Raw genomic sequence first — 57,671 nt, 5'->3', positions numbered from 1 at the left:
TACCCCTGCGATTGCAGCGAATATTACGGCCCTAATGCCTAGATCAGCCGAATAAGGAAATGCCTGGTTTATAACCTCGTTTACGGTTCTATTCTTGTACCTCAGCGAGTAGCCGAAGTCTCCCTTGAGGAGATTTCCTAAAAACGTGGCGTACTGGATGTGTATGGGCTTGTCGAGGCCGTAATACTTCATCATATTGGCCTTGATTTCCGGGGTAACCTTTTCGCTCAAAAAAGGATCGCCAGGAAGAAGTCTTATAAGAAAAAACACGAGGGTCACCAGCACCCATGCCGTTATAAGCGATACAAAAAGCCGGTTCAATATATAGCGGCCCAAAAATCTACACCTCCCGCCTAATTTCCTGTTTTATGCAGGATCTTTGTATTATAAAGGGAGGTATATGTTTTTTAACATATACCTCCGCTCGAACTCGCTAATTTAATTATTTCTCAACATCGGCGTATACGAAATCGAAGGTCGGCCCCACGAAGTTGGTCACGAGACCCTTCACGTGGTCCCCGCATACCCAGGCTCTCTGCCTGAAGTACACCGGCACGATCGGACCTTTCTCCATTAGCAGCTTTTCCGCTTCGAACATGGCGTCGGCGCGCTTCTTGAAATCGTCAGTTGTCTTGGCGAATTTCACAAGCTCGTCGTACTCCTTGTTGCTCCAGCCGGTGTTGTTGTGGCCGCCGCCGGTTACCCACATATCGATGTAGGTCATCGGGTCGTCGTAGTCGGGACCCCATCCGGCGAATACCACGTCATAGTCCCTCTTGTTCATCAGTTCGAGCCTCTGCTTGAAGGGGACCTGCTTGACCGTAATCTCGATGCCCAGGTTCTGTTTTAGCTGGTCCTGAATGATCTCAGCCGTCAGCTTGGCCCTCTGGGTGTCGTCGGTGAGGTATTCGAAGGTCAGCTTGGACGGATCGCTTATATTGAGCTCCTTCATGGCCTTTTCAAGGTATTCTTTAGCCTTGGCCGTGTCGGCGTTCTTGGAGTAGAATTCATAGGGGTACTCTTCCACGAACTTCTTCTCTAAACCGGCCAGCTGCGGCAATACGTACCTGGTTGCCGGATCGGAAACACCCTTCATCACGGATTTTACGAGCGCTTCGCGGTCTATAGCAAAGCCGACGGCCCTCTGGAAGTTCTCGTTGGCCAGCCAGGGTTTGCCGGGCCGCTTCACGTTAAACTGCAGGTAGAACTCGGCACCGTCGTAGAAGTACTTGGCCTTGCCTTCTGCCGCGACCTGCTCTACCAGTTCAGGGGGTATATATTCCCAGTCGGTTTCGCCGTTTTCATACATCTGATAAGCGGTATTGGGGTCGTTTACGATGTATATTTTAACCCTGTCGATTTTTATGGCATCTTTGTTCCAGTAATTGGGGTTCTTCTCCAGGATGAGTTCCTGTTCGTGCTTCCATTCCTTCAAAATGAAGGGGCCGTTGTAAAGGAGTTTGTCGGCGTCGGCGGCAAACTTCTCACCCATCTTTTCTACAAAGTCCTTCCTGACGGGCATAAAGGATAAGAAACTCATGAGGCTTTCAAAATACTTAACCGGGTTTTCCAGTTTTATCTCCAGGGTCTTTTCGTCGAGGGCTTTTACTCCGACCTGGCTGGGATCGGTTATCTCACCCTTGTTGAACTTCTCGCCGTTGAGAATGTAATAGCCCTGGTAGGAATACTCGGAAGCGGTGTTGGGGTCGAGCAGCCTCTTAAAGGCGTACTCAAAGTCATAAGCTGTGACCGGCGTGCCGTCGCTCCACTTCGCATCCCTCAGGTGGAAAGTCCAGGTCTTCTTATCCTCGGACACATCCCATTTTTCCGCCATACCGGGCTGTATGTTACCATCGCCGTGAACCCTGATGAGGCCTTCAAATATGGCGTTGCCGACGAGTATGGCGTAGGTGTCGGTCGCTTTCTGAGGATCGAGGTTCGGAACTTCAGCACTGATTGTGAAGGCAATCTCTTTTTCTTGCTGCTGTTGCTGGTCTCCTCCCTGCTGAGAGGCTTGCTGGCCGCAGCCGGCAACGACGCCCAGGACCAGCAGCAAAATTATTGCCAGAGCCAAACTTTTTCTTAACATTCAATCCCCTCCCAATTAATTTTTATAAAATTGTTTATATAAAATCTATACAAATAGCCCCTTAAGCGATCCCCCCTTCCAATTATAAAAAACAAATTAGTAATTATGTATACTTTTATAATATTTTAACTATTTTTCCTTCGTTAAGGCAGACAGTGTATGTCTATGACAGGGCATTTTCACGTTGCATCCTATTAAAGTATTTATATTCTACAAGAAATACAAAAATCCTTCTTTTTTTCTACCGCGCTTAAAACCTTTTATTATAAGCAGGTCCAACCAAATAAAAGCCCCCAGCCCAAAAGGGACGGGGGTTCTCAACGCTCAGTTCAGGAGCTCTTTCAGTATTTTATTCACAAGTTGCGGGTTGGCTTTGCCCCTGGTCTCCTTCATAACCTGGCCGACCAGAAATCCGATGGCTTTTTCCTTTCCGTTCCTGTAATCCTCCACCGATTTTGGGTTTTCCTCGATGACCTTCTTTGCTATCTTTTCTAGTTCTTTTTCATTCGAGATCTGGACGAGGCCTTTTTCCCTGACGATGGCCTCCGGGTCCTTACCCGTATCGAACATCTCTCTAAAGACTTCTTTCGCTATCTTGCCGCTGATAGTGCCATCGTCGATCATCTTCAACATTTTCACCAAATGTTCGGGCTCGAAGGGTACCTCATCGATTTCCCTGCCGGTCTCATTGAGTATTCCCAGCATCTCTGACATTACCCAGTTGCTGACGGTTTTTGGATCGTGGTATTGGGAAACACATTTCTCGAAGAAATCAGCGAGGGCTTTGGAAGCGGTAATGACCTCCGCGTCGTAGGCCGGCAGGCCGTATTCTTCCACGTATCTTTTTTTCCGGGCGTCGGGGAGTTCGGGGAGCCCGGACTTAAGCTCCTCAACCCATTCCCTGTCTATAACTATCGGGACCAGGTCCGGGTCCGGGAAGTACCTGTAGTCGTGAGCCTCTTCCTTGCTTCTTAAGGGTATGGTAATCCCCCTTGCTTCGTCCCACCGGCGCGTCTCCTGGACTATGGCACCGCCCTGCTCGAGGATCTCCCTCTGGCGCCTTTCCTCGTATTCCAGGCTCCGCCGGACAGCCCTGAAGGACCCCAGGTTTTTCAACTCAACCTTTGTCCCGAACTTATCGGACCCTTTAGGCCTCAGCGAAATGTTGGTATCGCAGCGCAGCGAACCCTCTTCCATTTTGCAGTCGGATACTTCGATGTACTGGAGTATGGTCTTCAATTTATTGAGATACAACCACGCCTCCTCGGGGGTGCGTATATCGGGTTCCGAAACTATCTCGATCAGCGGGACGCCGGTGCGGTTCAGGTCCACCAGCGAATAGCCTTTGCCTTCCTCGTGGACGAGCTTACCCGCATCCTCCTCCAGGTGAACCCGGTTTATACCGATGCGCTTCACCCCGCCGTCCACCTCGATCTCTATATAACCCTTCCTGGCGAGGGGCAGGTCGTACTGGGAAATCTGGTAAGCCTTCGGCAGGTCGGGGTAAAAATAGTTTTTCCGGTCGAACTTGGAGAATTCGGCTATCTCGCAGTTCAACGCCAGGGCAGCCTTAATGGCGTACTCCACCGCCTTTTTATTGGCCACGGGCAGAACTCCGGGCATCCCCAGGCATACAGGGCAGCAGTGGGTGTTTACCTCACCCCCGAATTCCGTGGTACACCCGCAGAATATCTTGGATTTGGTGAGAAGCTCCACGTGAACCTCAAGGCCTATAACGGTTTCAAACTCCATCTTTACACCTCCATCCATTAAAGCACGGGCTTTTTTCTGTGGTAATCGGTAGCCTGTTCAAAAGTGTACGCCGCCCTTATTATCGTGGCCTCATCGAAAGCCTTTCCTATTATCTGAAGGCCTACAGGCATTCCTTGCGAAAAACCGCAGGGGATGGAAATTGCCGGCAATCCCGCCATGTTCACGGGTATTGTGCAGACATCGGACATGTACATTTTCAGCGGGTCGCCGGTTTTCTCCCCTATCCTGAAGGCTGCGGTGGGGGCGGTGGGTGATATTATCACGTCGTATTTCTCGAAAGCCCTGTCAAAATCGCTTTTCACCAGGGTTCTTACCTTCTGGGCCTTGAGGTAGTACGCGTCGTAATAGCCGGAACTCAGCGCATAAGTGCCCAGCATGATCCTCCGTTTGACTTCGGGCCCGAAACCTTCGCTGCGGGTTTTCTTATAAAGGTCTATGAGATCGCCGTAACCTGCGGCCCTTACGCCGTACCTTATGCCGTCGTAACGCGCAAGGTTGGAGCTGGCTTCCGCCGGGGCTATTATGTAGTAAGCCCACAGGGCATATTCGGTATGCGGGAGAGAGATTTCCTCGCAGGCGGCCCCTAAACTCTCGAAAGTGCGCGCAGCGGCCAGAACCGCCTCCCGGACCTCCCGGTCTATTCCCTCTCCCAGGTATTCTTTGGGCAGTCCGATTTTCATGCCTTTGACGTCGGCCACCAGGCTTTCGGTATAGTCCGGTACAGGCATGTTCACGGAAGTGGAATCGCATTCATCCCATCCGGAAATCGCATTGAGCACTAGGGCACAGTCTGTAACATCCTTTGTTATGGGGCCTATCTGATCCAGTGAAGACGCATAGGCCACCAGACCGTAGCGGGAAACCCTGCCATATGTAGGTTTCAAACCAACGACGCCGCAGTATGAAGCCGGCTGGCGGATGGACCCTCCGGTATCGGAGCCCAGAGCGAATATGCATTCACCCGCTGCAACGGCAGCCGCCGAACCGCCGGAGGAACCTCCCGGCACCCTTTCCAGGTCCCAAGGGTTTCTGGTGATGAAAAAGCCTGAGTTTTCGGTGGACGACCCCATGGCAAACTCGTCCATGTTGGTCTTCCCGAGAATTACCGCATTGTCGGCTTTTAACTTCTTAGAAACCGTGGCGTCATAAGGGGGTATGAAATTGCCGAGAATTTTCGACGCGCAGGTGGTTTTCAGATTCTTAGTGCATATGTTGTCCTTAACAGCTCCGGGGATTCCGGCTAAAGCCCCGGAAAAATCGGCTTCTTCATCGATTTTTCTGCTCTTTTCCAGGGCGCCTTCTCTGTCAATTGTCAAAAACGCCCTTATCTTTTCTTCAACCTGATCGATTCTTTCAAGTACGGCCTTTGTCAGGTCTTCGGATGAAATCTCCTTTTTGGCCAGAAGTTCGCGGACTTCATGGATAGTTAATTCGTACAGCTTCAACGCCTTAACCTCCGTTTCGTTAATCCTCTATGATTCTAGGCACTTTGAAGAAACCCCGTTCTTTTTCGGGAGCGTTTCTCAGGGCCTCTTCCCTGGGGAGGCTTTCCCTCACCACATCCTCGCGAAAAACGTTTTTGACGGGAATTATATGGGCGGTGGGGGGGACATTGCTCGTGTCGAGTTCGTTCAGCTTTTCCATGTAATCCAGGATGGAGTTTAGCTTTTGTGCCATTTCAGCTTTTTCATCTTCCGAAAGATAAAGCCTTGCTAGGTTGGCCACATGCTCTACGGTTTCTATCGTTATTTTCACACTTCCACCCTCTTCAATTATTTTGGTTTTATTACCCTGTCCAACGCATATAATTTTATCATTTTGGGCTTAAATCTACAACATTTTAACAGGTCTTTGTATCGTTTTGTTCAGGTTCGCAGAAAATAATCATGTTCAAGATCGAATTATAATGTATTATAATAATGTTGATATAACACGATGCACAATACATGTGGGGGTGTTCCATTGAAGAAAATAATCCCGAGTTTTATTACGGTCCTTTTCTTATTGTTTATTTTCAGCGCTGAGTTCTCGGTAAGTTCGCTGGATATGCAGGCTGTTGGATTAGTTGTTGAGCCGGAGCCGGTCGTGGACGTCGCCGTGCCTATACAGGCCGATTACGCTAACGGCAAGATCACCATAGGGGGAAAAGGGGGTTCCGCAGAGGCCCTGGTTAAGCCCCATAAATTCGAATTCAAAGACATTGGCAAAGGTAATTTAATCCTTGTCAACCAGTCCTATCCTGTAGAAAAGCATTTCTTTCATCCGGCCATGAGCGATTTGGAAGGAAGAGTGCCCTGCAGCAAATCCAGTTTAATATTGGCCGAAGAAGCGGCAAACCAGCTGGCTAAAATGTTTGAAGATGCTAAAAGCGAGGGTGTAAACGACCTTACAGTGGTGAGCGCTTACCGGTCTTACAGCTATCAAACCGCCTTGTTCAATAATAAAGTGAATACGTACATAAAAAAGGGTAAAACGAAAAGCGAAGCAAAAAAACTGGCCGGAAAGGTCGTAGCCGCGCCAGGTACCAGCGAACATCAGACCGGACTTGCTGTCGATATTTTTTCAAAGGAGCTGCTCCAGCGCACAGGAGGGCTGGAAGAAGTATTCGATCAATCGGATGAGGGCAAATGGTTGATAAAAAATTCACACAAGTACGGTTTTATTTTGCGTTATCCTCAAGATAAACAGGATTTAACCAGAATAATTTACGAACCCTGGCACTACCGTTATGTGGGCAAACCCCATGCAGAAATCATGGTCGAAAAGAATATGTGCCTGGAGGAATACATCGAATACCTCAAAGAAAATCAGCGGATTGAATACACTTCCAGCAATGGTGAAACTTTCCTGATCTATTACCTGGATAACGCCAGCGATTTAAATGATATCGAAGTTTACGCATACGTGGGACAAGCTGTTAATGCGTCTTCCGACAACACCGGCGGCCTTATATTAACCGTTCGAATGGATAAAATCATTTGATTCTCTTTTTATAAAAAAGGAGGATATATGTCCAGTGATAAACATATATCCTCAGGCTGGCACGGGATCCGTTAACTTTTCTTTCTTTATTTATATTTTGCCATCTCTGCTGCGAGTTTTATTGCCTCTACCATACTTCTTTCATCGGCTATACCCTTCCCGGCTATATCGAAAGCCGTACCGTGATCTACTGATGTACGGATGACAGGCAAGCCCACAGTTATGTTCACTCCTTTTTCGAATCCCGCCATCTTTACGGCTATATGCCCCTGGTCGTGGTACATGGCCACAACGATGTCGTACTCGCCCCTTGACGCCTTTAAAAACACCGTGTCGGGGGGAAGCGGGCCATAAACGTTGAAACCCTGCTCCCGGGCTTTTTCTACGGCGGGTACTATCTCTTTTATCTCTTCGTCGCCGAAAAGCCCTCTCTCCCCAGCATGGGGGTTCAGCCCCGCAACCACGATCCGGGGATCGCGTATCCCTAGGGAACCGGCGGCTGCAGCCGCTATAGTCACGGTCTTATAAACTCTTTCTTCTTTGACCAGATCGCACGCCTTCCTGATTGCCACGTGGGTGGAGACGTGGATTACCCGCAGATTCCCCGCAACCAGCATCATGGCGTAATCCTTAGTCCCCGTCAGCTTCGCCAGTATCTCGGTGTGACCGGCGAATTCCAGACCTGCCCTGTGAAGGGCCTCTTTGTTCAAAGGAGCTGTAGCGATGGCAGAAACTTGGCCCCGGAGGGCCATTTTTACGCCGGCCTTCAGATACTCGTATGCCGCCCGCCCGCAGGGGGGTGAGACCTTTCCTACCTCAAAATCGGTCAGGGAAAGATTATTCACGGGTATATAATTTACAAATTCATCCAGGTAATCCTCCGGTGAATTTATGCCCCGCAGAGGCACGGGTAGTTTCAGCAGGTCAGCATAATACCGGAGCACCGGACCGGAACCAAGAATCAAGGGCCTTGCAACTCCGGAAACGTCCACCGACACCGCAGCTTTCAGGCTTATCTCCGGGCCGACCCCCGCCGGGTCCCCCATTGTTATCGCCACAAGAGGTCTCATCTTCCATCCCCTCTCAAAAATCTTACCGAATTTAATATCGATTCATCGCTCCCAAAAGCCCCGGCCTTCGTTACAGCCTTAAGGCCGTTGACAGGCCCTCCAATCAGCGCAAGCTCTGGTATGCCTGGTTCCAGTTCGCAAGTTATCCTGCACCCTGCGGCGGCAAGCCTCTTCACCACGTGTATGGCCGTATCTCCGCCGGTGAGCACTAAACCAGCCGGTCTTTTTGCCGCCACTATCGAGCAGGCGATTTCGCCCAGGAGCTGTGCCAGGACCTCGCTGGTTTCAGTGGGAGACAACCCTTTTTTCATCCCTGCCGCAATTGATTCGGATACCGCATCCTCCTCAGCTGCGGACGCTATAATTACGTCCCTTGCTGCGCTCATGTAATCCAGGGCGATTTTCCGAACCCGATTTATTTCCTCGTCGGGATGCGATAAAGCCCCTTTTACGTCGAGTTTTACCAGGACGATACGGCTGTCTTCCAGTGCCCTAAATACCTGCCTTCTGGTTACCTGGCTGACGCTCCCAGCTATAACCAGCACAGGTTTCCTCTCCTCTTTTTTCTCAAGAGAGGCCATTAAAGCCTCGGCCAGTCCGGCAGAGCCCACCCAGAGCGTTTTCCTGCCAAGGTTCAGCACGACGGTAGCTATTTTTGTCAGATCGTCGTCGGTTTTTGCATCGAAAGAAAATACATCGTATTCTCCCAGCTCTTTTTCCATGTTTTCTTTTAGATCCCCGTTTATTTCTTCCAGGACCTTGTGCTTAACCGGAACCCCCAGACCTTCTACCAGGATTTTTTTAACATCTGCCGTGGTAACGGGGTTTTTCGGGTCCCTAGCAAGTTCGGTTTTATCTATGGGCACGCCTTTCAAGAAGTGAACGCCCTTTTCCGTCGTGCGCCCGTTTTTGGGGAAGGCCGGTGCGAATACCGTCAGGTCAGGCTTAAGTCCCTCGCGCAGCGCCCTGATTTCGGCTCCGATATTGCCTCGAAGGGTGGAATCGATTTTTTTATAGACCACCGCCTCTTTATACTCACCTACAATTTTTGATATTTCCTTCAGTTTCTCATAGGCGCTTGAAGCCGGTACGCCCCGGGTCTCTGTATCTATCACCAGGGCGTCGGCAACATCCTCGTATTTTTCAGCTAGGGCTGTATCGGTCAGGGTAATCGCAAAGTATCCGTGCTTTACCAGCTGCACCCCGGTATCGTTGCTTCCGGTAAAATCATCGGCTATTACTATGACTTTATACAACTTTCTCTCTCCTCAAAGAATTGTCATTTCCCCGCTCAATTTTATCCAGATATGATACCAACAGCGGGCAAAGGATGGCCGTGATTATAACCGATGCCGCAACCTGAGCGGTAGCAGCGGCAACAAGAGGTGCCAGAGTCGGGTCCGCGGCAGCCAGAGCAGCAGGAGTCGCCACGGCATTGCCAGCGGTGTTGCCGATGGCCGCTCCAACGCCCTTCTTCTCGCGAAAAACGTACTTTATCGTTAGGTAACCTCCTAATCCGGTGATTACCACCGTTAAAAGTCCCAGCAGCACTCCGGGCAGGCCGGCCTTTAAAATCGTCCTGAAGTCCAGGGCTGCCCCCAGCGGAAAAGCGAAAAACGGTATGAGAAGTTTTTGCCCTGGTTCGAGAAAAGTTTTCCAGTCCTCGTCCAGATTGCCCAGCACCATACCGACCAGAATCGGAACCACGACGGCCACAAGGGCTACAAAGGGGATGTTGGCAAGCCCGGTGGCCCCCATAGCCACCATGGTGAGGAAGGGGCCGTCGTTTATGGATAGCACCGCAATGGCTCCCACATCGGTCGGGTCGCCGTACTGAGAGGCAAGGGCCGTGTACAGACCGCCATTGGAATTGGTGACGGCGGCTATGATGGCGAGGGATGAAAGCCCCAGTAGTCCGGATGGACCCATGAATTTCCCCACAAACCACCCGAGAACGGCGCCTATGAAAAACTTCACAGCCGTTAGTGCGACGCCTTTGCCCAGGGAAACTCCGGCCTGTTTGATCGTAATCTGCGCACCGTTGCACAGCAGGAAAAGGGCAATCAAGGGCATAGCCCCCTGTTTAAAAAGAGCGGTGGTAAAGCCACCTATCTGCAGGACCTGCGGGAAGAAAGTGTTTATTATCGCCCCCAGTAAAAGGGGAACCACCATCAAACCGCCGGGCACCCGGTTAATGGCTTGTAAAATCTTCACTAACTTCACCCCTTCTTTCAAAAAGTCGATATAAGCTTATACATGCCGAATTCTCTGTGCTTTAATACCTCGGCTTTGGTAAGCTTACCGTTGCAGACTTCTATCATCTCATTGAATAACCGTTCCCCGGCTTCTTTTATAGTTTCATCACCCTCCACTATGGTACCGGCGTTGAAATCGATGTTATCCTCCATCTTTTTATACGTATCGGGGTTAGCGGTTATCTTTATGACCGGGGCAATCGGCGAACCGGTTGGCGTGCCCCTGCCGGTGGTAAAGATCACCACCTGGGCTCCGCCTGCGGTCATACCGGTTATTGATTCTATGTCCTGTCCGGGGGTATCCATTATATAAAGACCTTTCCCCGCCGGCGGTTCCGCATAATCCAGGACTCCCTGTACCGGCTTCGTACCACCTTTATATATACAGCCCAGGGATTTTTCCTCTATGGTGCTTATGCCACCTTCGATGTTCCCCGGAGTAGGTTGTCCTCCCCGCATATCCACTCCCATCGTCTTGGCCTTTTCTTCGCACCTTCTTACGATCTCCAGGAGCTTATCTGCCACTTCCCTGGAAACGGCGCGCTTTGCCAGCAAATGCTCGGCGCCTATTATCTCTGTGGTCTCCGAAAACATGGATGTGCCGCCCAGTTCGATTAATTTATCCGAAACGTAGCCCGCCACCGGATTCGAAGCAAGTCCCGACGTGGTATCGGAACCTCCGCATTCCACCGCAAGTATTAAATTGGATATATCCACTTCTTCCCTTTTCAGCATTGCAGCTTCCTGCGCCATTTGCCTTGCTATTCTGGTCCCGATCTCTTCGGCTTTCAGCGTCCCGCCGCAGTCCTGGATTATTATATACTCCACCCTCTTGCCGGTCTTTGCTATTTCTTCAGCCACCTTTTCTGTGGGAACGCCTTCACAGCCCAGCCCCACCACCAGTGCTGCAGCCACATTCGGATTTTTACCGAGCCCGATGAGGGTATTGGTTATGAGCTCCATGTCGGCACCGATCTGGCAGCAGCCGTGCTGGTTGGGTAGAGCCACCGCTCCTTCCACATGGGAAGCTATGCGCATTGCCACTTCGCTGGCACAGACCGAAGAAGGTATTATAACTATGTGATTTCGGATGCCTACTCTGCCGTCCGGCCTAATATATCCCATTATTTTCATTTTTTCTCACCCTCCCAATCGCCCCTGCCCCGCAGGCTCTCTATGTTGTGGACGTGGACGTGCTCTCCCGTTTTAATGGGCCGGGTAGCCCTGCCGATAACTTCGCCGTATTTTATCACATCCATATCCGCTTCAATGTCCCTCAGCGCAAACTTGTGGCCGAAGGGAATATCGACCAACAGTTTCACCCGCATCTCATTACCGTCTACGTCCACATGCACCTCCTCCCCTTTACTCAAATTCCGTACTGCGGTGGCTACATTGTCTTCAGGATGCGCCACCACCGCCAGTTTTTTCATTAAAATCACCTCCGCGAAACAGTTAAGCAAGGACTGTGCCATATTTTTTGAATCCCAGCACATTGCACGAGCCGCAGAGGACCTGCTCCGAGTTTTCGTATGCCTGTTTATACGATTATAATTTATAATATTTTGCAACATGTAACGTTGCAAAAATAAGACCGCTGCTGCATTTTGCATCAACGGTCTTCGCTGTCGATTATTCTGGAGCCCCATTCTTCTTTAACTTTCTCCAGAGAGTCGTCCTGTTGACGCCCAGCTTTCGGGCGGCTTCCGATAAATTACCTCCGGTCAGCTTTATAGCTTTTACGATGTATTCCTTTTCTACCTCCTCCAGCGGTTTTATCCTCTCATAACTTTCCTTTTCCGGTGGTGTATCGCTCTCTTCCCGGTAATAAAACTTTATATCCCCCACATCTATTAAGGTCCCTTCACAGAGGGCGCAGGCCCTTTCTATAATACTCTCGAGCTCCCTTACGTTTCCGGGGAAGTTGAGGGTTTTCAAGAGCTCCATAGCCCCTGAAGTTATGCCCTTTATATACTTTCCGCAGCCGGGCGAATGTTTTTTTATGAAATGGGGCACCAGTACATCCAAATCTTCTTTTCTTTCCCTGAGAGGCGGTATATTAATTTGCAGCACGTTTATGCGGTAAAACAGGTCTTCCCTGAATTTACCCTGTTTTATCATTTTAACGAGGTCCCTGTTAGTGGCACATATTATCCTCACATCCACGGGGATCAACCTGTCATCCCCAATCCTCATAACCCTTTTTTCCTGAATCACCCGGAGCAGTTTCGACTGCAATCCCGGAGGCATTTCTCCGATCTCGTCGAGAAAAATGGTTCCCCGGTGGGCCAGCTCGAACAATCCGGCTTTTCCTCCCTTCCGGGCGCCGGTAAAAGCGCCTTCCGCGTAGCCGAATAGCTCGCTCTCCAGGAGGTTTTCGGGCAGTGCGGCACAGTTTATGGCTACGAAGGGACCGTTTTTCCTCCTGCTGGCATTGTGAATGCTCTGGGCAAAAAGTTCCTTGCCCGTGCCGGTCTCCCCGACCATTAGTACCGTCGAGTCAAGACGCGCGTACTTTTTAGCCTGATTTACCGCATCCTTCATCTTTTCGCTTGAAAATACAATATCATCGAATTTGTATACAGCCACCAGGCCCTTGTCGGCAAGCTGCCTCCTTATTTTATGTTCCACTTTCTGTAGCATGGTTACGTCCTGGAAGGTAGCTACCGCTCCCACGACCTCGTTACCTACCACTATAGGTACCCGGTTGGTGGCGATCATGGTATCCGAAACTTCCTGCAATTCTCCGACCTGAGGTTTTCCTGTCTTCATCACCTCGTAAAGCTTAGTATTGGGTACTACCGTCTCGATTTTCCGGCCTATGGCTTCGGCCGTCGGTTTTTTGAAGATTTTCTCGGCCATCCTGTTGTAAGTAGAAATTACGCCCTCTTTATCTACGGCGATTATTCCATCATGCACGAAGTCAACTATGGTCCTGATCTGTTCGGCTTTTTCCTTCTCCGCTTGAAGGGCATGGGCCAACCTGAAGGCCTCGTTCACGGCGGCGGCCACCGCCTCCTTCCCGGAAGTTATGAGCCGGCTCTCCAGACCCAATTTTTTTGCACTGTAAGCGCCGATCGTGTCGCCTATAATTAAACTAACACCTTTCTCTTTGGCTGCCGCAACCTGCTGCGGACCTTCCTCTTCCTTTTCGATGACTACTTTGATCAAATTTAAATTCAATATCTCTCCGATAACTTCGCAGCCGTATATTACATTTTTGTATCCGGCTACACCTATAATTTGCTGGTACCCGATCAAACCCTTAAACTGTCTCAAAATATCGAAAGCACTCACCTTAATTTCCACTACGGGCGCGGAAACTGATTCCTTTATAAGCTGGTACGTGCCCCCGCGGCTTACTATGACGTCAACGCCCTTTTTTTCCCACTCCCTGGCTACCTTGACGCCTTCGCTCAAATCCCCCAGTTCCAGTTCGATATCGACATCCAGGTCTTTTTTCACTTTCATTGCGATCTCCAGCAAATCTTTATAGGGAGCAATAAGCACGATTTTCACTTTAAAACCCACCCTCGTCGACATGATGGTTTTGACCTAAGTCTCCGATTTTCTTCCAAAATTTTCCAATACAGTGCCATTCGGCATTTCTAGCTATTTATTTTTCCAACTCGCATATCAAAAGCAGCAATTTCAGCTTGAGTGCATCGCAGAGATCCCGGGCATTAAGGCCCGTTATTTCTTTTATCTTCTCCAGGCGGTTTACTACGGTGTTTCGCGATATTTTCAATTTCCTGGCCGCCGTGCTGATGTTCAGATCACTCTCAAAAAAAGCCCTGAGCACCTGAAGGAACTTAGGCTTTTTTATAACCTCCAGAACCTGACCACCGGGTAAAAGGTTGTCGACAAAATTTTCCAATACTTCTTCAGGTATGCTGTCAATCAATATTTCCAGACTGACGTCGGCTACAAAAAGGACGCTTAAAGGATAACCCGCCTTTTCTCCGATCAACAGCGCCTGTATCGCTTCGGAATAGGATTTTTTTAGTCCTTTCAACCCCTGATGAAACTTCCCGATCCCGGCTCTGAACCGTATCCGATCTCTTTGAAACAGATATTCAAGTCTTTCAATACACCCCAGTACCTGTCTTTTAATTTCCCGTACACTGGTCTCACCTACGACGCAGAACACCGTAAAACCGCTGCTGCCGCTGTAGCCTATCATATTCTGTGGGTTGTCAAAAGCCGTCTTTATGCAAGTTAAGAGGTATTCCCTCTTCTTCTGCAAAACCAGTTCCGCCCCATAGTTATTACTCGCATTCAGATCCTTCACCATGATTGCAACGGCGACCCTGGGAAGCTTCATATCAAATCCCAGGGCAGCTCCCCTTATTTTAAATAACTCCTCGTCATCAAAATTTCCCATTATGAAGTCGTACATATAAAGCTCCCTGGCATTTTGATGCGCCCTGAATTGCTCGGCGAGGAAGGCCTCCTGGAGCATGGTCTCCACCGAAACCTTCAGGAGTTCTCCAAAAGGGCGCACTTGAGCAGGTTCCCCTGTAATACCGACAACCCCCACTATCCTCTCGTTCAGGTAAATGGGCAGATTGACGCCCGGTTTTACGCCTTCCAGATCTCGAGCCATATCGGAACTTATCTCTACGGGTCTCCCGGTTCTGATTACTTCTGCGGCCCCCTGGTGGAAAGTATTTATTCTCTTTTTATCTCCACTTCCCACTATAATTCCCCGGCTGTCCATTATATTTATGTTATAGCCGAGGATTTTCATGGTCCTGTCGACTATGGTCTGAGCGCACTGATGGGCGATTTCCAATTTATCACCCCGATCGTAAACTTTTTTATATGTAATTCGCCTTACGGGCAATAAAATCCTTTTGACAGCTTGAAAAGGCTCTTTGCAGCCTTTAAATCGCGCTCCTTCCCCGCCGCAGGTCATCGGGATTTTACATACTTCTTTTAAAAAAGGGTTGAGCCACTCCCATCCCCCTGGTTAGAATGAGGGATGAAAAATGGCTCAATATAATATTACCATTGATTACAATATTTTACACAATCTCTTTTTAAAAGGAGCTAAAGATTAAGTAATGGCTAGGCTTTTAGAAACGTCTTTATTTAGACGGAAGAAATGATATCCTTTACTTTTTTTACTGTGGCTAATGCTTCGTTAACACAACTCGCAGTAAAATTCCAGAGCAACTCAGCTGCTTTTTCATCTTTCCCTTCTTTCATAAGAGAAACGGCGTCACGTTCTACAGCAGCTGTTTTTATAATCCAGCTATTTTCCAGCTCATCAAAAATCTCTCTCACAATCTTTTGTCTAACTTCAAACCTACTTCCATACTCATCACCTTTAATTGTTTCTAAAAGATCCTTAAAAATCCACCAATAGGAGTTTTCCGAGAAAGTATCTTCTTTAACCTCAGGTGGCGCAATTACCTGTTTACCAACAGTCCCTGCGTTTGAGAGAATTTCAGGTAACCCCTTCCCATATATAAAAATAGGTAGATAAAGCCCGGTACAAGGAGTTACAGGTGTCCACCATAATACCGGTAAATGATCATCATCTTTTGGAAGAATAAATATGGATGAAGATGCGGTGTTGCCCCAAGTAAATCCGGCAGGTGAAGAGTGCATACAAATAGTAAGAAAATCCGGTAATGCTGCATTAAAATATGGTCCTTCAAGGAATGTATCTTCATAATGGTCTCTAAGGATGCGTTTCATCCATTCGAAGCTTACCTTCCCTTGTTCTACCAAAGCTTGTTTTAAAAGTTGACGCATACGCTGTGCTCGAATATGAGATAATTGTAATGGTCTTTTAAAATCCGTATAAGCAAAAGCAAAATCAAACGTGTCTCGTTTTTCTTCCGGCCACCATTTTTTCGAAATAGCATTTTCGATCAAGTGATCACTCATTAAATCCCACTTATTACGAATACTGGGTTCATTAGAAATAGCCGCGTAACCACTACCCACCCTTTTTGCAATCCAGTGTTTACCTACTGTTTCCAATACCCATGCTTCAGTTTTATCTGCAATAATGTAGGAATTATTATAAGCTCCCTTAGAGTGATCGGACGTAGGAACTCCTGAACCCCATTGCCCGTATTCCTCGATTAAAGTTGTCATTACTTCCAATGCTTCTCTCGCCGTTTTCCCTCGTTCCAACCCGAGTCTTAGCAATTCCATTCCCAAAATACCCTCTGGTATTTTCTCACCTTTCTTCGCAGCTTCGGCCGCTTCTGCTAGATCTTTGGTGAAAATTGCTTCATTGCCAATAGCCACTCCGTACTCATTAATACCTTCTTCATATCCCCAGCACCAATAAGGAGAAGATCCAATCGTTGCATACGTCTCTTCTGCTTGTGGAATCTCAACATAAGAGAGTTTAATTTTTGACCCAGCTTCATGTTTTCTAGCGGGAAAATACATTAAAGGCTGACAGTCAAAAACAGGTCTATCACTATTCTTGCCTAACATCACTGCCCCGTTTGCCGTTACATCCGGCAATACGACAAAAGTATCACAACTCCAAGGCAAATTTTGTTTCGAGTTGCTTTTTAGTGCCATAACAATCCCCTCTTAATTTATTTTAAAAATCTATTACCCTCAAACAATATACTCTAAACACATTTTCCGCAGCTTTTTCCAGCAGCTCTTCCCCCCTTTCCATGGCCTCTTCCAGCGTCATGGGCTTATTTGTTATGCTGAACAATGCCGTGATTCCCGCATCATATAGTTGCTCATAATTTTCTCCAAGAGAGCCGGAAATGCATATCACCGGCTTATTAAATCTTTTCGCAACTTGTCCGATCCCAAAGGGCACCTTGCCGAAAAGGGTCTGGTAATCAGTGCAACCTTCTCCTGTAATTATCAGGTCCGCTTTCGAAACTCTATCAGAAAAATGCGTTATATCCATAATAATCTCTATTCCCGGCCGTAATTGTGAATTTAAAAAAGCTATTAAAGCCGCCCCAAGGCCGCCCGCTGCACCGGAACCGGGGACTTCAGCTATATCTTTTCCAAGGTCCTTTTTTATCACTTCCGCAAGATGCCTTAAGTTCTCGTCCAAAATCTTCACCATTTCCGGAGTAGCACCTTTTTGAGGCCCGTAGACCGCCGACGCACCTCCCGGACCGCACAGAACGTTCTTCACATCGCACGCCACAACTATATCGGCTTCTTTTACCCTGGGGTCAAGTCCCGAAATATCTATTCTCTCTATTCTCGAAAGCTCACCTCCGCCGAAACCTATCTCCTTGCCTTCTGCATCGAGAAACTTTATGCCTAGAGCCTGGGCCATGCCTACCCCGCCGTCGTTGGTGGCACTGCCGCCTATGCCTATTATGAGTTTTCTGCATCCGTAATCCATCGCTGCTTTTATAAGCTGACCGGTGCCGTAGGTGGTGGTCACCATGGGGTTCCTTTCTCCGGGTTTCAAAAGATTTAACCCCGAAGCCGCAGCCATTTCTAGTACAGCGGTACCGTCCGGGAGCACGCCGAAAAAAGAATCAATCATCCTCCCCAGCGGGTCGAGAACCCGTGTTTTTACGATTCTCCCGCCCGCGGCACATATTACCGCTTCCACGGTGCCCTCACCGCCGTCGGCCATCGGAATTTTATATGCCTCCACATCCGCATTGGTGCTGGACGCAGCTTTCATGACGCCTCTTTCCATGGCATTTGCAGCCTGAAGTGAAGTAAGGCTTCCCTTAAAGGAATCAGGTGCGATTACAACCTTCATATGAACCTCCGGTTCCGCTTTTTATTTAATTTTATCCCAATATTTATAAATTTGAAATATTCACTTTGCTCAATTGCATTAAAATCTTTTTGCCTTTTTTGAGCAAAATGACAAAAAAATAAACGGGAAAACCCGCTATTTCAACGTCTTCCATCTGCTGGGAGGCATGTAAATCCGGCGGTTAACCGCGATGCTCTGAAGATTGTCGCAGAGCAGGTGCCAGCTGCCCATTGCTAAGGTGGTAACTAGCAATCCGTTCAAAAAATACAGCGGTAGATTTATTATCCCGAAGTTCCCCCTTGCAATGCTCGTGATTATAACTATCATTTCCGATACGGCGAACACCACCCACCGGGTGGGTATTTTTTTTATAGGACCCAGTTCTTTTAAAAATTCTACCACGAGTACCGTTGCGGTCACCGTTCCCGTTAGCGTGCTCAGAAAATCGTAAGTAAACATTTCCATGAAGTGCACCCCCCTTTTCATCGTATCTTTTCTCTATGTATAAAAAGAGGCCATAACCGGTCCAAAATATAACCGCATTTTTTAAAAATTAATTGTATAACCAGCGTGTGATTTGAGAAAGTACCTTCCGAATGTTTCTTTATAAATAATAAGGGGGCGTAAAACGCCCCTTTTATCTCCATGTGAATTGCGCCCCGTTATATGGAAGGTGATTAAACGTCACTTGAGTTTATGAGTTACCGGGATGCGTCGCGTACCTGCCTCAGTAGTTCGTCTTCAGTGAAAGCCATTAACTTTTCAAGTTCTTTTCCCTCATAAGCCGTTTGCATTTGTGCTTTGCTATTTAGTAACTGGAATTGCCAGGGTTCACCCACACCGCTGTAAAAATTATTCGAGACGTCTTTATGCAGAAAGAGCAAATAACGATGGCCGGGTTTTAACGCGATATATGGTTCATCAATTCTTTCTCCTTCAGTAGTTATAGTATATTCAGGATAAACTACCTGCAACTGTTTCTCTCCCGAACCTTTAATCCACTCTTCCACTATAACTTTGTATTCCTGGCTCATACACTTTCGATCTTTAGCCTCCCTTTTAGGATCGGCGGGATCACGTTCCAAATTACGACTACCACCCTTTTCAACTACTCTGCCAACAACAACCACGTCAGCAGCTTTAGTTAACTCCTCTATGCTGCTGTAAAACCTGTATGTCTGTTAATACTATAGTTTCACCGTTGGTAGAAGTAATTGTTCTCAACGTATCATCTTGAGACGAATTGGCCTTTATGTAATAAACGGAAGCTACCATTAGAAATACTAGCACCAAGCCAGCTAAACCTATTTTAAAGAATCTTGTACCCATCTAATCACTCCTTAAGTTAAGATCTTATGGACAACATACAAAATCATTCCTACAATTATTCCCGATATAAGCCCGCCAACAATCGCCCCGATAAAATCCAAAGCTGTAGGTTCATAAAGATTGGCGGTAAACAAAATAACAAATATGATTGAAAAAAATAAAACAAATTTGTTAAAAATAAACCTCATTTCTGTTCTCCCCTTAAATAAGGTGACAGTATCCTGTCTTTCCTATAATATACAAAAATTTCCCGAAAATCAATAAATTTTTTTTATTCCTCCCACACAGTTTGTAGCTATTTTAAGAAATAAAAAAGAGCGGGGTTTTCCCGCTCCTTATGCCAGCGAATATTTCATCCCCGCTCGTATCTTTTCTTCCGTTAAATTGTAAAGTTCGTCGAAGAAGCACACCTTGAAGCTCGCCGGGCCGCGGACTTCCGGTCTTTCCGCCGCCAGTTCTCCGGCGAGGCCGAAGGCGACCAGGGCTGCAATGGAAGCTTTGAAGCAATCCCTTTCCACACCACAGAAGCTGCCGATCACCGACGCCAGCATGCATCCCGCGCCGGTTATGGTTCCCATCCAGCGGTGACCGTTGTCCACATACGCTACCCTATCCCCGTCGGTAACTATATCTTTTACTCCCGATATCACAACAGTGGACCCCAGGCCTTTTGCCATTTTCTTTGCGGCTGTCAAAAGGTTTTCGCTGCTGCCGACGGCTTCGACCCCCCGGATCTCTCCGCCGGCACCGGCGAGCACTCCGATTTCGGCGCTGTTGCCCTTTACTACCGATACTTTGACCTCTTTCAATATCCTTCTGGCGCTTTCGGTCCTAAGGGGCGTGGCTCCGGCCCCCACCGGATCCAGCACCACAGGCACCCCCAGCTCATTTGCCTTTTTGCCGGCTTTTATCATAGCTTCCACCTGTTTTGGCGTAAGCGTGCCGATGTTCAGCACAAGGCTCGACGCCGCACTCACCATATCCTCAACCTCTTCCAGGGCGTGAGCCATCACCGGCAGGGCTCCAATCGCCAGCGTGACGTTGGCGCAGTCGTTGACTGTCACAATATTGGTTATGTGATGGACAAGGGGTTTTTGGCTTCGCACTTTTTCTAAAAGACCTTCTATCATTTTTACCACCCTCCGGTTTCTCAAGATCAGCATTCGCTCTTTTTTTGCCCAGGAAACTGGTTACCAAGTCCATGGCGCAGCAGGTTTTTCTCCCCGGGCCTCGTAAGCCGCCTCTCCAAAAAATAAAAATTCGTACCACGGGGGTACGAAAAACGTAATAAGCAACTACCCTCCCTCCGCTGGCATTACCCAAACAGGTTCAAGGGTTCGGGATAATTCCCGTCTCAGCCGCTTTCCGCAGCACCCCCGGTAGTTTTTATTCAGTTTTGGCAGAATTATATACAAAAAACCGCCGAGTGTCAACGGGGATAAAAAAATGGAGCCGTGGTGGACGGCTCTCTCAGCTTTTGTTTTTTAGTTCCCTAATTTCATCATACAGTTGATTTACCAATTTTTTTAACTCCTTGATTTCATTCAAATACTGGTTTCTCTCTTCTTTCAACCGCTCCAGTTCCTCATAATAACCCAGCTGGTCCACCTGTTCGTCTCCGGTCTTCATCCTTTTTTCCAGCACAGTTTCCTTTCCCTTTTCGGTCATGCCCGACATCCGTTCCATGCCTTTCTCGACCATGGGCCTGACCCTTTTTTTGACTTCAGGGCTCAGGACATAAGCCAGCGCGGCGACAAAGGCGCCAGCCAAAAAAGGCCTGAAAGACAGCATAAAATCACTCCCTTGCCACCAGAAGGCACAGTTTTTCTTCTCCATAACTAGAATAACCTTAAAGGGAATTAATATGCTGAAAAATTCTCGTAACTCCGTTTTATTATGGCAATAAACCTATATGATTATAAATTTGTTAATTTTTTCTATATTAAAGGGTAGTCCTTTTCATTCCTTCCATTCACACAAAAATATCCCTTGCATACTATATCAGTAGAAACGGTTAAAAAGGAGGTGCCAAGATGCCCGAAATCGCAAAACCCGGTTCCGGCTTCAGCTGGTGGTGGTGGCTGTTTATCCCCATAATCATAATAATATTCTTCTTCCCGATCATCATAATAGTGCTTGGTCAGTCGGCCTAAACGCTTAAAAAAGCTCCGGGGGCACTGCCTTCCGGAGCTTTTCACCAGGCAGCTTTCTCCGGAGTAGCACACATTTTACTTAAGGCATATTATGAAGTAGGAGACGGTAGAAAGGAGGTGCAGCAATGCCTGAACTCACCAGCTTCCAGTGGTGGTGGTGGATCTTCATCCCAATCATCATAATTATATTCTTCCTGCCGATAATCATAATAATTCTTGGCAACTAAAATCAGACTGCTAGAGCAGCAAAGCCCTGGATGTAGTATATACATCCGGGGCTTTTTGATACTAGCCCGGCTTTACCGTTACGCCCCAAGGGCAAGATTTAAGGATACTTCATATTATATATTAGCTCTAAAAGCCAACAGAAGGGGGGTTATCCATGAACAAAGAGGAACTTGAAAAAGCGCTAAAAGAGCTTGAAGAACAGGAAAGTTTAATAAAAAATGAACTTAAAAAGCACGAAACAAATGCCGAAGGTGAAGGCGCGCGAAATTCCGAAAAAGAAGCTGTTTCAATCACCGCTGTCGGCAAAAAGTTTCTCCGGCAGGCCATAGCCACGGGAAACCTAAAAGAGGCCCTGAATAAAATATCCAATTCCATAGACCTTACAAAGTCCGCATTAGAGAGCTTTTCTCAAATCACAGAAAAAGCGCAGATGAAGCTTGAAGGCAAAAACCTCGAATACACTACTCAGGATGGCACAATACTGCCTGCCGACAAGTGGATTCCGCTGTTTTTAAGCCTCATGAAAACCGAAGAATTTCAGCACCTGATGGCTAATTTCCTGTATGCGATCGTGAAGTAAATAAGCGGCACAAGGGTACCTAAAAGTACCCTTGTGTTTTTTAACTATACCCTGCCGAGATCCTCCTTCATTTTTTCAAACTCTTCCCTTGTTACTCCCCCCATCCCCATCCGTGGCAGAACCAGCCCATCTTCAGAACTTCACCCCTTTTGGACATCTTTTTACCTGACCTCATTGTATATTAAAATTGTGAAGAAATTGCAAAGCTTTTGTGAGAAAAAGCTTTTGTTTTTTTATCGCTGGAATGATATTATTATGTTAAAATTTTATCCACAAGCGAGGTTTGTAAAATGGCTGGAAAAACAGAGCGTCTGGACAAGGTCCTGAGCATGTCGGGTTACGGCAGCCGCAAGGATGTGAAGAAGATAATAAAGCGGGGAGAAGTAGAAGTAAACGGCCGGGTCGTCACCGATGCCGGTGCACCGGTGGACCCTGCCGTTGATTCAATATCCGTCTACGGCGAGCCGCTGATTTTCAAAGAATATATATACATCATGATGAACAAACCCAAAGGGGTTATTTCCGCCACTCACGACAGGCGGGAAACTACGGTAATAGATCTGCTGGAAGATGAATTTTCCCACAGAAATCTCTTTCCCGTAGGCAGGCTGGACAAAGACGCGGAAGGACTGCTCCTCCTCACCGACGACGGGCAACTCGCCCACAGACTGTTATCCCCCAGAAAAAAAGTCGAAAAGGTCTACTACGTAGAGGTAAAGGGGCGCCTCGTGGAGGAAGATGTCAGGGCCTTTCAAGAAGGTATTTTCCTCGGTGATTACAGGGCGTTCCCCGCAAAACTGGAAATACTGGAAGCCGGAGAGGTCTCTTCGGCTCTGATAACGGTTTACGAGGGCAAGTTCCACCAGATCAAGCGGATGATGAAAGCCCGGGGCAAAGAAGTAACTTATCTGAAGCGCCTTTCCATGGGCCCGTTAAAACTGGACGAAGACCTGAACCCGGGTGAGTGGCGCGAGCTCACAGGCGAGGAGATAAGGAGATTACTTTAGTTTTCAAGCTTAATAAAACAAAGTTTTTCTGTTTGGCTTTCTGCCGCTGTATAGGAGAGCACCAGGTAATTACCGACAACGGTATAGCGCCAGAGATTACCGTTACCGGAAAAAACGGTATTCGCTTTTTCCCCGTCGAATACGTACAGCCTGAAGGACCCGTCCTGCAGGTACCCTGCCAGCACCGGATTCCCTCTGTAGTGGGTAATACCGTCATCGCTCACTATCCATCTTTCTACCCCATCGGGATTCAGCTTCATCTTATCCCGACCAACGGGCAGGTACCAAAGCTCATTGTCGGAACCCGTACCGCTCATCTCGACAAAATACGCGGCGCTCCTGTCTCTATTTAATAATGCGGCCACCGAAGGCCCGAGCCCGCCGGTTATCTCCGTAACGTTCCCCGATATATCCGCCATGTACAGCCCATCCCAAGGTATTTTATAAACCTCTTCCTCAGCGCTGAAACTCTTTTCCTTTATCTCCTCTGCTTTTTCCGCGGAAATGGCGGAAAACAGGAAAGCGGTTCCGTCGGGGCTCCAGCTCACATAGCCCACCTTTTTACCCGGTATCTCAATTTTTGAATTCTTACCATCTTTTACACTGACTATTCCTATGGCGTCTCCCACCGGATAAGGGTAATTCTCACCCTGTATCAGGTCGAAATAGCCTTCTCCGTCCTTTCCAGCTGAATAGTAGGCTATGTGCCGGCCGTCGGGAGACCAGGTGGGTGAAAAGTGCATCACTTCCCCGCCTTTTACCAGCAATTTTTCTTCACCGGTAGTGGTATCGAGTATGTAAATACCGTTCCCTTCCGGCTCGTACTTTTCATAAGTGAAGTGGTCTCCGCCGGGAGACAGCCTGGGGAAAAAGAGCCCGTCGTAAGAGGGTAGTCCCCTTTTAAGAGGCGAGATTCCGCCTTTGGCTACGTTAATCTTCCAGATTTCGGTTATGAGATCCACGAAAACCGTATTTTTCGCCCTGATAAACATCATGCGGCTCCAGTAGCCGTCCTTCAGAGGCAACCTGCCGATCTCCTTCTTTTCTCCGCTTTCCGGATTAAATTTGTTGAAAAGAAGCCCTTCTCTGCCCTCATATTCTCCTTCTTTGAATTTCCCCGAAACAGCGTATATCAAATTGTCACCGTCGTCCCAGCCCAGCAACCACACCCTGACTGCGCCCGTCTCGAAGTCCTCGCCCTGGATTCTTTCAACAAGCTGGGCGCGGGAACCGTCGAGGGCGAACACCCAGAGTCCCTGCCCGAAATCCTCTTCAGCCGCTGAAAAGGAGGCCCACCTGAAATCGGGAGAAATCAGCTCGTCACCCTTGTAGTAATCCACATCTCCTCCTTTAAGAGTGACATTCACCGCTTCTCCCCCGGCCCCAGTCTTCGAAAATTCTATGACGGCGCCGTCCGGGCTCAAGACCCGGGGCTGTTCAACCGCGGGAGGAATTGCCTGCCCGGGCTGCTCCGGCGTTGGCGTATCGACCTTCCTGCAGCCGGCAAGACCCGCAACCATTATGAGAATAATAAAAGCAGCCGTTATTTTGCGCAAGATTTTGGCCATACTTATGCCCCCCTGTTCTTTTTAATCTAATTTAGCCAATATCGCCGTCGATAATCTTCTTTAATAGATAGGCCACGCCGTCTTCAGTGTTGGCGGGCACTATCAATCCCGCCGCCCTTTTTATCCCTTCCTCGGCGTTTTCTACGGCTACCCCCAGGCCGGCGAACGCTATCATGGAAAGGTCGTTCATGTTATCCCCTATCGCTACAACGCTCTGCCGGTCAATCCCCAGGATATCGCACAGCTTTCTCAACCCCTCCCCTTTTGAAACCCCATCCGGTATTACCTCCAGGTAAAACCTGTCCGACTGCACGTAATTTATACGGACTCCGGTTTTTCCCTCGAGCTCGGCCATCATCTTTACGGCGAGGCTTACATCGCCCACCAGCAGGATCTTATTTACTTCGTCGACTTCCGCCGGATCCTTCAGCCTTTCAAATTTAACCTTTTCCCTTTCAAGATAAAGTTTGTGGGTCGGTTTTAAGCCGGCTATAAATATCCGGTCGTGCCGGAAGGTGACTATCCCGATTTCGCTGTTCCTGAAGTGGTCTATCACCAGGTGAAAAACGTCTTTTTCCATGTACCTGACGTAAACCGGCCCTCTCAAAGGGTCATAAATCTCACCGCCGTTGAACAGGATCGCCGGCATGTCTATCCCCAGCAGCTTTATGAAAGGTCCTGCCGCCCTTTCCCCCCTGCCGGTGGCTATTGTAAACATGATCCCTGCCTTTCTCAGCCTTTCTACCGCTTCTATATTGGCCTCAGACACCCTTTTTTCGTTGTCGAGCAACGTTCCGTCCAGGTCCGTTACGACAAGCCTGTACTTCATTTGATCTTCCTCCATTAGTTCAAAATTTGCTGGTTCTACGGTATTATTTTCTATATCACGGCTCAAAAATCCTGCCTTAGTCGCAAACTAGTAACGCTGTGTTTACAGTCGATCTTTGGGCTGGTATAATACAAAAAGTGGGATAAAATCTCGAAAGGAGTAAAAAAATGGAGATCGGTATAGTGGGGCTGCCCAATGTAGGCAAAAGCACCCTTTTTAATGCTATAACAAAAGCGGGAGCCGAATGCGCCAATTACCCATTCTGCACCATAGAGCCCAACGTGGGAGTGGTGGCCGTACCGGACGGCAGGCTGGACGTGCTTGCAAAGCTGGAAAATCCCCAGAAGGTGACACCCGCCACCATCAGGTTCGTCGACATTGCAGGCCTGGTCAGGGGGGCCAGCCGCGGCGAAGGTCTAGGGAATAAATTCCTTTCTCACATCCGCGAAGTGGATGCTATAGCCCATGTAGTCAGGTGCTTCGAAGACCCCAACGTGGTCCATGTGGACGGCAGCGTCGACCCGATCAGGGATATCGAAACCATAAATCTGGAACTGATATTCGCCGACCTCGAAACCCTGGGACGCCGGATAGAAAGAGTCAGCAAACAGGCCAAATCTGGAGAAAAGCAGTACCTGGAGGAACTTTCGGTGCTGGAGCGCCTGAAGGAATCTCTGGAGAAAAATTTGCCCGCCAGGGCCGTGGATTTAACCGAAGAGGAGCAGAAAATTGTAAGGCAGCTTTGCCTTCTCACTTCAAAACCGGTGCTCTACGTGGCCAACATCTCCGAAGACGACCTGATTGCCGGCGGGGAAAACGAACTGGTCAAAAGGGTTAAGGAATACGCCGAAAAAGAAGGTTCCCAGGTTATCTCCATCTGCGCCAGAGTGGAAGCCGAACTTTCAGACCTTGCCGATCCGGAAAAAGTCGAGCTCCTTTCGGCCTACGGCCTTGATGAACCGGGGCTGAACAGGGTTATCAGGGCCGGATACCGCCTGCTGGGACTCATAACTTTTTTCACCGCCGGTCCTAAAGAGGTAAGGGCCTGGACCATACGGGAGGGCACAAAAGCGCCCCAGGCCGCCGGCAGGATCCACAGCGACTTCGAGCGGGGGTTCATACGGGCCGAAGTGATTTCCTACGACGATCTGATGGCCTGCGGCAGCCAGCAGGCTGCAAAAGAAAGGGGTCTCGTCCGCCTGGAAGGCAAAGATTACGTAGTGCGGGACGGGGATGTCATTCTTTTCAGGTTCAATGTATAAATTAAAAGGCGGGTAATCACCCGCCTTGATTTTTAAGCATTCTTGGATTTTTTGAGCGCTATTGAGATGAACATGGCTAGTCCTCCGTAGAGGAGCACTACGCCGAAAATCAACATGGCCACCGCTCCGGGTTCCATTCCGGTGTAGGTCATTCCTCACTCACCGCCCTATCGTTAATTTCAAGTTCGGGCTGTACCCTGGTCCAGGGCCGGCTGGAAAGATAAAGCGCCATTACAAGCATGCCCACGGCGACGCTCCACCCGAAGGCAATTACCGCACTCAAGGGGTAACCGGCGTAGGGGGCTTTGAATTCGTTTACGATGTTCTGCACAAACATGTAGCCCAGTATGAGCGGTGTTAGGAACTTAACGCAGAAATCAAGCCACCAACCGATTTTGAAATCAGAATAAAGGTTCGCGTGTTCCTTTATCCTTGAGGTGCCGTAGATGTACCCCAGCACTATGGCTTCGATAAGGCCGAGCAGTGCGATGCCGTAGCTGGAGACGAAGTGGTCGACGATGTCGAGTATGTGCACACCGGCACCCGTTGCAATTAACATGCTGCCGATAAAACCGCCGATGGAGATGCGCTTGATTATGTCTTCCCTGGTCATGGAATACTTGTCGAGGGCTGCTGTGGCGAAAGACTCCAGCATGGAGATGCTCGAAGATATGCCCGCTATAAACAGCGCGAAGAAGAACATAATTCCGAAAAGGCTCTGCATGAACCTGGGCATGGGGAGCATGCTTATCGCCTTGGGAAAGGCCACGAAGGCCACGCCGGCTCCGCTGGAAGCAACCTGTTCAAAGGGCACGTTGGAAGCCACGGCCACATAGCCCAGCGTGCTGAACACCGCTAGCCCGGCCAGAAAGTCGAAGCTGGAGTTGGAAAACACCGTTATGAAAGAGTTGTTGACTATATCGGATTTCTCGGGCAGGTAACTGGCATAAGCTATCATTACGCCCACCGCCAGCGTGGTGGAGAAAAACACCTGGGCGTAAGCGGCAATCCAAACCTTTGCGTTCATTATTTTGGAGAATTCGGGTTTCAGGAACCAGTTTAGGCCGTAAGCTGCTCCGGGGAGGGTCAACCCCCTTAAAGTAATAATGACCAGAAGCACGGCTAAAAGCGGTGTCATTATGCGGCAGGCTTTTTCAATACCCTGGGAAATCCCCCTTCTGGTTATGTAGTAATTCAAAAACCATACCGCAATTACGCCCAGGGCGATGTTCCAGCGAAATCCTCCCAGATCCCACGGACCGCTGCTGACTCCAAGGAACTTACCGCCGAAAAACGCGTTGGGATCGGCGCCCCAGGACCGGGTGATCGAAAACACCAGGTAATTTAAGCTCCAGGCAATGATAGTGGAATAATAACACATCACTACGAGAGGCACCATCGTCTGCCACCAGCCGATAAACTCGTACTTCCTGCCCAGTTTTGCAAAGGAGAGAGTGGCACCGCCCCTCATCTTATGGCCGAAGGAAAACTCCATTATCATCAGGGGAACCCCGGCGGTGAGCAGGGCGAAGAAATACGGGAGCAGAAAGGCACCCCCGCCGTTCTCGTAAGCCATAAAGGGGAACCTCCAGAAATTACCGAGACCTACGGCGGCTCCTACCGTGGAAAAAATAAAACCGGCCCTGGACCTCCACTGATCTCTTTCTAACTTTTCCATCCCTTGCACCCCTTCGTAATATTTTGAATTTTTACGCCGGGGGAGGCCCGGTTCCTTCCCCGGGCGCAGTTTTATTTACTCTACCGGCTCGAGCCTGGCGGTAAAGTGCCTCAGAATCGGGGGCTCGTAGACGAACCTCAGCCCTTTTATGCTGTCCCTTCTGGCGTAGACCCTCTTTACAGCCTCGGCCACCACATCCATGTGACTGTTGGTGTAAACTCTTCTCGGTATGGTGAGTCTCACGAAATCCATTGCAGGGAGAATCTCCTTCCCGGTTACCGGGTCCCTGCCCGCCAGGAGTGCTCCGACTTCAACTCCCCTGATACCCGCTTCTATATAAAGTTCAACGCAGATGGCCTGGGACGGGAATTGCTCCTGGGGGACGTGAGGCAGGAATTTCTTGCCGTCGATGAACACGGCGTGGCCGCCGGTCGGGTACTGGATGGGTATCCCGGCTTCTCTGAGCTTATCGCCCAGGTACTTCACCTGGTTGATCCTCCAGTACAGGTAATCCTCGCTTAACCCTTCCTCCAGGCCCCTTGCCATGGCCTCCATATCCCTGCCGGCAAGGCCGCCGTAAGTTACGAATCCTTCCAGAGGCACGACCATGTTCTGCACCTTCCTGAAGAGGTCCTCGTCGTCCTTTATCGCGATCATTCCTCCGATGTTCACCAGTGCATCCTTCTTGGCCGACATGGTAAAGCCTTCGGCGTAAGAGAACATTTCCCTTACGATCTCCTTAATCGACTTATTTTCATATCCCTTTTCCCTCTGCTTGATAAAATAAGCGTTTTCCGCGAAACGAGCCGCGTCAATGAAGAGCCTTATGCCGTACTTATCAGCGACCCGCTTTACTTCTTTTATGTTCTCCATGGAAACGGGCTGGCCGCCGGCGCTGTTGCACGTAACGGTGGCGAGTATAAAAGCTATGTTTTCGGGACCCACTTCCCGGATGAACTTCTCCATCCGTTCCACGTCGAAGTTGCCTTTGAAGGGGTGGTAATTTTCGGTGTCCTCGGCTTCCTTGATTACCATATTGACCGCAATACCGCCCGCCATCTCGATATGAGCTTTGGTCGTATCGAAGTGCATGTTGCCGATAACGTACTGTCCCTTCTTTATAAGCAGCGGGAACAGCACCCTCTCGGCACCCCTGCCCTGGTGAGTAGGTACCATGTAGTTGTAGCCGAAAATGTCCTTTACCGCTTCGCAAAGGTGGATGAAGTTCCTGCTGCCGGCGTAGGCTTCGTCCCCCATCATCATTCCGGCCCACTGATAGTCGCTCATGGCCGAAGTGCCGCTGTCGGTCAGAAGATCTATATATACGTCCTCCGACTTCAGCATAAAGGGATTATAGCCCGCTTCCTTTATCTTCTGTATCCTTTCCTCCCTGGATAACACCCTCAGGGGTTCCACCATTTTGATGCGGTAGGGTTCCGCCATTTTCGTGAGATCGTCCAGCATTTGAAAACCTCCCCGTGAATTTTTTCCGCTATTGTTATATAGCAATTTTTATACCATGCTCGAAATATTTCACGGAACCCGGAATTCCTATTGTACAGGCCTCTTCATTTTTAACCGGATCTGGTATTACGGACCGCGTGTTTATATATGAAACACATGGGACTTACTGGTATCATTTTGATACATTGTTTGAATTATTCCATAAATCGTTTATATCATTATGATACAGAAGCCTTCCGGCAATTATGCCCGTTTAGTTTGTGAACTTACATAATGCCGTACTCTCTCAATTTCCTGTAAAAGGGTAGCTCTTGAAATGCCCAGCGCCCTGGCGGCTTCGACCTTGCTGGGGAAAGACGAAAGGGCACGGTTTATAAGGTTTTTTTCAACCTCGCTCAGAGTAGGCCAGTGTTTTTCGGACTCGGGGTAGATCCGCCTGCTTTCCGGGTGTGGTATAAGCTCGGGCAGATCCCTGTGGTCTAGTATGTCGTCCTCATCCATTATCAGACTCTTTTCCAGGATATTCTCCAGCTCCCTTATATTACCCGGGTAGTCGTACCTCATCAACAGCTTCATCGCTGATGGAGTCACTTTGGGACAATTCTTGCCCATACGCCGGGACAGCTTTTCCACCAGGTGTCTCACGTAAACGGGTATATCCTCTTTCCTGTCCCGGAGAGGCGGAAGGGATATTTTTATGACGTTCAGCCTGTAATAGAGGTCTTCTCGAAAACTCCTGTTTTTGACCATTTCCTCCAGGTTTTTATTGGTGGCGGCGATGACCCTGACATCCAGCTTTATCTTCCGGGAGCTGCCCAGTCTCCTAACTTCCCTGTCCTGGAGAACCCTCAGCAGCTTTACCTGGAGGGAGAGAGGCATATCTCCGATTTCGTCGAGAAATATGGTGCCGCCGTCGGCCTGTTCGAAAAGGCCCGGTTTTCCCCGGAGTCCGGCACCGGTAAACGCCCCCGGCTCATAACCGAAAAGTTCGCTTTCCAGCAGGGTCTCCGGTATAGCCCCACAGTTTACGGCTATAAACGGTTTATTCTTCCTTGGTCCGTTATTGTGAATGAATCGCGCGAGGATCTCCTTTCCGGTACCGCTTTCTCCGGTTATCAGCACGTTGGATGAAAAAGAGGCGGCTTTTTGAGCAAGGTTCACCGCCTTCTGCATGAGAGGGTTTCTACCCACTATCAGGTCCCCCTCGCCCAGAAACGTCGAAAGCTGCTTCGAGAGGTGATTTATACGCTCTTCGGCCCTCTTTAGCTTCATATTCAAATTTTCCAATTCGGTCACATCTAGGAAGACCGATATAGCGCCGATTATCTCACCGCCATCGTATATGGGAACTATATTTGATATTACAAATTTATCGTTAACTCTGGTCTTTACCCCCAGCTTCTCCATCCCCGTTTTTATGACTTCCGGTATGGAGGATTCCGGCACTACATCCTTTACATAGCAACCGAATATCCTGCTGTTGTCAAGGCCGGTTATTCTCTGGTTGGCATCATTAACATAAACAACCCTGCCCTCGCTATCGGCTATGACAATGCCCTCATGTACGTGCTTCAGGATCACCTCTATGGCCGATATCATCCTCCCCAGTTTCTGCATGCAATCCCTCCAGAGCTAATGTTGATACCGGGGTTTATAAATGACGTAATCGCCTATCGAAGCTATATCCCTGCACCCCGTCAGTATCATCGCCTGCTTGAGCTCCTTTGCCATAGTCTCCAGCACCAACTTCACTCCTTCGGCACCCCCACCGTAAGCGCCGATTATCACCGGCCTTCCCACCAGCACGGCGTCGGCCCCCAGTGCCAGGTATTTCAGCACATCCACGCCGGATCTCACGCCCCCGTCAGCCAGGATGGTGATCTTTCCCTTAAGCCTTTCAGCGATGGCCGGCAGGACTTCCGCCACTCCCGGTGTGCTGTCCAGTATCCGGCCTCCGTGGTTGGATACAACTATAGCTTTTGCGCCAACTTCATAGGCTAGCTCGGCCTCGTCCACCGTCATTATCCCCTTCAGCATGAAGGGCAAATCGACCTTCGATATGATTTCCTCCAGCTCTTCCCTAGTCTTGGGCCCGACCGGCTGTCCCATCAGGGCCATGGTGATAAGTCCCGCTCCATCCACGTCCATACCTACAGCAACTGCTCCTATACTTTTCGCCCTTTCCGCCATCCGTAAGACCACGTCGTTCTCCCTTGGTTTCATGACGGCTATACCGTGGCCCCTTTCTTTTTCGATGGCTTTCAGGCCGGAATCGTAAAACAGTGGGTTTCCTCCGTCGCCGCACATACCTATGGTGCCGGCCGCCTTACTGCCGGAAATGACCATCTGTATGAATTCAGCTTCCGGCACGGCGCCTCCCATATTGTACTCGGAGCCGGTTATCGGTGCAGCCAGAATGGGCATCGAAAGCTTCCTGCCGAAGAGTTCTACGGTGATATCCGGGTCTTTCGCGCCGTGAAGGGTCCTCATGTTGAGCCTGACCCGTGCCAGAGCCTCCACGTTGGCCCTGAAGGACGAACCGGTGCCGGTGCCTCCCATCCCCGGCACCTCCCCGGCGCAGACCACCCCGTCGCAAAACCTGCATACCCGGCAGTATCCCTTCATCTTTTCCCTGGCGTTTTTCTTTACTTCGTTGATGTTCATGTAAACACCAACCCCCTGATTTAGTTTTTATTTTTTATAAAAACCACCTGCCCGCCCTTCAGCGAAGCCACGTATACTCCAAGCAAAATCGCGGCTCCGCCGACCAGGGTGAACAGGTTCCATGATTCCTTCAAAAACAGAATCCCTATAGTAACCGCAAAGAGAGGATTAAGGTAATTGAAGGCGGCTGTTCTGGAGGCTCCCAGGATCCTTACTCCCCGGTACCACATGTAATATGCGAAGACCGAACAGGTTAGGGCCAGATAAAGAGCGGCCAGCCAGGTCTCAAGCCCGGCGTTCATGAGCGAGTAGATGAACGAGCGTGAAAAAGCCAGTGGCAGCATGGTAGCGGTACCGTAAATGTTTATGTGCGCTATTACCACAAAGGGATCGTAAGAGTCCACCAAGCTTTTTCCCATCACGGTAAAGAAAGCCCAGGCCACGGAATTGCACAGGATGAGAAGGTCCCCCTTAATAGTTGCGCCCCCGAGAGATACCCGGGTGCCACCCGCAAAAATCAAAAATATGCCCGTAAAACCCAGCAAGATCCCTAAAAGTTTATTTGAAGAAAGCCTCTCCTGGTGAAAAAGCAGAGAAGACAGCAATGCGGTAAATATCGGATTCGTAGCTATTATTATGGCGGTGTTCACTGTTGTAGTCAGGTTCAATCCCGTGTACTGTATATAAAAATAAGAGGAAATGCCGAGCACGCCGAGAAACCAAAGAAGAGGTTTATCCTTCCGCTGGATCTTGTAGTCACGATAGTATTTTCCGAGCAGCGCATAAAAAATTATAGAAGCGATGGAAAACCTTAGTATTGCAAGATACATCGGAGGCAGATCTTTAAGGGCGATTTTTGAAGCCGCAAAAGAAGTCCCCCAGAAAAAGGCCACTCCCATCAAACCCAGGTAAGCCTTTGTTTCTACGGTCAATCTAACACCCCCATTTACATTTTCATTATACAATAAACCGGAGATTTCATTAAGCTTTTTCTGAGCTTTTATTCTAGGGGAACAAGGGAATTTTTTCCTCTGAGTAGAATAATTTTATAAAGAAAACTCTTTTTAAAGGGTCGGGAATCCGAAATGATCAGGAGAGTCTTCGGAATTCTACTGACAATCATTTTTTTTACGGCATTATACGCCGGCCGGTTCCATGCGATCTCTGCCTCGCTCGTATACTCTCAAAACGAGGCGGAACAGAAGCTTATTGAGGAGATTCTCAAGCTCGATTCCAAAATACATGCTCTTACCCGGAAGATAAATGAACTTTCTTTCCAAAACCGAGAATTAAAAAAGGTCCTCGCCGCCAAGCGCCTGGAACTGATCCGCCTGGACGACCAGCTGAAGGAGCGCAGAAAAAAGCTGGCCCGCTGGGTGGTATTCAGCTATAAAGGCGGCATGGGGACTTTCCTCGCCGTGCTCGTCGGCGCCGAAAATATGGGCGATTTTTTAAGGCGGCTCGACAACATAGTCTTCGTGCTGGAATATTATAATAATGTAATTTCGGAGACCAGGAATCTCATACTTTACCAAAAACGGGAGGAATCGTATGTCATGGAAAAACAAAAAGAGATCCAGGCTCTCGAGGAAGAAGCCCGCAGAGCTCTGGAAGAGCTTCAGGAGGCCCGAGCTCTGAAAGAACAGGAGCTTATAAAAGCTAAAAATATACTTGAAGATACAGCGTTTCTAGAAAAAATAAGCAAAAATTGGCAGGAAGCCCTGCCATCCCTCGATTATCTTTTAAAGAACCTGTCTTCCCTGCCGTGGACCAGCATCAGCCCCGACAGCTTGAAGGTAAACTATTTTACCCTGACGGCCAGAGCGGAATTTATCGATAAAAGCATCACCGAGAAACTTCTCTCCGGAAACGATAAGCTCAAAAATGTGTACTTTACCTTCAGCCCGGAAGGCATTACCGTATCCGAAAAAGATCCGGACGAAAAGCCCCTGTACTCGGTTACGTGCAGGCTGGAACTGGGGGAAAATAACAGGATAAAAATTCAGCCCATCAGGCTGGAGTTTAACGGCGTGGTGCTTCCTCCGGAGGTAATTCACGATTTAACGAAAGGCCACGACCTGTCCTTTATTCCACCGCCCTTACCCTACGATCTCAAAATTACCTCGATCTCTACCGAAGAGGGTAAGCTCATCCTGTACCTCAAAAAATACTAAATAAAAAAAACAACCCCGCCTTCAGGCGGGGTTGTCCGGTCTCCTTACTCCTCTGGGTTTACTTCCTCCTCATTTTCCAACTCATCTTCTTCGTCTTCGGCCCCGGCGTCATCTTCCCCGACCTTATCCTGGACCAGGTCGTCATCGTTCTCTTCTTCCAATTCTACTTCTTCTTCTTCTTCGACATCCTGCTCTTCTTCTATTTCCTGCCCTTCCTCTATGTCTATATCACCGGTGGTTTCGTCATAATTTACCTTTTTACCGAGCACCTCGCTTATAAATCTCAGGGGCACAAAGGTCCTGTTGCTGATCAGCTGGGCTGGCACATCTAAAGTCACCTGCTCTTCATTTACGTATATCGTGTTGCTTCCGACACATATTGTAATTTTTATATCCTGTTTTACCAGGTAGACCGCCTTTGATACCTGGTCCCAGGTTACCGTTGCTCCGAAACCGTTCATAATGGCCCTCAGCGGGATCAGCGTCCTGCCGTCCTTTATTACCGGCGGTACGTCAAATTTCATTTCCTTTTTATTTACCCTTATCTTTGCGTTAAACTCCTTCATATTCATTTTTTCTTTTATGTCGTTCTTAATACGTTCTTCGATTTTAAATTTTTTCTGTTCCTTCCTCTCCCCCACTCTTACCTCGCCCCTTACCTTATCCGGGTTGCCGGACTTTCCGGGCAGTGCAAGAGCTACCGTCGATACGGTGAAAAGCAGGATGAGAGTAAGGCATAGAGCTTTAAATATACCCCTTTTCATCTAAACTCCTCCCTCTTTTTTTGCTATTACATAATACGAAAGCCGGTCCCGCTTTTTTGAGGTATTTTTATAAAATGGTCCAAAGGTCTCAGAAGGTATCCTACTTTAGTCCTTTTACAACCCCAACCCGGGCTGTCGAATATTTCATCATCCGGCTTAATATAAATGTGTTATAATTTAATTACAGAACTCGGAAGGGGAGCCGGAGGGATGACGCAAATAAGCAATCTGAGCATGGGAACCGCATTTCTGGCCGGCGTTCTGGCCTTTTTCTCCCCCTGCACCGTACCCCTGCTGCCCGCTTATTTTGCCGTCCTGGCCGGCAGCGGTACCAGCAAATTCGAAAAAAGGGCGGCTCTAATCACCAACAGTATAGGCTTTATTACCGGTTTTTCCCTGATTTTCTTCTTACTCGGGCTTTCGGTCACAGCCCTCGGTCAATTCCTTCTGGTCAACCGTATAATTCTTTCAAGAATTGCAGGAATTTTTGTAATAATTTTCGGGCTGTTCCTCGTCAGCGCCCTGAAAATCCGCTTCTTCATGAGGGAAAGGCGGAGCCATCCGCATTTTCGGAGAGTAACGCCGCTCTCCGCTTTTATAATGGGGTGCGCCTTTTCTCTGGGCTGGACGCCCTGTCTGGGACCGGTGCTGTCGTCGGTTCTCTTAATGGCCGGCAGTACGCGGGATTTCAAAGCCGGCGCTGTATTGCTTCTCATTTTCTCCGCAGGCCTCGCTCTACCGTTTTTTCTGCTGGCCCTGGCCGCCGAAAGAGTCAACGCCTTCACACCCCTGATTAACCCGTACCTCCCTCTCTTTCAGAAGGTTGCGGGGGCTGTCCTTATACTGATGGGAACGCTGCTCTTCCTTAACCGGCTTTGAAAATCGTAAACGGCAGGTAACAACCTGGCGACAGTGGCGCTAAACGGTCTGCTGTTTGTATTCCATGAATAAGTTTCCGTTAGGAGGTAAGCGATGAGGTCCTTTCCGGAAAAGTCTAAGACCTTTGCCCTGCTGACTGTTATCGTATTTTTAACGCTTAACCTTGCGGGCTGCGGGAAACCGGAAGTCGAGACTGCCAACCCCGAACCCGGGGTAAAACCCTATGAGGGTTTTGCCGCGCCTGACTTTGAACTCCCCGACCTTTCCGGCAGGAAGGTAAGGCTCTCAGACCTGCGAGGGAAGACGGTAGTCCTGAACTTCTGATCCCTCAACTGTTCTTACTGCCTCGCCGAAATGCCCGACTTTGAAGAATTCAACACCTCGAAACCCGACAATGTAGCGGTCCTCATGATAAACCTGGACAGGGATGCCGGCAGAGTCGAAACTTACATTAAAAACAAGGGCTACACCTTCACGGTTTTAAAGGACGAAAAGGCCCAAACCGTAAGGTCCTATCTCATAAGAGGCGTCCCAACGACGGTGGTAGTCGGCGGGGACGGGGTGATCAGGGCTAGAGTCGAGGGGCAGGTGACAAAACAGATTCTGGACTCCCTGGTATGCGAGCCCGGGAGCATAAGACCCACCTGACCGTCATCTTAAAGGATATCGTAGATATCGATATTTTTGTTACATTGATTCACTTTTCGTTAAAAGGATATTGTAATAATTTTGTAAATATTTTATTTTGTGTATATTTTTAACGGTTATACAAGGAGGTGAGAATTCGTCAAACACCTAAACTAAACATATAAAATAATCCAAGGGGGGTCAGCTGTTGAGGTTTAAAGTTACAACCAGGATTTTGATCGGTCTGATTCTAGGTGTCTGTGTAGGCCTCTTATTTACATCGGCTCCCGGTGCGGCCGCGACCTACATTAAACCCTTCGGGGACCTTTTCCTCAACCTCATCAAAATGATAATAGTGCCCCTGGTCCTTTCCTCGTTGGTGGTGGGAGCGGCCAGCACCGGTGACGTAGGGAAACTGGGGAGAATCGGCGCCAAGACCCTGACTTACTACCTCCTCACCACCGCCTTTGCCGTAACTCTCGGCCTCATCCTGGGCAATATCCTTGACCCCGGCATGGGCATGACCCTGCCTCCGGATGCCAAAGTAGAAGTCCAACAGGCGCCATCGGTGGTGGAAACCATTCTGGGTATCGTCCCCACTAATCCGATAAAAGCCATGGCCGACGCCAATATGCTCCAGATCATAGTATTTGCCATCTTCCTGGGGATAGCCATTACATTAATCGGTGAAAAGGGCAAACCGGTTCTAAGCTTCTTTGACAGTCTGGCCGAAATCAGCTATAAGATAGTCGGGATAATCATGGAGTACGCACCCATAGGCGTTTTTGCTCTGATAGTCCCCGTAGTCGCCGCCAACGGCCCTTCGGTGCTGCTTCCCCTGCTGAAGGTAATAATAACGGTTTACCTCGGGTGCGCCCTCCACGCCGCTCTGGTCTACTCATCTCTGGTTTCCATATTTGCCAGAATGAGCCCGGCCAAATTCTTCAGAGGCGCAACGCCGGCTATGATGGTAGCCTTCACTACCAGCAGCAGTTCGGCGACCCTTCCTGTTTCTATGGACGTGACGGAAAAGAATCTGGGAGTGTCCAAGTCCATATGCAGCTTTGTACTGCCGCTGGGCGCCACCATAAACATGGACGGCACCGCCCTTTACCAGGGGGTTTGCGTGCTGTTCGTCGCACAGGTTTTCGGCATCGACCTTTCGCTGTCGCAGCAGATAGTGATAATACTAACGGCCACCCTGGCTTCCATAGGGACCGCCGGAGTCCCCGGCGCGGGCCTTATAATGCTCACCATGGTGCTGCAGTCGGTGGACCTGCCCCTGGAAGGCATAGCCCTCATAGGGGGAATAGACCGCATACTCGACATGGCCAGGACCTGTCTCAACGTGACGGGCGATATAGCCGGCTCGGTGGTGGTAGCCGCCACCGAAAGGGAGCTCAATCGGGATATCAGCCTTTAAGTAGATGTGTAGCAAAAACCCCATTCCCTGTTGGGGAATGGGGTTTTACGTTTTTCTCTCAATTCTATCACAGCTCGAACTTCCTATGAAGTGCCGTTATAGCCCTTTCCGCATCTTTGTCCCTCACCAGGCAGGATATCGTTGTATGGGAGTCGGAAGTTTGAAGGATTTCGATATTTTCGCTTTCCAGAGCCTCGATTATCCTGGCCATTACGCCGGGTACGCCCCGCATTCCGGCCCCGACCACCGTAATCTTGGCAAGTCCGCGCACCACCTCGGGAATTACGCCGATCCCCTCGAGTACCCTGACCGCTTTATCCACAAGTTCTTCCTTAATGGTAAATATCTTCAGGGCTGGAAATACGTTTATCAGGTCTATGCTTATGCCTGCATCCGCCAGTATCCTGAATATGCGGACCTCCAGACCTCTGTCACCGCCGGACGGCACTTTTATGCTGATTTGGGCCAGGTGTGGTATGTGGGCTATACCGGTAATGAGCCGTTCGGGCCCACAGGTGATCAGTGTCCCCGGGGAATCGGAAAAGGTGGACCTAACCCTCACAGGTATGTTGTACTGCATGGCTATCTCCACCGCCTTAGGATGGATCACTCTGGCTCCGTTGTAGGCCATTTCGGTCACTTCCCGGTAGGTGACCGTATCCAGGATGCGGGCTCCCTTAACGACCCTGGGATCCGCCGTCATGATTCCTTCCACATCGGTGAAAATATCGACGCGCTCGGCGCCGAGAGCGGCACCCAGGGCCACCGCCGTCGTATCGCTGCCGCCCCTGCCTAGGGTAGTGATGTCGCCGTTTTCGGTCATACCCTGGAACCCGGCAACGACAGGGATATAGTCCTGCTTCACGGCGTTTATCAGAGCATCGGTTTTAATTTCCCTTATCACGGCGTTTCCGAAACGGTCATCGGTCAAAATGCCCGCCTGGCCGCCGGTAAAAGCCTTGGCCGGGTGTCCCTTGGCGTTAAGCAGAGTAGCCACCAAAGCAGCGGAAATTACTTCACCGCAGGACATCAAAAGGTCCCTTTCCCGGGCCGGTACCTCTCCCCCGGCCTCCTCCAGCAGGGAAAGCAGCGTATCGGTGGCGTAGGGGTCACCCCTGCGGCCGATGGCCGAAACCACAACCACCGGAGAATATCCTTCCTGTTTCGTCTTTATCACATGCTTCAGCACCATCTCCCTGGACCCGGGAGTGGCTACTGACGTGCCCCCAAATTTCTGTACAACCAGTCTCATATCAGAGCCACCTCATACCAGATTGTTTTTTACCAGGTATTCGGCTATCTGCACGGCGTTATAGGCCGCTCCCTTCCTCAGGTTGTCGGCCACGATCCATAGGTTCAAGCCGCACGGCACCGTAAAATCTTCCCTTATCCTGCCCACGAAGACCTCGTTTTTACCCGAAAGGTAAGCCGGCATCGGGTATACTTTATTTGCAGGATCGTCCATCACCACGACGCCCGGAGCACCTGCAAGAATCCGGCGGGCTTCTTCGGGGGTAACTTTCTCGTAAGTTTCTATGTTCACCGATTCGGAATGGCAGTTTAGGACCGGCACCCGTACGGTGGTGGCAGTTACAGCTATGTTCTCATCCCCCATTATCTTCTTTGTCTCTCTGATCATCTTCCATTCTTCCATCGTATAACCAGTATCGTCGAAAACGTCTATGTGCGGAAGGAGGTTGAAGGCTATCTGGTGTGGATAAACAGAGGGCTCCGGTTTTTGGCCTTCGAGGACCTGTCTTGACTGAAGTTTCAATTCTTCTATGGCCTCAAGGCCGGTTCCGGATACCGCCTGGTATGTGGAAACGACTACCCGTTTTACCCGTGCCCTGTCGTGGATGGGCTTTAGAACAACCACCATCTGAATGGTCGAACAGTTGGGGTTCGCGATAATGCCCCTGTGCTTGTGCAGGTCCTGAGGATTGACCTCCGGCACTACTAAGGGGACATCGGGATCCATCCTGAAGGCGTTGCTGTTGTCGATCACCACCGCCCCCCTTTTTACAGCTTCGGGGCTTAGAGTGAGGCTCACGTCCTTTCCGGCGGAAAAAAGAGCTATATCGACACCCTCAAAGGACGAGGGTTTTGCTTCCTCCACCCTTACTGTACAGCCCATAAACTCAACGGTCTGACCTTCGGAGCGCGAAGAAGCCAGAGGCAAAATCCTTTTTACGGGAAAACTTTGCTCTTCCAGAATCCTCAGCATTGTGCGGCCGACGGCACCTGTAGCTCCTACTACGGCCACATTGTAACCGTTCATTTTTCATTCCTCCCAAAAATATCCCTTGACCCCGCTGATGAACGGCGCCACTCATCACGGTATATTAAAGATAATTCTATTTTAAATAAAAAACCCTGTCAATACTCATTTTATGCGTTCATTATTCCGTTTGATATCAGCCGGATCTCATTTTTTCCACGGAAAGCCAAAAAATGGTACCATTAAAAAAATTTGTCCTCTGTCACTAAAAGAGGGCTATTTATAATGCTTTTTATTGCGGGTAACGCGGTCAAGAAGCCGTTTAGTGAGACCGCTGCCGCTTTAACATAGGATTTTCTCCAGAGTTTCAAAAAAGCCGGGAAAGGATATTTTTACGCATTCAGCGTCTTTAATCCTCGAAGACCCGGGAATCGCCAACGCCGCCACCGCCATGGCCATGGCGATCCTGTGGTCGCCAAAGCTTTCCACATCGGCGGGCTTCAGGGACCCGCCGCCCCGGATCATCAGGCCGTCTTCCAGTTCCATCACGTCGGCTCCGAACTTCCTTAAATTTACGGCTATCGCTTTTATTCTGTCGCTCTCCTTTACCCTCAGCTCCGCCGCTTCCCTTATTACCGTCTCACCTTCTGCAAAGGCAGCAGCTACGGCAATCACCGGAATCTCGTCAATAAGCCTGGGTATCATTTCGCCTTTTATGGTTGTCCCCCGGAGCCCTTCTCCTTTGACGATCACGTCGGCGACTTTTTCGCCGTTCCAGATCCTCTCGTCATAAATCTCTATATTGCAACCCATTTCCCGGAGCACATCGATTATACCTGTTCTGGTGGGGTTAATGCCCACATCCCTTATAAGAAGTTCGGAACCTTCCGTTACGGCGGCTGCCACCATGAGAAAGGCCGCCGACGATATATCCCCCGGCACCGCTACCCGCTCCCCGCTGAGTTTATCCACCGGGATCAGCCTGACCTCACCGTCCGCTGCTAAAATCCTGCCTCCAAAGTGCGCCAGCATAATTTCTGTGTGGTCGCGGGTTTTATGCTTTTCTATTACTGTAGTTTCGCCTTCGGCGTAAAGCCCCGCCAGCAGTATTGCCGACTTTACCTGGGCGCTGGCCACCGGAAGCTCGTACCGGATTCCCTTAAGACATCCCCCTCTTATGGTAAGTGGGGCGTACCTGCCCCCGCCGGCCCCTTCGATAACGGCTCCCATCATGGTCAGGGGCTCTACCACCCTACCCATGGGCCTTTTCATAATGGACTCGTCCCCGGTAATTGTGGCTTCAAAGCTCTGGCCCGCCAGTATCCCCGAAAGAAGCCTTATCGTCGTCCCGGAGTTGCCCGCGTAAAGGGTACCGTCGGGTTTTTTTAAACCCCTGAGACCCCTTCCATTTATGACTACTTTATCCGGCGCCTCAAACCGTATATCCACTCCCATTTTCTTAAAACAATCAACGGTCCTGAGGCAATCGTCGGCCGGAAGAAACCGCTCCACCTGAGTTACGCCATCCGCAACGGCCCCCAGCATTACGCTCCTGTGGGATATGGATTTGTCGGGGGGAGCGAGAATCTCCCCCTTGAGTCTCCTTTTACCTTCTATCGTTACATCCAAAGCCTTCACTCCTCCCGTTCCCGTATTGCCGGGCTCTTTCAAAGATACTTCTTATGTCCGGAGCGCTGGAGGATTCTATTGCCCTCCGCAGTTCACCGAGCTGCCTGCTGAAAATGGATATCATGGTCAGAACTTCGTCCTTGTTCGTGAGCAAAATATCTACCCATATTCCTGCGGCGGAGGATGCGATGCGGGTAGTGTCTTTATATCCCTTCCCCGCCAGTTTTAAGTACCCACTGCCGGAGTCGGACTCCCTCACCGCGTTGACGAGGCTGGTAGCTATGACCTGCGGCAGGTGGCTGACCGCAGCCACTATCCTGTCATGCTCTTCCGGGGTCATTATATGCGGAGCCGCACCGGTCTTCAGAATTAAGGCTTTGAGGGTCTCGACGGCTTCCGGAGGGGTTTCCTCTGTCGGCGTAAGTATATAAGGTCTTTTTGAAAAAAGGTCGACCCGGCTGAAGCCGTAGCCGCTGTACTGGGAACCGGCCATGGGGTGGCCGCCCACAAAAGCCACACCTTTAGGCAGCACCTCCTTCACGGAATTTACCACAACCCTCTTGGTGCTGCCCGTGTCGGTCAGCACGGCACCCCTTTTAATAAAGGGTGCCAGCTTTCTCACGACCGGCACGATGCTCAGCACCGGCGTACAGATGAATACTACATCCGCCCTCTTCAATGCTCGAAAACCGCTTTCGTCCGCGCTATTTATATTAAAGCTGTCTTCCGAAACGACCCCTTCGCTTGCTGCCGCTGAAAGGGTTCCGTCATCCGAGTCGATACCCAATACTTCAAAGCCCACAGATTTAAAAACCCTGGCCAGCGACCCTCCTATAATTCCCAGCCCCGCTACCGCCACTGTGGAGACGCTCATTACATGCTCCTCCCGACTATTGGTGCGATTTTTTTGAGTTCCTCACACAGCAGCCTGAAATTCTCCGGTTTCAGGGACTGGGGACCGTCGGACATGGCTTCCTGGGGGTTAGGATGGACTTCGATTATCAGGCCGTCGGCACCGGCGGCCAGAGCCGCTCTGCTCATCGGGGTCACCCAGCGCCAGTGGCCCGTGCCGTGGCTGGGGTCTACTATTACGGGCAGGTGGCTTATGTGCTTTATTATCGGCACTGCACTCAGGTCCAGGGTATTTCTCGTCATCGGCTCAAAGGTCCTTATCCCTCTTTCACAGAGGATTACCTGAAAATTGCCCTCATTCATAATGTACTCGGCGGCGTTCAGCCATTCCTCAATGGTGGCGGACATACCTCTCTTCAGGAGCACCGGCTTTCCCGTCCTGCCCGCAGCCCTGAGCAGCTGGAAATTCTGCATATTGCGAGCTCCTATTTGCAGTATATCGGCGTACTCGGCGACCTTATCTACGGCTTCCGTGCTTGTAACTTCGGTTACAACGGGAAGTCCGGTCCTTTCCCTGGCCTCGGCCAGAATTTTCAGCCCCTCTTCGCCCAGTCCCTGGAATGAGTAAGGCGAAGTCCGGGGCTTAAATGCACCTCCCCGGAGGACTTTAGCGCCGCACTTTTTCACTATCTCGGCAGTCTCCAGGAGCTGTTCCCTGCTCTCCACCGCACAGGGACCAGCCATGACGACGAACTCGTCGCCCCCTATCAATACATCCCCCACTTTTATCACGGTAGGTTCGGGACGAAAAGTACGGCTCGCAAGTTTATACGGTTCCACGATGGGTACGGTCTTTTCCACACCGTCCATGAGCTCTATAGGCTTATCGGCCAGAAGCCTGCGGTCTCCTATAACCCCGATTATGGTTATATCGGTACCTCTTGAAAGGTGTACCCCGAGTCCCGCATTTTCGACCATCTCGCATACTTTCTTTATCTGATCCTCGGTGGCGTTTTTCTGCATCACTATAATCAAGGTCAATCCCTCCATTATACGATGTCAAAACGTGCTTTATATATGGTGCCGTTTACAAACACCCTGTACATATCCCCCCGAAGGGGGATAGATCGCCCACCACCGGGAACAGGATACAAAAACTTCGGCGTTACCGTTGCCTTTATTATTGTCGCCCGGGACCAGTCCGGGATAGCCCGTTCTGACAGTCACACCATATCCCTCCGAGCTTATGTAAAAAACCTCCCGCACCCCGTTAGGGGCGAGAGGTTTCCCGCTTTACGTTTTGGAAAGTATTATATAATACGCCGGAACTTGTGTCAAGGCACTTTGCCAGTTAGTTGGTTAATAAACCGCCGTTCGTTCATACTGCTTTTTCAAAAACCTGTAATTTATTCCCACCTGTGCTATAATCTTAATATAATATTAATGCGGAACTACAAAATAAAAAAAGCGGAGGGTTAAAGATGTTTCCAATCAGGGACAATATTCCGAGCAGGCGACCGCCTCTCATTACGGTCCTGCTCATAATAATAAATTCGCTCATATTTTTTACCCTTTCGGGCACTTCATACAGGGCTTTCGTCCGGTTCACCTACAAATACGGCCTGATACCGGCGAAAATTATGAAACTGGTGGTATCCGGTGCACCGTTTTCCTCCGGTGACCTTTATCCATTTATCACCAGCATATTTCTCCACGGGAGCACCCTTCACCTTATAAGCAACATGTGGATACTGTGGCTTTTCGGTGACAATGTAGAAGACCGGATGGGCCATATAAGATTCCTGATCTTCTATCTCCTCAGCGGTGTAATCGCGGGCGTGTTTCACATAGTTTTCAACCCCTTATCACGGGTGCCGGTGGTGGGGGCTTCCGGAGCTATCGCGGGCGTGATGGGCGCGTACTTCGTATTATTCCCGTCGGCGAGGATAATCACCCTGGTGCCGACCTTTTTCCTGGTTCCAATCTTCCTCCAGATACCCGCCGTTGTCTACCTCTTCCTGTGGTTCCTGGCCCAGCTCTATTCCGGTACGGTTTACTCCGTCATCGGCGGGGCGGCGGTTTCAGGAATAGCCTGGTGGGCACACATAGGAGGGTTTGTCAGCGGCGTGCTGTTAAATAGATTCTTCCTCAAGCGAAGATGACGTACCTTTTTCTGCGAGAGGGATTAATTTTAGATTTCCGAAATTAATTGAAAAGTTGCTATTAATAGGAGAAGGAGCCTGTAAATTTCCAAAGTTATTCGAGGTAAGGGGGTATTGAAATGAACAGGTACATTTTTGTGAAAGTGGCAGCAGGGAAATGTCGATAGAACGCCTGAAGGAAGAAAAGTGTTCCTTGTCAGTATAGCGGTAGAGCGATCCATTTTTTGGTACTGGCAATGAAGTTTCCATCTTTATGCTCTGGTTGTATTCAATGTTTCTTTAAAAACGTTTCAAGTTCGTCATAACCAAGAGATTTACTTAAAAGGTGCCCCTGTATTCTATCACAAGACATTTCTTTTAATAATTCAAGCTGCTCTTTATTTTCCACTCCTTCGGCAGTCACGGTATAACCCAACCTGTGTGATAAATATATTATTGAATCGACTAATACGCGCATTTTATTATCTTCTGTTATTGGGGCGATAAAAGAACTGTCTATTTTTATTTCATCTATCGGTAAAAATGTTAAATAATTCATGGAAGAGTAACCAACACCAAAATCGTCAAGTGATATTTTTATGCCTAATTCCCTGATTCTGTTTATTTTTTTTATATTTTCTTCCTTTGCTTGCATTATCTGACTTTCAGTAATTTCGAATTTTATATTTTCAGGTTTAATATTATATTTTTTTAACATGTCAATTATAAATTGATAAAAATAACCTCCATGAAGCTGTGCGGCAGAAACGTTTATTCCGAGATCCAGCAGAAATCCATTTTTGTGTGATAATCTCTTATACGCTGCAAGAGAATTTTCTATGACCCATTTCCCCAAATCAATTATGAACCCCGTCTCTTCCGCCACGGAAATAAACTCCGCCGGTGATATATCCCCCAGTTCTGAGCTTTTCCATCTCGCCAAAGCTTCTATACCGACAATTTTATTTTGCTTTATGTCAAGTTGCGGCTGAAACTCTAAATATAATTCATTTTTCTGTAAGGCTTTTTTCATATTCAAAAAAATACCAAATTTTCTCTTGTTCGCTTCGCCCATTTCTTCATTGTAATAGGTGAAAGTGTTTTTTCCATGATTTTTAGAGCTGAAAAGGGCGATGTCTGCAAACTTCATTAATTCTGTAAGAGATGTAGCGTGATTCGGGCATAGTGCTATTCCTATACTTACTGTACTTAAAAATTCATAATGATCAAGCTTTAGGTATTTTCTAAACCTATTTAGTATGCTTTTAGCTATCACTTCGACTTTGTTTATTTCACGAGCCGGAAATAAAACTGTCACAACAAATTCATCGCCGCCTGTCCTGAAGACCGCACCACTTTCGGATACAAGACCTTTCAGAATTTTCCCGGCAACTGTTAAAAATTTATCGCCGTATGTATGTCCGAAATTGTTATTAATAAACTTGAAGTTATCAAAATCTATATAAAGCAAAGCAATTCCAACTGTTTTTTGCATTTCAGAGACTTTGTAAACATTGAAAAAATGTTCTAAATAGTTTCTGTTTGGGAATCCTGTGAGAAAATCATAATAAAACATTTTATTTATGTCATTATTTTCCAGGTTCATCAATTCGTCTATTATATTCACAAAAACGCCCCCCTCTTTTAAAAGGCGATTTCCCAAATCCCCAACTCTTTGCTTATCAAGCTCTCTTACTGCAACAGCTATAAAATTAAACGCCCAATTTTTTTAACACTCCTAACAATTGTTCCGGACTAAAGGGTTTAACAATCCAACCACTAGCGCCGGCTTTTCGTCCTTCTTCCTTTTTCTCCATAGAACTTTCAGTTGTTAACATAAGTATGGGTACAAACTTGAAGCCGGGCAGCTTCCTTACAGTCTGTATAAAAGTAACACCGTCCATATTCGGCATATTGAGATCTGTAATTATGGCCTTTACTTTTAGGCCATCTTTTAATTTATTTAGAGCTTCAGCTCCGTCACACGCTTCATGGACGACATGCCCCGCTTGTACCAGAGTTGTTTTTACAGCTAATCGCATGGTGGTAGAATCATCAACAATTAATACTTCCGCCATAGAGCGCCCCCCCTTTTTATTGTAAATATTTCAGAAGATCTCTACATTGTCACCCAGGCTTTCTTCATGCTTCATTCCCAGGGCGGCATAATGATTTTGCCGTTCAATATAGGTGGTATATTTGTCCACCATACTTGCGATTGTTTTCTTTAATTTGCCTCTACTAAGAACTTTGAATGCTTCCTGATCCATACGTAGTATATTCCCAAATTCCCGCAGCACCTCTAGGATATGTTGCAAGCGTTGCCCGGCTATATCCTGGAATTGTCCGGCAACTATAGTACCATCAATATCCTGGAAGAAACCCTCAATTTCTGAAAGTAAGTTAGAAATGAGTCCTTCTACCTCTTGTGCCGCGTTGCTAATATCTTGACTGGTCTTCTTTATCGTGTTATCTATCTGTTGTTTTTCACCTTCAATTTCGTCTAAATAATCTTGTAGCTCTGCAGACAGCTCTTTAACAGAACTCGCAATGTCCTCTGCAATGCAATTCACTTTCATAGTAGCCTTATACGCCATATCCGCCAGCCGCCTCACTTCACGTGCAACGACTTCAAAACCTTTGCCATACTGTCCAGCATGAGCGGCCAAGATAGAAGCGTTTAAGGCTAAAATCTTGGTCTTGTAAGCTATGTCGCTTACTTCTTCAATAAAATCGTGAAGTTCTTTCTCGACCTTTTCTGCTATACTCCTGCAATTATCTCGGCTGACAGTCAACTTATTAACCACCTGTTGAAATACGGTATCGGTTTCATTGGAAAAAGCCATCAATTCTTTTATAATTCGCCCCACTAATCCTCCGTTATCTCCAGAATCAAAACTGTAAATCTTTCGCCCTAACTCCTGGGCGTTAGTAAGGCTCTGGCGTACTCGTTCCTGCAACTGGCCTATGCCGTAAAGTATTGATGAGAACACCTTCTCGCTCTCTGATACTAGACTTCCAATCTGCAGTTCAATTATATCAAGAAGCTGGGATAACTCTGGTACTCCTGAATTCTGTAAGCTGGTTTCAGTCTCAGGGTAAGTCTCCGGAGCACTGGTCTGGACCGGGCCAGTTGAACCCTCTTCTAATATCGCTGTTTGTTCCCGACGAAAAGCTCCTGTATCGGGAGGATGCCTTAGGATACGGCACAAAACCCATCCTACAGGAATTCCACATAGAAAAAACCCCACTTCGTGCCACGCCAATTTTATACACCCCGCATACCTAATTATTGCTAGAGTAAAGCACAAATCTAGGATCTCCTTGTGTCGGTGGCATTATAAATTTTATATCTTGTTTTAAGTGGACCAGCATTAATAACACTTGCATACCAGCCAAATCCAAGTCTTTAAGGCCATTTAGATCCACAGTCTTAATCTCAGACAGATTTTTCAAGATTAGGTTCCAAGCATCCTTAACATCTTCTATAGTCAAACTCTCGTTTATTGCGAGGTTTCCATCCCGTAGTTCAATGTTCATAAGTATCCGCCTCTCTCAAGCTACGAGTGTTAATTATCATAAGTACTCTTCCGTTACCCCTTACCGCTGTCCCTAAGTAGAGGTCCAAACCGGCAAGCTCTCCGGTTAACTTTCTTACAACCAGGTCTTCTGTGGCCGAAATGCAGTCGACTAAAAGACATACTCCTCCTCTCAACACGATAGCCTTTCTATCTTGAAGTTTATTACGTGTGCTTGCAACACCGAGTATCGACGCCAAATCTTGGACAATTAAGGTGTGACCTCCCACGTTGGCGATTTTCCCCGTAGCAGAGAAACGTATAACTTCTTCAGCCTCCGCTATGCGTTCAAGGTCACATACCGGGATGCCGATTTCTTCTCCGGACACCTCCACCACCAATACCTGGGTAGTCAAGAGAGTAAGGGGCAACACCACCCTTACAGTTGTTCCTTTATCTGGAACGCTGTGCAAGTTAACATATCCACCAAGCTCCATTAAAGTATGTTGTACTACGTCCATACCAACTCCACGGCCAGATATTTCGGTTACACTTTCCGAAGTACTAAAGCCTGGCATAAATATTAACTTCATGACTTCCTGATCGTTCATTTTTTCGGCTTCTTCAACGGAAATGAGACTTTTTTGTATAGCCTTATTTTTTACTTTTTCTAGGTCAATTCCGCGACCGTCATCTATAACATCTATAAAAACCGCTGAGGCCTCCCGGGAAGCTTTTACAATTAATCGCCCTGTCTTTTCCTTACCCTTTCTCCTTCGCTCCTCCGGTGTTTCTAATCCATGATCCAGGGCATTGCGTATTAGGTGAAGAAGAGGCTCATAAAGCCTTTCTACCGTTTCCCGGTCAAGTTCGGTCTCCTCTCCCTGGAAAATAAGCTCCACTTCTTTCCCAAGCTTTATGGCTATATCCCGTACATAACGGGAGAACCTGGAAAAAAGCTGCCGCAACGGCGTCATTCTCAAACTGATTATAGTTTCCTGGAGTTCTCTAATCACAGACGTTAAAGCCTGCTCCTGTTCTTTTAACGCATAATGAAGTTCGCGATCCCGTACCATCTTTTGGAGGCTTTTAAGCAAATATTCCAGCCCATTCTTCTGTAAAATAAGTTCCGAAGCTAAATCCATAAGGCGCTCAATTTTGTGCTTATCTACGCGAATACTTTCGCCCTTTAAACTCAATGCCGAAGAAATAACAGTTGTTGCTTTACCTGCACTAGTTGAAGTTTCGCAATGTTCTTCAGACATAGACCAGCTCTCATGTAGGTTAGAAGTGCCCATGCAAATCTGTTCAATCCCGCTTGCCTCTTCCTGCAAACACTCCCATATATCCCGGGCGGCTTCCCGGGGAGCAATAAGTTCAGCCACAGTCTCGTGGTTTGCATTCGCATATTCCAGTAGTAAAGCTCTAAAGTCTTCAATAAGCTGGTTTAAATTCTCTTTACCCCCATAAATCTGCCTAAACAAAGCCAGGAGCAAGACAACCTCACAAAAAAGCGATTTTTTTATAAACGGAAATCTATACATACTTAAGGCTAATGCTATAAAGTTGTCAATCCGCTGTTCCAGTCCCTCATCCGGTATCCTCCAGAAGGCTTCCTCAGCGAGCGCTCTAAGTCTTTGTCTCTCTTCCTCTGAGGGTAGTTGTATTTCCGCCAGGTCCGGTGAAAAAAGCTCAAAGATCGAGTCAATGTACCCCAGGTTTATATCGGCATCATCGGCCAGAAATTCCAGTTCGAACAGTAGCGTTTCTATTCTATCTATTTGAATTTGAAAGGCTAAGATAATGGGCAAATAACATTTTTCGGGATCAAACTCGTTAACAGAGGGTAACCTATCACCAAGAACTGTAAGGGATGCCACTCTTCCTCCTAAAGTCTCAATCCCTTGAAGGGCTAGTCTTAAAGGATCAAGCCCTCTTTCGAAAATGCCAGTGCCACAATTTATACCTAATACGTATAGTCGTTGCTTCTTACTTCCCAAATCCTGTTCTTTTACCCTCGATCTGCTGTCTCCCAACATATTCTTCAATACTGTAAGGCGGAAAGTCAATGGCAAAAGGTACAAACCCTCAAAGCTGGTTATTCTTTCACCCCCGGATTGGTTGGGCTGGTTCCCAGCAGAAAGGGCTCTTCCTGGTATACTTGTCCTAACTTCTTCCAGTAATTCCACCCATTGATCAAGGGGAGGTTCATAGCCTTTTTGTGCCAGGTATATAGCTATTTCTTTCAGAGCATCTGTACCTTTAAAAAAGAGGGTAACTAGGTCACTCGTGACCTCTAACTCATTTTTTCTAATTTTCTCAAGAAGATTTTCAAATTCGTGGGCTATGTTTTGAAAGGTTATCGCACCCGCTATGCCAGAAGACCCTTTTAAGGTATGGAAAGCTCGGAAGAGCTCGTGGATAAGTTCTGTATCTTGAGGATGCTTTTCCAACTCAAGTAATTTCTGTTCTATCACATCAAGGAGCTCCTGTGCTTCTTCCAGAAAGGAGGTAAGCAACGTTTTATCTATGTACTCCACTGGCCAGTTTCACCTCCCACTTTTATTTCCGGTAAACAAGGTGCCCACCTATGCGCTCCGGCCGGAAAATTGTAGAAAACTTGCCCATAAAATCTGCGTGACCAAAAAAAATATATCCTCCTGGTACAAGGACTTTATAGAGGTTTTTTAATACTCTTTCCCTGCTTACATCGTCAAAATATATAAGCACATTTCGGCAAAATACAACCTCGAAAGGGGCAAGATCTTCTGGTACGCCAGTTAAAAGGTTGGCCCAGGCAAAGTTAATTTTTTGTTTCAAAAAGGGCTTGACTTTATAAAACTCTCCGTCCACCCAAAGGTAACGATTTAAGTATTCCTTAGGTATTAAACGGATTGACCGGGTATCATACGTACCCTTTTTCGCCTTTTCTAACGCTAAAGTGTCAATGTCTATCCCCACTACCCTCCAGTCGAAGGCTTCCCCTTCGAGCATTTCGTTCATAATTATCCCCAGGGTATACGCTTCTTCTCCGGTTGCACAGCCTGCCGAAAGCACTTTAATAGTTTTGTCCAAACCGGTAGGACCTTCCTGTAGCATCATTGGTATTACCTTCTCAGCGAAAAGTTTAAGCTGTTCGTACTCGCGGAAGAAGTACGTTTCTTTTACCGTCAAGGCGTTAATGAATTGCTGTCTTTCAAAAGCATCAAACTGTAAAATACGTAAAAAACTTTTTATGTCCTCAATTTCTAGCACTTCCATACGTTCTCTTATCCTGCGTTCCAGGTAATACTTCTTATTAAAATCATAACGGAGCCCAGTGGTGCGGTAGATCAGGTCTGTAAGTTTCCTTAAGCTTTTATTGTCAAGGATAATATTTTTCACCCCTCGTTCACTGCTTTAACTATCTCTTGTGCGATACGGTAGGATGGAGTCACTATTGACGCACCGCCCCTGGCTATAGCTTCTCTGGGCATGCCCCATACGACTGCAGTTTCTTCGGCTTCGGCTATAGTGATACCTCCTGCGTCTTTTATCTTAACCATGGCGTCAGCACCATCGTCTCCCATACCGGTGAGCAGTACACCTACCAACCGTTGCCCGCCAAGGACTTTCAAGGCACTCTCCATAGTTACTTCTATAGATGGTTTGTACAGCGCATCCCGAGGTTCGTCGGTAAGTCTGACTCTTGCTTCGTTCTTACCTAACCTGCGCTCTATTTTTATATGGCTGTGCCCGGGTGCTACGAGTATCTTGCCTGGACTAACAGTTTCCCCATCCTGGGCTTCAGAAACTTCAAGCCGGCAGATGTTATTGAGTCTTTCGGCGAAGCCTTTGGTGAACCCTGCCGGCATGTGCTGGACTACTATTACAGGGGCGGGAAGGTCTGCAGGGAGCTCGGGCAATATTTCCGTCAAAGTTTTGGGTCCACCAGTGGACACTCCTATAATTACTAGTTTATTAAAAGGAGTTGAGACACCCCAGGGGGCGGGCTTAAAATTTGATCCCGCCCCCCTCTTTTTTATAACTCTCACAGCGGCTTTCATATTGGACTTCGCCGCTGCCTTGACCTTTCGCTTGATCTCATCAGCTATCTTTCTTATATCACTCGAAATTGCACCGCTGGGTTTAGCTATAACCTCCACTGCCCCTAGCGCCAATGCCTCATAAGTTAATAATTCACCTTTTTGGGTCAAGGAAGATATAATTACCACCGGAACAGGATTTTCATTCATTATGTACTGGAGAGCTGTGAGGCCATCCAGTTTAGGCATCTCCACGTCCATGGTAATGACATCGGGCCGTAGAGAAAAAGCAAGTTTCACCGCTTCTTCTCCGTCTCTGGCTATTCCTACTACTTCTATCTCAGGATCCTGTGCTAAAATCTCATTCAAGTATTTCCTAATAAAGGCCGAATCATCTGCTATCAATACTCTGATCCGTTTCCCCAAATTCATTATTGGGCTCCCTTCCTTCTGTTGTTTCCGTTTTTGCAGCTTCACTGTTTATGCTCTGCAAAACCCGCACTTCAAAACGGCTCAATAGTTTATGTAAATCTAGTACTAAAGCTACAGCTCCTTCTTGTCCCAGCTTTGCTATGCCTACCAGATACTCATAGTCCAGACCCACTGAAGTCAGGGCGCCTGTAGTCTCAATAGCAGCAAGCTGTATTCTCTTAACTTCTTTTACCACATCAACAATAAAGCCGGTCAGGCTGTTTCCGATGTCTACCACAATAATCCTGTTCTGATCTCCCCTGGCAAAACTACCCATTTCCAAGCGTTTGCGTAGGTCTATCACCGGGATAATATTCCCCCGAATATTTATTACCCCTTCTACAAAGGAAGGAGCTTGAGGGACGCGCGTTATTTCTGGAACGTTGAGTATTTCGCGCACGGAGGTTATCTCGGTAATAAAGTCCTGCTCACCAAGCCTGAAGAGGATATACTGGCCCTCACTGTTTTTGCCTGTTGCAGTTTCTTCTTTGACCTTACGACCCGCAGGGCCTATCCCCGAATTCACTACTTCCAGACCCGTGAGGCAAGCTGGATCTAAAATGTAGGTAAGCCGTTTTTCCCTGCTCGTGTCTGTTTTACAGATCCCCTTAAATCTGAGCTTTGCATCAACTTGAAGGTACTCCGGCATAGCTTCAATGGCATTTTCGTCTATTCTGAGTACCTCGGAAACGTTGTCTACCACAATCCCCAGAAGCCCCCGCTCATCGTTTAAGACAATTACCCTGCTCCTGCTGCGATCGACTTCTTCCCCCTTTAAGCACATTAGTTTTGCCAGGTTTATCACAGGAAGCAGTTGATCTCTCAGCACCATGATCCCTTCGGCATAATGAGGGAAAGTAGGTACACTACTTAATACTTCAGGGTAGGCAACTATTTCCTGGACATATGCAATATCAAGACCGTATTCTTCCCCCTGAACGTTGAAGGTAACAAACTGGCGCTCTGCTGCAACTGTCATCTGTTCACATCGTTCTCCATATCTTTTGTTCCCATATTCCTGTCGCCCGATTTCTTCTCTTCCTACACGGAAACTTTGCTTATGAGCAAGAAGCTTATGGGGGTCAAGGAGTATAATAACACTTTCCTGCATGCGCAGGAGCCCGGAGAAATATACTTGATTGGGGAGGTCCTGCGGGAGGGCTTCAATTTCCTCAGTGTCTACGGTAACTACACCTGTTACGGCGTCGACCATATAACCAACCCGATAGTCGCCCAGTGTGATTATTAAGACCCTGGTATCTTCGTCATATTCTTTATCAGGCAGTCCGAATTTCTTTCTGCCGCTGACTACTGAAATGGCAAGCCCGCGAAGGTTGGCCAAACCCTCTACATAATGGGGCGCCTGCGGAACCCTGGTTATGCGCGGGAGGCGTATGATTTCCTGCACCGCCTGTACGGGTACCCCGTATTGTTCTCCGGCAAGGCGGAACAATACATACTGCGTTGAAGCCATAACTGTTCACCCTTTCTCGGCCACGGTTACAAGTTCTGAAGCTCGTTCGCCATGGCTGCAATCTCTTCAATTGCCCGTGAGAGCTCATCCATACCCTGGGTCTGCTGGCGGGCGGCGCTAGCTGCCTGTTCGCAGGCAGAAGCGGCTTCCTGTGCAGCACTGGCAATATTCTCCACTGCTTTCCTGGCTTCCTCGGCTGCTTTCACGGCCTGTGCAGCATTCTCGTCAATCTCCTTTGCACCCCGGGCTATTGTTGTTATATCTTGATCCATTTTCTCCAGTTGACTCACAACGGTCTTCGCCTCTTCTACTTCACGCGCAACTTCCGATACTACGATTTGCACTTCCCTCATAACGAGAGCAATACGGTCCTGGATGGCGCGTACCAGATCTTTTATCTGGTCTGCATTCCGTGCACTCTCTTGGGCCAGATTACGGATATCCGACGCCACCACAGCAAAGCCTTTTCCGAATTCGCCGGAACGGGCTGCTTCTACAGCACCGGTTACTGCCAGCATGTTTGTTTGGATACCAACAGTGACTATGCTGTCAACTATCTTGTCTATCTTCCTGGCTTCCTGTTCAAGATCTCTCATTGCGGCCGCATTTTCCTGGACTGTCATCAAAGTTTCGTTTATACCGTATATCAAGCTTTCTATGAGTTCGCGGTTTTGTTTTAACAAATCTTGCATAACGTCTACCTGACTCAGGCTATTGGCGGAGGCCTGTCTTATCTCTTCCATCTGGCGCAGAACCTGGACGGCCACTACAAGTGATTTGTCGGCGGCCTGTGACTGTATTTGGGCTCCCCTGCTTATCTGCTCAATGGCGGTCATAATCTGTCTAGCTGCTGTATTAGCTTCTTCCAGCGCAGCAGAGATCTCTTCAGCAGACGCTGCGAGGGTTTCAGAAGCTTTTGTGGTATCCTGAGCACTCCTTACTGCATCTGCATTGGTCAAAAGGTCATTGACAGTGGTACCGATATCACCCAGAGCCTTAACCTGTTGTTCTATAGAAGAGAGGGCTTCGGCTACTGCACTGCTCTGTTCTTCAGCCGCCTGGGCTATTTGGGAGGCTCCTTGTTGAAACTCTTGGGTAGCCTGCGTCACTTGCTGGGAAAGATCTAACACCAACTCCGAACCTTTTCGTACTATAGTCATCTCCTGGGCCATCTTTCCCAATGCCATCGATACCTCACGGCCTTTATCGGCCTTGCCCTTAGCAGTCTCAGCCGCTTTATTTATTGCGGCGGCTATCTCTTTTACCCGCAACTGAATACCACTCACGACCTCGCGAATGTCCTCCGCTGCTTTCTCAGAAGTCTCAGCTAGGGTGCGCACCTCATCGGCTACTACCGCAAATCCCTTACCGTAGTCACCGGCCCGAGCAGCTTCAATTGCAGCATTCAGAGCCAGAAGGTTAGTCTGATCCGCTATTCTAACTACCGTGCGAACAATGCTTCCAATTTCCTCAGCCTGTTTTTCCAGTTCTACCACCGACCGTGCGGACTCTTCATTCCGTACCGCCGCGGCTATAACTCCATCCACCATTTTTTGGATGCTTTGCGAAGTCTCGCCAGACAGGGCTTGCAAAGCAATTACTTTATTTAATGACTCTTGAGCTCGTGTCACGCTTACCTGAGAGTTTCGGTTGATTTGCTCGATGCCGGCCAGAGACTCCTGAGTAGCGCTAGAGGCTTCTTCCGCGCCTTTGGCTATCTGTTCCATGGCAGCTTGAAGTTCATTAATTGCTGAAGAGGCTTCCTCTACTCCTGCCGACAATTCTTCTGTAGCACTTGCGATCCTCTCGGCCAGCTGCTGCCTTTTTGCAATAAGCCTTGCCTTACGCCGTTGGGCCTCCAGTTTTTTGGCTGTCTCATTGAGACGCTTGGTTTCTATCTCTTTCGTCCCAGTCTCTTGCGAAAGTTCCGGTAATGCAAGTTTTTTCTCCATAAACAATCGCCTCCAATCACACAATCTGTCAAGTTTCGGTTAACTCGAATTCCTTAATTATCAGGTCTTCTCACAAGTGTAATCATTTCACCTCCTTTGTACAATATAGTTAGCTCAATGATGTAATTAAGGGTCATTTAAAGTTTTTTTGACAACCACACAGGAATTCTGATAAAACTTAGCTAAATATTTCTCGTAGCGGCAGGGGACTTCGATCTACCTCCTTGGGAAGCTCTTTCGCTGTCCCGAAATTAAGAGTGAAGCCCCTCCTCTATGAGATGTCTCGAATGAGCACGTTGTGGATGTAGCTTGCTATATGCCTCGAGTTACGCGCAAGGTTGAGACTTATAGGGGATTGCGGGAACCCTGCCTAATTTCAATGAAAGCGAGGATGTAAATATGATCTATGGCGGTATTGATGTGGCTAAACATAGTCACGAAGTATGCCTCGTGAATGACGCCGGAGACATTGTTCTAAAGATGCATCTAGATAATAACCATAAAGGGATGAATAAGTTTTTGCAGGCATTGGAAAGGCTCGGTTTGAAGCCCGATGGTGTAAAGTTCTGCCTGGAAGCCACCGGACATTACTGGCTCCCTATCTACTGCTACCTCACTAAGCTGGGATTTGAACTTCATGTTATCAACCCCATTCAGTCGGATGCTTTGCGTAATCTCTATGTGCGTAAAACCAAAACCGATCAAAAAGATGCTCTGCTTCTTGCTGACTTGCTGCGATTAGGTAGAGCCCCTGAAACCAGGCTTCCTTCTGAAACAACCCTCAAATTGCAGTCGCTCTCCCGACTCCGCTTTGAGTTCGTTCGCCAGGTCGGTGGTCTTAAGAATAGGGTACTCGGTATCTTAGAT

At 48.4% G+C, this 57,671-nt stretch carries 51 protein-coding genes, 2 pseudogenes and 1 riboswitch (1 of these 54 running past the window's edge); of the genes and pseudogenes, 10 read left to right on the top strand and 43 right to left on the bottom strand.

Going from position 1 to position 57,671, the window contains the following annotated elements; all coding sequences use genetic code 11:
- The 5 genes from LZ11_RS05385 to gatC form a co-directional block, all read right to left on the bottom strand.
- Window positions 1–336: the start of an ABC transporter permease gene (locus tag LZ11_RS05385; RefSeq protein ID WP_148866880.1), read on the bottom strand. 582 nt of this gene lie to the left of the window's left edge; the window shows 336 of its 918 coding nt (coding positions 1–336); it begins with the start codon at window positions 334–336; its stop codon lies beyond the left edge, outside the window.
- Between the two features lie 106 nt (window positions 337–442).
- Window positions 443–2,089, bottom strand: a complete 1,647-nt coding sequence (locus LZ11_RS05380; RefSeq protein ID WP_148866879.1) for a peptide ABC transporter substrate-binding protein — start codon at window positions 2,087–2,089, stop codon at window positions 443–445.
- Window positions 2,090–2,413: 324 nt separating this feature from the next.
- The gene (gene gatB / locus LZ11_RS05375) at window positions 2,414–3,841 is read right to left on the bottom strand and encodes an Asp-tRNA(Asn)/Glu-tRNA(Gln) amidotransferase subunit GatB (RefSeq protein ID WP_148866878.1); all 1,428 of its coding nucleotides are present in this window, start codon (window positions 3,839–3,841) and stop codon (window positions 2,414–2,416) included.
- Between the two features lie 17 nt (window positions 3,842–3,858).
- The gene (gene gatA / locus LZ11_RS05370) at window positions 3,859–5,307 is read right to left on the bottom strand and encodes an Asp-tRNA(Asn)/Glu-tRNA(Gln) amidotransferase subunit GatA (protein WP_148866877.1); all 1,449 of its coding nucleotides are present in this window, start codon (window positions 5,305–5,307) and stop codon (window positions 3,859–3,861) included.
- A gap of 19 nt (window positions 5,308–5,326) precedes the next feature.
- Window positions 5,327–5,617 (bottom strand): Asp-tRNA(Asn)/Glu-tRNA(Gln) amidotransferase subunit GatC, encoded by a 291-nt coding sequence (gene gatC / locus LZ11_RS05365; protein ID WP_148866876.1) that lies wholly within the window; start codon window positions 5,615–5,617, stop codon window positions 5,327–5,329.
- Between the two features lie 207 nt (window positions 5,618–5,824).
- On the opposite strand from gatC, the gene LZ11_RS05360 reads away from it, so the two are divergent.
- Window positions 5,825–6,844 carry a M15 family metallopeptidase gene (locus LZ11_RS05360; protein ID WP_170240300.1) on the top strand — a complete coding sequence of 340 codons (1,020 nt, stop codon included), beginning with the start codon at window positions 5,825–5,827 and terminating at the stop codon, window positions 6,842–6,844.
- Window positions 6,845–6,930: 86 nt separating this feature from the next.
- Here LZ11_RS05360 and pdxA read toward each other — a convergent pair whose 3' ends face one another.
- The 13 genes from pdxA to LZ11_RS05295 form a co-directional block, all read right to left on the bottom strand.
- Complete coding sequence (pdxA, locus tag LZ11_RS05355) at window positions 6,931–7,914, bottom strand: 4-hydroxythreonine-4-phosphate dehydrogenase PdxA (RefSeq protein WP_148866874.1); 984 nt, start codon at window positions 7,912–7,914, stop codon at window positions 6,931–6,933.
- Complete coding sequence (locus tag LZ11_RS05350; protein ID WP_148866873.1) at window positions 7,911–9,170, bottom strand: four-carbon acid sugar kinase family protein; 1,260 nt, start codon at window positions 9,168–9,170, stop codon at window positions 7,911–7,913. Before LZ11_RS05350 ends, pdxA begins: the two co-directional genes overlap by 4 nt.
- Window positions 9,163–10,128 (bottom strand): 2-keto-3-deoxygluconate permease, encoded by a 966-nt coding sequence (locus LZ11_RS05345; RefSeq protein ID WP_148866872.1) that lies wholly within the window; start codon window positions 10,126–10,128, stop codon window positions 9,163–9,165. Before LZ11_RS05345 ends, LZ11_RS05350 begins: the two co-directional genes overlap by 8 nt.
- 17 nt (window positions 10,129–10,145) lie before the next feature.
- Window positions 10,146–11,303, bottom strand: coding sequence for a UxaA family hydrolase (locus LZ11_RS05340; protein ID WP_148866871.1), 1,158 nt, complete (start codon window positions 11,301–11,303; stop codon window positions 10,146–10,148).
- Window positions 11,300–11,602 (bottom strand): UxaA family hydrolase, encoded by a 303-nt coding sequence (locus LZ11_RS05335; RefSeq protein ID WP_148866870.1) that lies wholly within the window; start codon window positions 11,600–11,602, stop codon window positions 11,300–11,302. The genes LZ11_RS05340 and LZ11_RS05335 overlap by 4 nt, the downstream gene beginning before the upstream one ends.
- Window positions 11,603–11,801: 199 nt before the next feature.
- Window positions 11,802–13,688, bottom strand: coding sequence for a sigma 54-interacting transcriptional regulator (locus LZ11_RS05330; RefSeq protein WP_148866869.1), 1,887 nt, complete (start codon window positions 13,686–13,688; stop codon window positions 11,802–11,804).
- Between the two features lie 97 nt (window positions 13,689–13,785).
- The gene (locus LZ11_RS05325; RefSeq protein ID WP_170240299.1) at window positions 13,786–15,015 is read right to left on the bottom strand and encodes a CdaR family transcriptional regulator; all 1,230 of its coding nucleotides are present in this window, start codon (window positions 15,013–15,015) and stop codon (window positions 13,786–13,788) included.
- A 248-nt stretch (window positions 15,016–15,263) separates the two neighbouring features.
- Window positions 15,264–16,721, bottom strand: a complete 1,458-nt coding sequence (locus LZ11_RS05320) for a C69 family dipeptidase (protein WP_148866867.1) — start codon at window positions 16,719–16,721, stop codon at window positions 15,264–15,266.
- A 22-nt stretch (window positions 16,722–16,743) separates the two neighbouring features.
- Entirely contained in the window at window positions 16,744–17,895 is a 1,152-nt protein-coding gene (locus LZ11_RS05315; RefSeq protein WP_148866866.1) for a glycerate kinase, read from the bottom strand.
- A 135-nt stretch (window positions 17,896–18,030) separates the two neighbouring features.
- Window positions 18,031–18,360, bottom strand: a complete 330-nt coding sequence (locus LZ11_RS05310) for a hypothetical protein (protein ID WP_187695055.1) — start codon at window positions 18,358–18,360, stop codon at window positions 18,031–18,033.
- A gap of 236 nt (window positions 18,361–18,596) precedes the next feature.
- Window positions 18,597–18,980, bottom strand: a complete 384-nt coding sequence (locus tag LZ11_RS05305) for a hypothetical protein (RefSeq protein WP_148866865.1) — start codon at window positions 18,978–18,980, stop codon at window positions 18,597–18,599.
- A gap of 579 nt (window positions 18,981–19,559) precedes the next feature.
- Window positions 19,560–20,354 (bottom strand): hydroxyethylthiazole kinase, encoded by a 795-nt coding sequence (gene thiM, locus LZ11_RS05300; RefSeq protein WP_148866864.1) that lies wholly within the window; start codon window positions 20,352–20,354, stop codon window positions 19,560–19,562.
- 153 nt (window positions 20,355–20,507) lie between these two features.
- Window positions 20,508–20,612: riboswitch (TPP riboswitch) on the bottom strand.
- Between the two features lie 82 nt (window positions 20,613–20,694).
- Window positions 20,695–21,015: a hypothetical protein gene (locus tag LZ11_RS05295; RefSeq protein ID WP_148866863.1), complete on the bottom strand. Its 321-nt coding sequence runs from the start codon at window positions 21,013–21,015 to the stop codon at window positions 20,695–20,697.
- A 744-nt stretch (window positions 21,016–21,759) separates the two neighbouring features.
- Here LZ11_RS05295 and LZ11_RS05290 point away from each other — a divergent pair.
- Window positions 21,760–22,185, top strand: coding sequence for a hypothetical protein (locus tag LZ11_RS05290; protein WP_148866862.1), 426 nt, complete (start codon window positions 21,760–21,762; stop codon window positions 22,183–22,185).
- 290 nt (window positions 22,186–22,475) lie between these two features.
- Window positions 22,476–23,192 carry a pseudouridine synthase gene (locus LZ11_RS05285; protein ID WP_148866861.1) on the top strand — a complete coding sequence of 239 codons (717 nt, stop codon included), beginning with the start codon at window positions 22,476–22,478 and terminating at the stop codon, window positions 23,190–23,192.
- On the opposite strand, the gene LZ11_RS05280 is transcribed toward LZ11_RS05285, so the two are convergent.
- A complete protein-coding gene (locus LZ11_RS05280) occupies window positions 23,189–24,760 on the bottom strand; it encodes a TolB family protein (protein ID WP_148866860.1) in 1,572 nt (523 codons plus the stop codon). The two genes, LZ11_RS05285 and LZ11_RS05280, sit on opposite strands and share 4 nt — an antisense overlap.
- Before the next feature lie 31 nt (window positions 24,761–24,791).
- Window positions 24,792–25,589 carry a Cof-type HAD-IIB family hydrolase gene (locus tag LZ11_RS05275; RefSeq protein WP_170240298.1) on the bottom strand — a complete coding sequence of 266 codons (798 nt, stop codon included), beginning with the start codon at window positions 25,587–25,589 and terminating at the stop codon, window positions 24,792–24,794.
- 167 nt (window positions 25,590–25,756) lie between these two features.
- Here LZ11_RS05275 and ychF point away from each other — a divergent pair, with 167 nt between their 5' ends.
- The gene (gene ychF, locus LZ11_RS05270) at window positions 25,757–26,851 is read left to right on the top strand and encodes a redox-regulated ATPase YchF (RefSeq protein WP_148866858.1); all 1,095 of its coding nucleotides are present in this window, start codon (window positions 25,757–25,759) and stop codon (window positions 26,849–26,851) included.
- A 32-nt stretch (window positions 26,852–26,883) separates the two neighbouring features.
- On the opposite strand, the gene LZ11_RS05265 is transcribed toward ychF, so the two are convergent.
- The 6 genes from LZ11_RS05265 to LZ11_RS05240 all read right to left on the bottom strand — a co-directional run bounded on the left by LZ11_RS05265 (window position 26,884) and on the right by LZ11_RS05240 (window position 33,589).
- Window positions 26,884–27,003 carry a MetS family NSS transporter small subunit gene (locus LZ11_RS05265; protein WP_222927194.1) on the bottom strand — a complete coding sequence of 40 codons (120 nt, stop codon included), beginning with the start codon at window positions 27,001–27,003 and terminating at the stop codon, window positions 26,884–26,886.
- Window positions 27,000–28,529, bottom strand: coding sequence for a sodium-dependent transporter (locus LZ11_RS05260; protein ID WP_148866857.1), 1,530 nt, complete (start codon window positions 28,527–28,529; stop codon window positions 27,000–27,002). Before LZ11_RS05260 ends, LZ11_RS05265 begins: the two co-directional genes overlap by 4 nt.
- A 75-nt stretch (window positions 28,530–28,604) precedes the next feature.
- On the bottom strand, window positions 28,605–29,993 hold the full coding sequence (locus LZ11_RS05255) for a tryptophanase (protein ID WP_148866856.1): 1,389 nt from the start codon (window positions 29,991–29,993) through the stop codon (window positions 28,605–28,607).
- A 243-nt stretch (window positions 29,994–30,236) separates the two neighbouring features.
- Window positions 30,237–31,610: a sigma-54 interaction domain-containing protein gene (locus tag LZ11_RS05250; RefSeq protein ID WP_148866855.1), complete on the bottom strand. Its 1,374-nt coding sequence runs from the start codon at window positions 31,608–31,610 to the stop codon at window positions 30,237–30,239.
- A 15-nt stretch (window positions 31,611–31,625) separates the two neighbouring features.
- Window positions 31,626–32,657 (bottom strand): alpha-hydroxy-acid oxidizing protein, encoded by a 1,032-nt coding sequence (locus tag LZ11_RS05245; RefSeq protein WP_148866854.1) that lies wholly within the window; start codon window positions 32,655–32,657, stop codon window positions 31,626–31,628.
- 20 nt (window positions 32,658–32,677) lie between these two features.
- Window positions 32,678–33,589 carry a DMT family transporter gene (locus LZ11_RS05240; RefSeq protein ID WP_148866853.1) on the bottom strand — a complete coding sequence of 304 codons (912 nt, stop codon included), beginning with the start codon at window positions 33,587–33,589 and terminating at the stop codon, window positions 32,678–32,680.
- Window positions 33,590–33,742: 153 nt separating this feature from the next.
- Here LZ11_RS05240 and LZ11_RS05235 point away from each other — a divergent pair, with 153 nt between their 5' ends.
- Window positions 33,743–34,831, top strand: coding sequence for a coiled-coil domain-containing protein (locus tag LZ11_RS05235; RefSeq protein ID WP_148866852.1), 1,089 nt, complete (start codon window positions 33,743–33,745; stop codon window positions 34,829–34,831).
- A 44-nt stretch (window positions 34,832–34,875) separates the two neighbouring features.
- Here LZ11_RS05235 and LZ11_RS05230 read toward each other — a convergent pair whose 3' ends face one another.
- The gene (locus LZ11_RS05230; RefSeq protein WP_148866851.1) at window positions 34,876–35,595 is read right to left on the bottom strand and encodes a copper amine oxidase N-terminal domain-containing protein; all 720 of its coding nucleotides are present in this window, start codon (window positions 35,593–35,595) and stop codon (window positions 34,876–34,878) included.
- 210 nt (window positions 35,596–35,805) lie between these two features.
- Here LZ11_RS05230 and LZ11_RS05225 point away from each other — a divergent pair, with 210 nt between their 5' ends.
- From LZ11_RS05225 to LZ11_RS05210, 3 genes and pseudogenes are all read left to right on the top strand, one after another.
- Window positions 35,806–36,474 carry a cytochrome c biogenesis CcdA family protein gene (locus tag LZ11_RS05225; protein WP_170240297.1) on the top strand — a complete coding sequence of 223 codons (669 nt, stop codon included), beginning with the start codon at window positions 35,806–35,808 and terminating at the stop codon, window positions 36,472–36,474.
- Window positions 36,475–36,567: 93 nt separating this feature from the next.
- Window positions 36,568–37,122, top strand: a pseudogene (locus LZ11_RS12700) (peroxiredoxin family protein).
- A gap of 184 nt (window positions 37,123–37,306) precedes the next feature.
- Window positions 37,307–38,524, top strand: coding sequence for a dicarboxylate/amino acid:cation symporter (locus tag LZ11_RS05210; protein ID WP_425473434.1), 1,218 nt, complete (start codon window positions 37,307–37,309; stop codon window positions 38,522–38,524).
- 67 nt (window positions 38,525–38,591) lie between these two features.
- Here the strand turns inward: LZ11_RS05210 and dapG are convergent, their stop codons facing one another.
- The 6 genes from dapG to LZ11_RS12360 form a co-directional block, all read right to left on the bottom strand.
- Window positions 38,592–39,776 carry an aspartate kinase gene (dapG, locus tag LZ11_RS05205; RefSeq protein WP_148866846.1) on the bottom strand — a complete coding sequence of 395 codons (1,185 nt, stop codon included), beginning with the start codon at window positions 39,774–39,776 and terminating at the stop codon, window positions 38,592–38,594.
- A 12-nt stretch (window positions 39,777–39,788) separates the two neighbouring features.
- Window positions 39,789–40,802 (bottom strand): aspartate-semialdehyde dehydrogenase, encoded by a 1,014-nt coding sequence (locus tag LZ11_RS05200; RefSeq protein ID WP_148866845.1) that lies wholly within the window; start codon window positions 40,800–40,802, stop codon window positions 39,789–39,791.
- Between the two features lie 282 nt (window positions 40,803–41,084).
- A complete protein-coding gene (gene aroA, locus LZ11_RS05195; protein WP_148866844.1) occupies window positions 41,085–42,371 on the bottom strand; it encodes a 3-phosphoshikimate 1-carboxyvinyltransferase in 1,287 nt (428 codons plus the stop codon).
- Window positions 42,349–43,245 carry a prephenate dehydrogenase gene (locus LZ11_RS05190; RefSeq protein WP_148866843.1) on the bottom strand — a complete coding sequence of 299 codons (897 nt, stop codon included), beginning with the start codon at window positions 43,243–43,245 and terminating at the stop codon, window positions 42,349–42,351. Before LZ11_RS05190 ends, aroA begins: the two co-directional genes overlap by 23 nt.
- Window positions 43,245–44,258 (bottom strand): 3-deoxy-7-phosphoheptulonate synthase, encoded by a 1,014-nt coding sequence (gene aroF, locus LZ11_RS05185; RefSeq protein ID WP_148866842.1) that lies wholly within the window; start codon window positions 44,256–44,258, stop codon window positions 43,245–43,247. Before aroF ends, LZ11_RS05190 begins: the two co-directional genes overlap by 1 nt.
- Before the next feature lie 36 nt (window positions 44,259–44,294).
- On the bottom strand, window positions 44,295–44,450 hold the full coding sequence (locus LZ11_RS12360; protein WP_170240296.1) for a hypothetical protein: 156 nt from the start codon (window positions 44,448–44,450) through the stop codon (window positions 44,295–44,297).
- 254 nt (window positions 44,451–44,704) lie between these two features.
- Between LZ11_RS12360 and LZ11_RS05180 the strand changes: the two genes are divergently transcribed.
- Complete coding sequence (locus tag LZ11_RS05180) at window positions 44,705–45,385, top strand: rhomboid family intramembrane serine protease (protein WP_148866841.1); 681 nt, start codon at window positions 44,705–44,707, stop codon at window positions 45,383–45,385.
- A gap of 268 nt (window positions 45,386–45,653) precedes the next feature.
- Here the strand turns inward: LZ11_RS05180 and LZ11_RS05175 are convergent, their stop codons facing one another.
- The 10 genes and pseudogenes from LZ11_RS05175 to LZ11_RS13160 form a co-directional block, all read right to left on the bottom strand.
- Window positions 45,654–46,991 carry a putative bifunctional diguanylate cyclase/phosphodiesterase gene (locus tag LZ11_RS05175; RefSeq protein ID WP_148866840.1) on the bottom strand — a complete coding sequence of 446 codons (1,338 nt, stop codon included), beginning with the start codon at window positions 46,989–46,991 and terminating at the stop codon, window positions 45,654–45,656.
- 85 nt (window positions 46,992–47,076) lie between these two features.
- Window positions 47,077–47,442 carry a response regulator gene (locus LZ11_RS05170; RefSeq protein ID WP_148866839.1) on the bottom strand — a complete coding sequence of 122 codons (366 nt, stop codon included), beginning with the start codon at window positions 47,440–47,442 and terminating at the stop codon, window positions 47,077–47,079.
- Window positions 47,443–47,472: 30 nt separating this feature from the next.
- Window positions 47,473–48,630: a methyl-accepting chemotaxis protein gene (locus LZ11_RS05165; RefSeq protein ID WP_148866838.1), complete on the bottom strand. Its 1,158-nt coding sequence runs from the start codon at window positions 48,628–48,630 to the stop codon at window positions 47,473–47,475.
- A 19-nt stretch (window positions 48,631–48,649) separates the two neighbouring features.
- Window positions 48,650–48,904, bottom strand: a complete 255-nt coding sequence (locus LZ11_RS05160) for a hypothetical protein (RefSeq protein WP_148866837.1) — start codon at window positions 48,902–48,904, stop codon at window positions 48,650–48,652.
- Window positions 48,894–51,422 carry a chemotaxis protein CheA gene (locus LZ11_RS05155; protein ID WP_148866836.1) on the bottom strand — a complete coding sequence of 843 codons (2,529 nt, stop codon included), beginning with the start codon at window positions 51,420–51,422 and terminating at the stop codon, window positions 48,894–48,896. The genes LZ11_RS05160 and LZ11_RS05155 overlap by 11 nt, the downstream gene beginning before the upstream one ends.
- Before the next feature lie 22 nt (window positions 51,423–51,444).
- Window positions 51,445–52,266 carry a CheR family methyltransferase gene (locus LZ11_RS05150; protein WP_148866835.1) on the bottom strand — a complete coding sequence of 274 codons (822 nt, stop codon included), beginning with the start codon at window positions 52,264–52,266 and terminating at the stop codon, window positions 51,445–51,447.
- Window positions 52,263–53,339 (bottom strand): protein-glutamate methylesterase/protein-glutamine glutaminase, encoded by a 1,077-nt coding sequence (locus LZ11_RS05145; protein ID WP_187695054.1) that lies wholly within the window; start codon window positions 53,337–53,339, stop codon window positions 52,263–52,265. The genes LZ11_RS05150 and LZ11_RS05145 overlap by 4 nt, the downstream gene beginning before the upstream one ends.
- Window positions 53,299–54,852 (bottom strand): chemotaxis protein CheW, encoded by a 1,554-nt coding sequence (locus LZ11_RS05140; RefSeq protein ID WP_148866834.1) that lies wholly within the window; start codon window positions 54,850–54,852, stop codon window positions 53,299–53,301. The genes LZ11_RS05145 and LZ11_RS05140 overlap by 41 nt, the downstream gene beginning before the upstream one ends.
- Before the next feature lie 26 nt (window positions 54,853–54,878).
- Window positions 54,879–55,961: a methyl-accepting chemotaxis protein gene (locus LZ11_RS13165; RefSeq protein ID WP_425473433.1), complete on the bottom strand. Its 1,083-nt coding sequence runs from the start codon at window positions 55,959–55,961 to the stop codon at window positions 54,879–54,881.
- A pseudogene (locus LZ11_RS13160) lies at window positions 55,956–56,402 on the bottom strand (methyl-accepting chemotaxis protein); the annotation flags it as partial. The pseudogene LZ11_RS13160 and the gene LZ11_RS13165, both read right to left, overlap by 6 nt.
- An 801-nt stretch (window positions 56,403–57,203) precedes the next feature.
- Here LZ11_RS13160 and LZ11_RS05130 point away from each other — a divergent pair.
- A partial coding sequence (locus LZ11_RS05130) for an IS110 family transposase (protein WP_148866895.1) occupies window positions 57,204–57,671 on the top strand: 468 nt, incomplete at its 3' end.

Source organism: Thermosediminibacter litoriperuensis (genome assembly GCF_008124715.1).
Lineage (GTDB): Bacteria > Bacillota > Thermosediminibacteria > Thermosediminibacterales > Thermosediminibacteraceae > Thermosediminibacter > Thermosediminibacter litoriperuensis.
This window is presented reverse-complemented; position numbering and strand designations above follow the sequence as displayed.

Coding starts and splice junctions, on each gene's coding strand:
- LZ11_RS05230 (WP_148866851.1), bottom strand. CDS start 35,595: ATGAAAAGGGGTATATTTAAAGCTCTATGCCTTACTCTCATCCTGCTT.
- LZ11_RS05335 (WP_148866870.1), bottom strand. CDS start 11,602: ATGAAAAAACTGGCGGTGGTGGCGCATCCTGAAGACAATGTAGCCACC.
- thiM (WP_148866864.1), bottom strand. CDS start 20,354: ATGATAGAAGGTCTTTTAGAAAAAGTGCGAAGCCAAAAACCCCTTGTC.
- LZ11_RS05140 (WP_148866834.1), bottom strand. CDS start 54,852: ATGGCTTCAACGCAGTATGTATTGTTCCGCCTTGCCGGAGAACAATAC.
- LZ11_RS05225 (WP_170240297.1), top strand. CDS start 35,806: ATGACGCAAATAAGCAATCTGAGCATGGGAACCGCATTTCTGGCCGGC.
- LZ11_RS05295 (WP_148866863.1), bottom strand. CDS start 21,015: ATGCTGTCTTTCAGGCCTTTTTTGGCTGGCGCCTTTGTCGCCGCGCTG.
- LZ11_RS05265 (WP_222927194.1), bottom strand. CDS start 27,003: ATGACCTACACCGGAATGGAACCCGGAGCGGTGGCCATGTTGATTTTC.
- LZ11_RS05290 (WP_148866862.1), top strand. CDS start 21,760: ATGAACAAAGAGGAACTTGAAAAAGCGCTAAAAGAGCTTGAAGAACAG.
- LZ11_RS05190 (WP_148866843.1), bottom strand. CDS start 43,245: ATGAGCGTCTCCACAGTGGCGGTAGCGGGGCTGGGAATTATAGGAGGG.
- LZ11_RS05310 (WP_187695055.1), bottom strand. CDS start 18,360: ATGGAAATGTTTACTTACGATTTTCTGAGCACGCTAACGGGAACGGTG.
- LZ11_RS05285 (WP_148866861.1), top strand. CDS start 22,476: ATGGCTGGAAAAACAGAGCGTCTGGACAAGGTCCTGAGCATGTCGGGT.
- LZ11_RS05315 (WP_148866866.1), bottom strand. CDS start 17,895: ATGAAGGTTGTAATCGCACCTGATTCCTTTAAGGGAAGCCTTACTTCA.
- ychF (WP_148866858.1), top strand. CDS start 25,757: ATGGAGATCGGTATAGTGGGGCTGCCCAATGTAGGCAAAAGCACCCTT.
- LZ11_RS05255 (WP_148866856.1), bottom strand. CDS start 29,993: ATGCTGGACGATCTCACGAAAATGGCGGAACCCTACCGCATCAAAATG.
- LZ11_RS05180 (WP_148866841.1), top strand. CDS start 44,705: ATGTTTCCAATCAGGGACAATATTCCGAGCAGGCGACCGCCTCTCATT.
- LZ11_RS05260 (WP_148866857.1), bottom strand. CDS start 28,529: ATGGAAAAGTTAGAAAGAGATCAGTGGAGGTCCAGGGCCGGTTTTATT.
- LZ11_RS05235 (WP_148866852.1), top strand. CDS start 33,743: ATGATCAGGAGAGTCTTCGGAATTCTACTGACAATCATTTTTTTTACG.
- pdxA (WP_148866874.1), bottom strand. CDS start 7,914: ATGAGACCTCTTGTGGCGATAACAATGGGGGACCCGGCGGGGGTCGGC.
- LZ11_RS05340 (WP_148866871.1), bottom strand. CDS start 11,303: ATGAAAATAATGGGATATATTAGGCCGGACGGCAGAGTAGGCATCCGA.
- LZ11_RS05250 (WP_148866855.1), bottom strand. CDS start 31,610: ATGCAGAAACTGGGGAGGATGATATCGGCCATAGAGGTGATCCTGAAG.
- LZ11_RS05380 (WP_148866879.1), bottom strand. CDS start 2,089: ATGTTAAGAAAAAGTTTGGCTCTGGCAATAATTTTGCTGCTGGTCCTG.
- LZ11_RS05320 (WP_148866867.1), bottom strand. CDS start 16,721: ATGGCACTAAAAAGCAACTCGAAACAAAATTTGCCTTGGAGTTGTGAT.
- LZ11_RS05170 (WP_148866839.1), bottom strand. CDS start 47,442: ATGGCGGAAGTATTAATTGTTGATGATTCTACCACCATGCGATTAGCT.
- dapG (WP_148866846.1), bottom strand. CDS start 39,776: ATGAGACTGGTTGTACAGAAATTTGGGGGCACGTCAGTAGCCACTCCC.
- gatB (WP_148866878.1), bottom strand. CDS start 3,841: ATGGAGTTTGAAACCGTTATAGGCCTTGAGGTTCACGTGGAGCTTCTC.
- LZ11_RS05280 (WP_148866860.1), bottom strand. CDS start 24,760: ATGGCCAAAATCTTGCGCAAAATAACGGCTGCTTTTATTATTCTCATA.
- LZ11_RS05275 (WP_170240298.1), bottom strand. CDS start 25,589: ATGAAGTACAGGCTTGTCGTAACGGACCTGGACGGAACGTTGCTCGAC.
- LZ11_RS05200 (WP_148866845.1), bottom strand. CDS start 40,802: ATGAACGGTTACAATGTGGCCGTAGTAGGAGCTACAGGTGCCGTCGGC.
- LZ11_RS05145 (WP_187695054.1), bottom strand. CDS start 53,339: ATGAATTTGGGGAAACGGATCAGAGTATTGATAGCAGATGATTCGGCC.
- LZ11_RS05160 (WP_148866837.1), bottom strand. CDS start 48,904: ATGAACATTGAACTACGGGATGGAAACCTCGCAATAAACGAGAGTTTG.
- LZ11_RS05245 (WP_148866854.1), bottom strand. CDS start 32,657: ATGAACATCAACGAAGTAAAGAAAAACGCCAGGGAAAAGATGAAGGGA.